This is a genomic window from Bacillus sp. (in: firmicutes) (assembly GCA_012842745.1).
Lineage (GTDB): Bacteria > Bacillota > Bacilli > Bacillales > Bacillaceae_J > Schinkia.
The window spans coordinates 1-57,671 of sequence record DUSF01000052.1 but is presented as its reverse complement, the minus strand read 5'-3'; the positions used below and the strand labels follow the sequence as shown (position 1 = coordinate 57,671).

The 57,671-nt window shown below is 35.3% G+C and carries 62 protein-coding genes and 1 pseudogene (1 of these 63 running past the window's edge); 50 read left to right on the top strand and 13 right to left on the bottom strand.

What is annotated here, in order from left to right:
• The 6 genes from bioA to GX497_14080 all read left to right on the top strand — a co-directional run.
• Positions 1-519, top strand: the end of a protein-coding gene (bioA, locus tag GX497_14105; GenBank protein HHY74328.1) for an adenosylmethionine--8-amino-7-oxononanoate transaminase. Its footprint begins 843 nt before the window's first position; 519 of the gene's 1,362 nt are visible here — the last part of the coding sequence; its start codon lies off the left edge, out of view; its stop codon occupies positions 517-519.
• A 174-nt stretch (positions 520-693) separates the two neighbouring features.
• Positions 694-2,295, top strand: coding sequence for a spore germination protein (locus GX497_14100; GenBank protein ID HHY74327.1), 1,602 nt, complete (start codon positions 694-696; stop codon positions 2,293-2,295).
• 15 nt (positions 2,296-2,310) lie between these two features.
• Positions 2,311-3,516, top strand: coding sequence for a Ger(x)C family spore germination protein (locus GX497_14095; protein HHY74326.1), 1,206 nt, complete (start codon positions 2,311-2,313; stop codon positions 3,514-3,516).
• 6 nt (positions 3,517-3,522) lie between these two features.
• The gene (locus GX497_14090) at positions 3,523-3,741 is read left to right on the top strand and encodes a hypothetical protein (protein HHY74325.1); all 219 of its coding nucleotides are present in this window, start codon (positions 3,523-3,525) and stop codon (positions 3,739-3,741) included.
• 66 nt (positions 3,742-3,807) lie between these two features.
• Positions 3,808-4,944 (top strand): endospore germination permease, encoded by a 1,137-nt coding sequence (locus GX497_14085; protein HHY74324.1) that lies wholly within the window; start codon positions 3,808-3,810, stop codon positions 4,942-4,944.
• 80 nt (positions 4,945-5,024) lie between these two features.
• Positions 5,025-5,435, top strand: coding sequence for a hypothetical protein (locus GX497_14080; protein HHY74323.1), 411 nt, complete (start codon positions 5,025-5,027; stop codon positions 5,433-5,435).
• Positions 5,436-5,531: 96 nt separating this feature from the next.
• On the opposite strand, the gene GX497_14075 is transcribed toward GX497_14080, so the two are convergent.
• Complete coding sequence (locus tag GX497_14075) at positions 5,532-5,681, bottom strand: hypothetical protein (protein ID HHY74322.1); 150 nt, start codon at positions 5,679-5,681, stop codon at positions 5,532-5,534.
• A 210-nt stretch (positions 5,682-5,891) separates the two neighbouring features.
• Between GX497_14075 and GX497_14070 the strand changes: the two genes are divergently transcribed.
• The 4 genes from GX497_14070 (at position 5,892) to GX497_14055 (ending at position 11,574) form a co-directional block, all read left to right on the top strand.
• Positions 5,892-6,146: a hypothetical protein gene (locus GX497_14070; GenBank protein ID HHY74321.1), complete on the top strand. Its 255-nt coding sequence runs from the start codon at positions 5,892-5,894 to the stop codon at positions 6,144-6,146.
• A 192-nt stretch (positions 6,147-6,338) separates the two neighbouring features.
• Positions 6,339-9,086 (top strand): response regulator, encoded by a 2,748-nt coding sequence (locus tag GX497_14065; GenBank protein HHY74320.1) that lies wholly within the window; start codon positions 6,339-6,341, stop codon positions 9,084-9,086.
• Positions 9,087-9,089: 3 nt separating this feature from the next.
• Positions 9,090-9,962, top strand: coding sequence for a protein-glutamate O-methyltransferase CheR (locus GX497_14060; protein HHY74319.1), 873 nt, complete (start codon positions 9,090-9,092; stop codon positions 9,960-9,962).
• 34 nt (positions 9,963-9,996) lie between these two features.
• On the top strand, positions 9,997-11,574 hold the full coding sequence (locus GX497_14055) for a response regulator (GenBank protein ID HHY74318.1): 1,578 nt from the start codon (positions 9,997-9,999) through the stop codon (positions 11,572-11,574).
• Between the two features lie 20 nt (positions 11,575-11,594).
• Here the strand turns inward: GX497_14055 and GX497_14050 are convergent, their stop codons facing one another.
• Entirely contained in the window at positions 11,595-11,945 is a 351-nt protein-coding gene (locus GX497_14050) for a hypothetical protein (GenBank protein HHY74317.1), read from the bottom strand.
• A gap of 25 nt (positions 11,946-11,970) precedes the next feature.
• Positions 11,971-13,113 (bottom strand): DUF2515 domain-containing protein, encoded by a 1,143-nt coding sequence (locus GX497_14045; protein HHY74316.1) that lies wholly within the window; start codon positions 13,111-13,113, stop codon positions 11,971-11,973.
• A gap of 82 nt (positions 13,114-13,195) precedes the next feature.
• Here GX497_14045 and GX497_14040 point away from each other — a divergent pair, with 82 nt between their 5' ends.
• The 4 genes and pseudogenes from GX497_14040 (at position 13,196) to GX497_14025 (ending at position 17,821) form a co-directional block, all read left to right on the top strand.
• Positions 13,196-15,100: a squalene--hopene cyclase gene (locus GX497_14040; protein HHY74315.1), complete on the top strand. Its 1,905-nt coding sequence runs from the start codon at positions 13,196-13,198 to the stop codon at positions 15,098-15,100.
• Between the two features lie 22 nt (positions 15,101-15,122).
• Entirely contained in the window at positions 15,123-16,364 is a 1,242-nt protein-coding gene (locus GX497_14035; GenBank protein HHY74314.1) for a translocation protein TolB, read from the top strand.
• Between the two features lie 527 nt (positions 16,365-16,891).
• Positions 16,892-17,341 carry a hypothetical protein gene (locus GX497_14030; GenBank protein ID HHY74313.1) on the top strand — a complete coding sequence of 150 codons (450 nt, stop codon included), beginning with the start codon at positions 16,892-16,894 and terminating at the stop codon, positions 17,339-17,341.
• 246 nt (positions 17,342-17,587) lie between these two features.
• Positions 17,588-17,821, top strand: a pseudogene (locus GX497_14025) (pentapeptide repeat-containing protein).
• 308 nt (positions 17,822-18,129) lie between these two features.
• On the opposite strand, the gene GX497_14020 reads toward GX497_14025, so the two are convergent.
• A complete protein-coding gene (locus GX497_14020; protein HHY74312.1) occupies positions 18,130-18,792 on the bottom strand; it encodes a DUF975 family protein in 663 nt (220 codons plus the stop codon).
• Positions 18,793-18,989: 197 nt separating this feature from the next.
• Here GX497_14020 and GX497_14015 point away from each other — a divergent pair, with 197 nt between their 5' ends.
• The 17 genes from GX497_14015 (at position 18,990) to GX497_13935 (ending at position 34,481) form a co-directional block, all read left to right on the top strand.
• On the top strand, positions 18,990-19,829 hold the full coding sequence (locus tag GX497_14015) for a copper amine oxidase N-terminal domain-containing protein (GenBank protein HHY74311.1): 840 nt from the start codon (positions 18,990-18,992) through the stop codon (positions 19,827-19,829).
• Between the two features lie 226 nt (positions 19,830-20,055).
• On the top strand, positions 20,056-20,799 hold the full coding sequence (locus GX497_14010) for an amidohydrolase family protein (protein ID HHY74310.1): 744 nt from the start codon (positions 20,056-20,058) through the stop codon (positions 20,797-20,799).
• 54 nt (positions 20,800-20,853) lie between these two features.
• On the top strand, positions 20,854-21,567 hold the full coding sequence (pxpB, locus tag GX497_14005; protein HHY74309.1) for a 5-oxoprolinase subunit PxpB: 714 nt from the start codon (positions 20,854-20,856) through the stop codon (positions 21,565-21,567).
• Positions 21,564-22,562 carry a biotin-dependent carboxyltransferase family protein gene (locus GX497_14000; GenBank protein ID HHY74308.1) on the top strand — a complete coding sequence of 333 codons (999 nt, stop codon included), beginning with the start codon at positions 21,564-21,566 and terminating at the stop codon, positions 22,560-22,562. Before pxpB ends, GX497_14000 begins: the two co-directional genes overlap by 4 nt.
• Positions 22,563-22,579: 17 nt before the next feature.
• Entirely contained in the window at positions 22,580-23,347 is a 768-nt protein-coding gene (locus tag GX497_13995; protein HHY74307.1) for a LamB/YcsF family protein, read from the top strand.
• A 181-nt stretch (positions 23,348-23,528) separates the two neighbouring features.
• The gene (gene htpG / locus GX497_13990) at positions 23,529-25,409 is read left to right on the top strand and encodes a molecular chaperone HtpG (GenBank protein HHY74306.1); all 1,881 of its coding nucleotides are present in this window, start codon (positions 23,529-23,531) and stop codon (positions 25,407-25,409) included.
• A gap of 173 nt (positions 25,410-25,582) precedes the next feature.
• Complete coding sequence (locus GX497_13985) at positions 25,583-25,996, top strand: PaaI family thioesterase (GenBank protein HHY74305.1); 414 nt, start codon at positions 25,583-25,585, stop codon at positions 25,994-25,996.
• Positions 25,997-26,148: 152 nt separating this feature from the next.
• A complete protein-coding gene (locus tag GX497_13980) occupies positions 26,149-27,381 on the top strand; it encodes a DUF438 domain-containing protein (protein ID HHY74304.1) in 1,233 nt (410 codons plus the stop codon).
• A gap of 152 nt (positions 27,382-27,533) precedes the next feature.
• Positions 27,534-27,770, top strand: coding sequence for a sulfurtransferase TusA family protein (locus tag GX497_13975; protein ID HHY74303.1), 237 nt, complete (start codon positions 27,534-27,536; stop codon positions 27,768-27,770).
• Positions 27,771-27,813: 43 nt separating this feature from the next.
• The gene (locus tag GX497_13970) at positions 27,814-28,953 is read left to right on the top strand and encodes an NAD(P)/FAD-dependent oxidoreductase (GenBank protein HHY74302.1); all 1,140 of its coding nucleotides are present in this window, start codon (positions 27,814-27,816) and stop codon (positions 28,951-28,953) included.
• 43 nt (positions 28,954-28,996) lie between these two features.
• Positions 28,997-29,587, top strand: coding sequence for a DUF1641 domain-containing protein (locus tag GX497_13965; protein ID HHY74301.1), 591 nt, complete (start codon positions 28,997-28,999; stop codon positions 29,585-29,587).
• 31 nt (positions 29,588-29,618) lie between these two features.
• Complete coding sequence (locus tag GX497_13960) at positions 29,619-30,404, top strand: sulfite exporter TauE/SafE family protein (GenBank protein ID HHY74300.1); 786 nt, start codon at positions 29,619-29,621, stop codon at positions 30,402-30,404.
• 30 nt (positions 30,405-30,434) lie between these two features.
• On the top strand, positions 30,435-31,004 hold the full coding sequence (locus GX497_13955) for a hypothetical protein (protein ID HHY74299.1): 570 nt from the start codon (positions 30,435-30,437) through the stop codon (positions 31,002-31,004).
• Positions 31,005-31,027: 23 nt separating this feature from the next.
• Positions 31,028-32,161: an MBL fold metallo-hydrolase gene (locus tag GX497_13950; protein ID HHY74298.1), complete on the top strand. Its 1,134-nt coding sequence runs from the start codon at positions 31,028-31,030 to the stop codon at positions 32,159-32,161.
• Between the two features lie 133 nt (positions 32,162-32,294).
• A complete protein-coding gene (locus GX497_13945) occupies positions 32,295-33,332 on the top strand; it encodes a PAS domain S-box protein (GenBank protein HHY74297.1) in 1,038 nt (345 codons plus the stop codon).
• Positions 33,325-33,978, top strand: a complete 654-nt coding sequence (locus GX497_13940) for a response regulator transcription factor (GenBank protein ID HHY74296.1) — start codon at positions 33,325-33,327, stop codon at positions 33,976-33,978. Before GX497_13945 ends, GX497_13940 begins: the two co-directional genes overlap by 8 nt.
• A 221-nt stretch (positions 33,979-34,199) precedes the next feature.
• Entirely contained in the window at positions 34,200-34,481 is a 282-nt protein-coding gene (locus GX497_13935; GenBank protein ID HHY74295.1) for a DUF1292 domain-containing protein, read from the top strand.
• Positions 34,482-34,537: 56 nt separating this feature from the next.
• Here GX497_13935 and GX497_13930 read toward each other — a convergent pair whose 3' ends face one another.
• From GX497_13930 to GX497_13915, 4 genes are all read right to left on the bottom strand, one after another.
• A complete protein-coding gene (locus GX497_13930; protein HHY74294.1) occupies positions 34,538-35,050 on the bottom strand; it encodes a DUF3231 family protein in 513 nt (170 codons plus the stop codon).
• Between the two features lie 87 nt (positions 35,051-35,137).
• Positions 35,138-35,296: a hypothetical protein gene (locus tag GX497_13925; GenBank protein HHY74293.1), complete on the bottom strand. Its 159-nt coding sequence runs from the start codon at positions 35,294-35,296 to the stop codon at positions 35,138-35,140.
• Between the two features lie 14 nt (positions 35,297-35,310).
• A complete protein-coding gene (locus GX497_13920) occupies positions 35,311-36,162 on the bottom strand; it encodes a tyrosine-type recombinase/integrase (GenBank protein HHY74292.1) in 852 nt (283 codons plus the stop codon).
• A gap of 19 nt (positions 36,163-36,181) precedes the next feature.
• Positions 36,182-36,925 carry a Fic family protein gene (locus GX497_13915; GenBank protein HHY74291.1) on the bottom strand — a complete coding sequence of 248 codons (744 nt, stop codon included), beginning with the start codon at positions 36,923-36,925 and terminating at the stop codon, positions 36,182-36,184.
• Positions 36,926-37,220: 295 nt separating this feature from the next.
• Between GX497_13915 and GX497_13910 the strand changes: the two genes are divergently transcribed.
• The gene (locus GX497_13910) at positions 37,221-37,424 is read left to right on the top strand and encodes a DUF2281 domain-containing protein (protein HHY74290.1); all 204 of its coding nucleotides are present in this window, start codon (positions 37,221-37,223) and stop codon (positions 37,422-37,424) included.
• A gap of 175 nt (positions 37,425-37,599) precedes the next feature.
• Here GX497_13910 and GX497_13905 read toward each other — a convergent pair whose 3' ends face one another.
• Positions 37,600-38,070, bottom strand: coding sequence for a low molecular weight phosphotyrosine protein phosphatase (locus GX497_13905; protein HHY74289.1), 471 nt, complete (start codon positions 38,068-38,070; stop codon positions 37,600-37,602).
• Positions 38,071-38,586: 516 nt separating this feature from the next.
• On the opposite strand from GX497_13905, the gene GX497_13900 reads away from it, so the two are divergent.
• Entirely contained in the window at positions 38,587-39,579 is a 993-nt protein-coding gene (locus GX497_13900) for an acryloyl-CoA reductase (GenBank protein ID HHY74288.1), read from the top strand.
• Between the two features lie 104 nt (positions 39,580-39,683).
• Here GX497_13900 and GX497_13895 read toward each other — a convergent pair whose 3' ends face one another.
• The 3 genes from GX497_13895 to GX497_13885 are packed head-to-tail and all read right to left on the bottom strand — an operon-like array spanning position 39,684 to position 43,442.
• Entirely contained in the window at positions 39,684-40,802 is a 1,119-nt protein-coding gene (locus tag GX497_13895; protein ID HHY74287.1) for a Ger(x)C family spore germination protein, read from the bottom strand.
• 41 nt (positions 40,803-40,843) lie between these two features.
• Positions 40,844-42,352 carry a spore germination protein gene (locus GX497_13890; protein HHY74286.1) on the bottom strand — a complete coding sequence of 503 codons (1,509 nt, stop codon included), beginning with the start codon at positions 42,350-42,352 and terminating at the stop codon, positions 40,844-40,846.
• A complete protein-coding gene (locus tag GX497_13885; GenBank protein HHY74285.1) occupies positions 42,342-43,442 on the bottom strand; it encodes an endospore germination permease in 1,101 nt (366 codons plus the stop codon). Before GX497_13885 ends, GX497_13890 begins: the two co-directional genes overlap by 11 nt.
• Positions 43,443-43,668: 226 nt before the next feature.
• Here GX497_13885 and GX497_13880 point away from each other — a divergent pair, with 226 nt between their 5' ends.
• The 8 genes from GX497_13880 (at position 43,669) to GX497_13845 (ending at position 49,235) form a co-directional block, all read left to right on the top strand.
• On the top strand, positions 43,669-44,412 hold the full coding sequence (locus tag GX497_13880) for a type II toxin-antitoxin system Phd/YefM family antitoxin (GenBank protein HHY74284.1): 744 nt from the start codon (positions 43,669-43,671) through the stop codon (positions 44,410-44,412).
• A 397-nt stretch (positions 44,413-44,809) separates the two neighbouring features.
• On the top strand, positions 44,810-44,977 hold the full coding sequence (locus tag GX497_13875) for a PspC domain-containing protein (GenBank protein HHY74283.1): 168 nt from the start codon (positions 44,810-44,812) through the stop codon (positions 44,975-44,977).
• Between the two features lie 67 nt (positions 44,978-45,044).
• On the top strand, positions 45,045-45,260 hold the full coding sequence (locus tag GX497_13870) for a hypothetical protein (protein HHY74282.1): 216 nt from the start codon (positions 45,045-45,047) through the stop codon (positions 45,258-45,260).
• Between the two features lie 279 nt (positions 45,261-45,539).
• Positions 45,540-46,007: a hypothetical protein gene (locus tag GX497_13865; protein HHY74281.1), complete on the top strand. Its 468-nt coding sequence runs from the start codon at positions 45,540-45,542 to the stop codon at positions 46,005-46,007.
• Positions 46,008-46,405: 398 nt separating this feature from the next.
• On the top strand, positions 46,406-46,951 hold the full coding sequence (gene lepB, locus GX497_13860) for a signal peptidase I (GenBank protein HHY74280.1): 546 nt from the start codon (positions 46,406-46,408) through the stop codon (positions 46,949-46,951).
• 136 nt (positions 46,952-47,087) lie between these two features.
• Positions 47,088-47,417 carry a hypothetical protein gene (locus GX497_13855; GenBank protein ID HHY74279.1) on the top strand — a complete coding sequence of 110 codons (330 nt, stop codon included), beginning with the start codon at positions 47,088-47,090 and terminating at the stop codon, positions 47,415-47,417.
• Between the two features lie 132 nt (positions 47,418-47,549).
• Positions 47,550-48,017 carry a hypothetical protein gene (locus GX497_13850; GenBank protein HHY74278.1) on the top strand — a complete coding sequence of 156 codons (468 nt, stop codon included), beginning with the start codon at positions 47,550-47,552 and terminating at the stop codon, positions 48,015-48,017.
• 291 nt (positions 48,018-48,308) lie between these two features.
• On the top strand, positions 48,309-49,235 hold the full coding sequence (locus GX497_13845; GenBank protein ID HHY74277.1) for a TIGR01777 family protein: 927 nt from the start codon (positions 48,309-48,311) through the stop codon (positions 49,233-49,235).
• A gap of 25 nt (positions 49,236-49,260) precedes the next feature.
• On the opposite strand, the gene GX497_13840 is transcribed toward GX497_13845, so the two are convergent.
• Positions 49,261-49,638 carry a hypothetical protein gene (locus GX497_13840; GenBank protein HHY74276.1) on the bottom strand — a complete coding sequence of 126 codons (378 nt, stop codon included), beginning with the start codon at positions 49,636-49,638 and terminating at the stop codon, positions 49,261-49,263.
• A 129-nt stretch (positions 49,639-49,767) separates the two neighbouring features.
• On the opposite strand from GX497_13840, the gene GX497_13835 reads away from it, so the two are divergent.
• The 9 genes from GX497_13835 to GX497_13795 all read left to right on the top strand — a co-directional run.
• Positions 49,768-50,718 (top strand): oxidoreductase, encoded by a 951-nt coding sequence (locus GX497_13835; protein HHY74275.1) that lies wholly within the window; start codon positions 49,768-49,770, stop codon positions 50,716-50,718.
• Complete coding sequence (locus tag GX497_13830; GenBank protein ID HHY74274.1) at positions 50,711-51,565, top strand: hypothetical protein; 855 nt, start codon at positions 50,711-50,713, stop codon at positions 51,563-51,565. Before GX497_13835 ends, GX497_13830 begins: the two co-directional genes overlap by 8 nt.
• A gap of 306 nt (positions 51,566-51,871) precedes the next feature.
• Positions 51,872-53,116: an aminopeptidase gene (locus GX497_13825; GenBank protein ID HHY74273.1), complete on the top strand. Its 1,245-nt coding sequence runs from the start codon at positions 51,872-51,874 to the stop codon at positions 53,114-53,116.
• A 179-nt stretch (positions 53,117-53,295) separates the two neighbouring features.
• The gene (locus tag GX497_13820) at positions 53,296-54,000 is read left to right on the top strand and encodes a class I SAM-dependent methyltransferase (protein HHY74272.1); all 705 of its coding nucleotides are present in this window, start codon (positions 53,296-53,298) and stop codon (positions 53,998-54,000) included.
• 69 nt (positions 54,001-54,069) lie between these two features.
• A complete protein-coding gene (locus tag GX497_13815; protein ID HHY74271.1) occupies positions 54,070-55,008 on the top strand; it encodes a DMT family transporter in 939 nt (312 codons plus the stop codon).
• A gap of 341 nt (positions 55,009-55,349) precedes the next feature.
• Positions 55,350-56,357 (top strand): hypothetical protein, encoded by a 1,008-nt coding sequence (locus GX497_13810; GenBank protein HHY74270.1) that lies wholly within the window; start codon positions 55,350-55,352, stop codon positions 56,355-56,357.
• A gap of 20 nt (positions 56,358-56,377) precedes the next feature.
• A complete protein-coding gene (locus GX497_13805; protein HHY74269.1) occupies positions 56,378-56,890 on the top strand; it encodes a GNAT family N-acetyltransferase in 513 nt (170 codons plus the stop codon).
• A gap of 166 nt (positions 56,891-57,056) precedes the next feature.
• Positions 57,057-57,476: an IS200/IS605 family transposase gene (tnpA, locus tag GX497_13800; protein HHY74268.1), complete on the top strand. Its 420-nt coding sequence runs from the start codon at positions 57,057-57,059 to the stop codon at positions 57,474-57,476.
• Positions 57,477-57,478: 2 nt separating this feature from the next.
• Positions 57,479-57,671, top strand: a 193-nt coding sequence (locus GX497_13795; GenBank protein ID HHY74267.1) for a transposase, incomplete at its 3' end; no start/stop codon positions are given.

Genomic DNA, 57,671 nt, shown 5'->3' with positions numbered 1-57,671 from the left:
GGAATTACAGCAGGGTATATGCCGATGTCCGTTGTCCTAACAACAAATGATGTCTACCAATGCTTTTATGGTGAGTACGAAGAGCAAAAAGCATTTTTGCATAGCCACACATACTCAGGGAATGCGATGGCCTGCGCGATTGCTGTGGAAAGCCTAAAAATATTTGAAGAAGACCACATTATAGAAAATAATAAGTGGAAAGGGGAACGAATCCGCACCCTAACACTTGAAAAGGCAAAATCCTCGAAATATGTAGGTGACGTAAGAAGTATCGGGATGATTACCGCGATTGAACTTGTAAAAAATAAACATACAAAAGAAAGTTTCCCTTCCGAAATGAGAGTTGGCTATGAAATATATAAAATTGCACTTTCAAAAGGGCTTCTCTTAAGACCGCTCGGAAATATTCTTTATTTCATTCCACCCTATGTCATTAATGCGGAAGAAATTAATTTTATGGTCGATACGTGCTTTGCAAGTATCGCAGAATATTTTGCACGAATAGGTTTAAACGGATAAAACAGGTAGCCACCATAAAAAAGCTGACAATTCCTTATTATTAAGGAATTGTCAGCTTTTTTTTATTTGGATGTAAGCGGAAAAGAAACATAAATCTTCAGCCTACTTTTACTTTCTTTACATAAAATGTGAAAAAATGCTAAGAATAAAACGTGAAATGGGGTGATGATTGTCATGGCGGGAAGTTTAATAAAACGAACTTTGAATAACATTTTCCGAAAAACAAAAAACAAAGTTGGAAGTTCCGCAAACTCTTCCAGCGAGGAAAACCAATTACTTACTTCATCACTACAAGATAATATTCAATATATTCAAAATATGGTTGGAAATAGCGCAGATATTGTAATCCGTAACATTAAAATTGGCCAGGAAAACAGAATCGATATTTGTATCATCTATACTGATAATTTAATTGATACATTATCCCTCCAACAATTAATCGATTCAATGCTTTATAAAGTAAAGCCAAATGATATCCAAGGCCAACACCAAAGTAAGAGTTCACTAGTTGATGCCTTAAAAGAAAAAGCAGTCACTGTTGGTGGAATTACTGACGTTACTGACTACAATACATTAATGACAAATGTTCTATCTGGTTATGCTGCCATATTGGTTGAAAATGAAGCACAGGCAATAACTGTTAGCATTCCGAGTTTTGAAAAGCGCAGCATTGAAGAGCCGCAATCTGCTACCTTAATTAAAGGCCCAAGAGATGGATTTACAGAAACTTTAGGAGTCAATACAGCTTTATTAAGAAGAAGAATTAAAAGCGCTAACCTTTGGTTGGAAGAGAAGGAAATTGGTAGAGTTTCAAAAACAAAAGTGATTGTGGCCTATATTAAAGGAATCGCCAATGAAGATGTTGTAAAAGAGGTTCATCAACGATTAGACCGTATTAACATTGATGCTATTTTAGAGAGTGGCTATATTGAAGAGCTTATTCAAGACGAAACCTTTACGCCCTTTCCAACTATTTTCAATACTGAACGTCCAGATGCAGTTGCTGGAAAACTGCTAGAAGGGCGGGTAGCGATACTTGTGGATGGGACGCCATTTGTAATGGTTGTCCCAAGTTTAGTTGTTGAGTTTTTCCAAGCAAGTGAAGATTATTATGTGCGTGCAGATATAGCGACATTACTGCGATTATTACGTTTTTTTTGCTTTTTCCTAGCATTAATTGCGCCTTCCCTTTATATTGCTGTTTTGACTTACCACCAGGAAATGCTTCCGGCTACTTTATTGATTGGCTTGGCGGCACAACGGGAAGGGGTACCTTTTCCGGCTTTCATGGAAGCATTGATGATGGAAATCGCCTTTGAAATATTGCGCGAAGCAGGCGTAAGGATGCCGCGGGCGGTAGGACAAGCGATGAGCATCGTTGGAGCATTAGTATTAGGGCAAGCTGCTGTACAAGCAGGACTTGTTTCAGCGGCAATGGTCATTGTCGTTTCTTTAACAGCGATTGCCAACTTTTGTTTTCCATCTATCAATTTAGCAACGACCGTTCGAATGTTGCGGTTTGGAATGATGTCACTTGCTGCTGCTTTTGGTTTAATCGGGATTATGTTTGGCCTTATTTTACTATGTATTCATCTAAGTACACTACGGTCTTTCGGCGTCCCTTATACGACCCCGGCAGCACCGTTTATTTTACAAGATCAGAAGGATGTATTTTTTCGCATCCCATGGTGGGGCATGTTTTCAAGGCCGCGTTTAATTAGTCAAACGAATATTATTAGAGAACAGAATAACCCAACACCTAAACCAGAAACTTGAAAAGAGTGAAATGTAATGAAAAAAGAACGAATGATGATGATAATGGTCTTTTTCCTGCTCTTTACTTTAACAGGTTGCTGGAGTAGGCATGAACTTTCCGATTTGGCCATTGCTGTAGCGCTAGGGATTGATAAAAATGAAAAGGAAGAATTTGTGGTTTCAGTGCAAATTGTAAATCCTGGAGAAACCGCTACTTCACAAACAGCAGGCGGCTACGATACACCGATTACAACTTATACGAGAAAAGGGGAAACATTATTTGAAGCGCTTCGAAAATTATCTACAGAGGTACCTAGATTACTGTATCTCTCACAACTACGGATCATTGTAATTGGTGAAGAGGTAGCGAAAGAGGGGATTTACGATGCTCTCGACTTTTTATCTAGATACCATGAACTACGAACGGATTTCTATATTATAGTGGCAAAAGAACGAACAGCCGAAGATACAATTAAAATTCTAACGGCTATTGAGAAAATTCCAGCCAATAAATTATTTTTCAGTCTTGAAAAATCTGCTGAAGTGTGGGCAGCCACTGAAAAGATAACACTAACGGAATTAATGGATGACATTATAAGTGAAGGGACTCAGCCCACTTTAACTGGCGTTACAATTAAAGGAGACCAAAAGGGTGGGAGCACAATAAAAAATTTGGAGTCTATTTCCCCACTTGCCACTTATAATTATCAAGGCATCGCTGCATTTCATAAAAATAAATTGGTTGGATGGCTAAACAAAGAGGAAAGCAAAGGCTTTAAATATATTAAAGATAATGTGAAAAGCACCGTTAATGTTATAAATATGAATGGTGGCAAAGTCGGCGTTGAATTAGTTCGCACTAAAACAGAGATTATTCCTCATATTAACAATGGTACCATTATGATTGAAGTAAAGGTAAGCGGGGAGGGCAATGTCGGAGATGTTAATACGAAACTAGATCTTATGGATTCAAGTGTAATCGGTGAAATTGAATCCAAAGTAAATAAAGATATAGAAAAGAAAATCATGGCTACCGTTGAAAGAGCGCAGAAAGATTTTCAAAGTGATATTTTGGGGTTTGGAGAACGGATCCACAAAACGAATCCGAAAGTATGGGAAAAAGTCAAAAAACAATGGATTGATATGTTCCCTACTATTCCTGTCAATGTTGACGTTCATATAAAAATCCGCCGTATCGGGACGATTACGAATCCATTTCATAATGATTTAAAAAAGGAGTAATCCTACATGTTCAAAAGTATTGGCGTTATCCTTGTTTATATAATCATTGCTTATTTTCAAATTCCACAGCTAAAAAAGGAAAAAATGATTCGGGAAATTTGGATTTTTTCAATAGTAATGTTATTTGTTACAGGTGTTACCGTTCTTAAACTGAATAACTTGCCGTTTCCGAGTCCCATCGATTTAATCACGGTAACCTTACAACCATTCCTAAAAGGAAACTAATTCTATATATCAATATAGGAAGTCCGATACTGGCAGCATGGCCTACATAAAAGGAGGAGGATTGATTTGTTAGAAAAAGGAAGGATTAGCCCTCTAGAGTTAAGCGTTTTAGTTATACTTTTTACAATTGGGACAACCATTCTAGCCACTCCATCTGTGATGACAGCTAAAGCTCATCAAGATGCATGGCTATCCTCCCTTATAAGTGTGATTTTATGTGGGCTTTTAGCTTTTTTTTATGTTATTTGTGGCAAAGCAATGAAAAGAGAGACATATACCCAATACCTAGAAAGAGTTTACGGAAAAATAATCGGAAAAATGCTTAGCTTCTCCTATGTTTATTTTGGCTTTATAGGTGCATGTAGCCTCCTTTATCAATTTAGTAACTTTGTCACTACTCATATGCTAGTTGATACCCCTTTAGAAGTACTCAATGTTATGCTTGCCTTACTCGTGATTTTAGTTGTGCGGGGAGGGCTTGAAGTATTGGCAAAAACAGGGGAGCTTCTGATTCCATGGTTTATGTTTATGTTCTTTGCTTTAGTTATTTTGTTAATTCCTCAAATCGAAATCGATAGATTAAGTCCTTTATATGTAGCGAGTTTTCGTGATCATATGTCGGCAATATTAAATTTTTTAGCATTTGCTGGTTTCCCTTTAGTAATATTTCTTATGTTTTATCCTGGCAACATCAATCGACCTGACAAAACGAAGTGGAATTTTATCATTGCTTCTTTATTTGGTTGTGTAGTAGCTGCGATTTTAGTCCTTTTGTGCATTTTAGTGCTAGGCGCACCAGCTACAACTCGGCAAATGTTTCCAGGCTACGTTCTTGCTAAAACGGTCAGTGTTTTTGATATTGTTGAAAGAATTGAAGCGGTTATGGCTAGTATGTGGGTTCTCTCAATCTTTTTTAAAACAGCCGTTTATTTCTACGGTTCTGTGATTGGATTAGCGGACATAGTAGCAGTTAAAGATTATCGTTTTCTTATATTGCCTTTTGGCCTCCTTACGATTGTTTTTTCAACTTTTATATATCCAAATGTTACCTATATGACTTATTGGGATAGCAAATATTGGGTCCCTTATTCAATGATTATGGGATTTTTCATACCACTATTAACTTTATGTATTGATAAAATAAAAAGCGGCTTTACTAGCAGTAAGCAAAGTAAAGGGAAGGGTGGACAAAAAAACTGTTAATGGAGTGAAAAAAGTCACAATTCTAAAATAGTAGCTATGTTATGGTATTATTGTAAAAAACTTCGAAAGGCGTGGGGAAAATGGGAGAATTGATTAATCTTTTAAATTCACTACTTGAAGCAGAGCGAGCAGGAGTGAAAACGATGGATTATTTATTAAAAAACTACAGTTCTGAACAATTAAAGGGTAAATTTAAGCATGTAATGGCTGACGAAGCATGGAGCTGCGCAGGGTTACATGAATCTATTGTTCGTGAAGGCGGTGTGCCAAGTAAAGCAACAGGTGACTTTACTGAAAAAGTGATGAGCAAGGAGACACTTGAGGAAAAATTAAACCTTTTAAATAAAGGTCAAGGTTGGGTAGCGCGAAAAATTGATGATGCATTGACTTACGATATTCACGAGGAAACACGTACTTTTTTAATTGAAATGAAAAATAAGCATCATGACAATATTTCTGATATGGAGAAGTATTTAGAAGAAAGTAAATAACAGCATGAAATACACACCAAGCCAAAATATGATATCCTTAAAAATGGGACCGTATTTTGGCTTGTTTTTATGAATGAAACGTTGCATTTGCCGGTGCTATCCTCCGACTTTTTGTGCAGAATCTAAAATATACTTGTCATCCCATTTACAACGCCATTTGTTTCTCCGTTCCATCCGATTTCCTTTATATAAGTGCTTGTACTTTTTCCAATGAATTTTCCACTCAGTTCGTCTAGTTGATCTCATCTTTACATCCCCTTTTTAAAATAAATTCATACTAATACTATTCTGGGGTTGTCTTGTCGATTCCTTTGACTAGTTTTGTCGCATCTGTAGAAGTTTTGCAAGTGGAATATATAGTTGTTTGTGAAAATAGGCGAAAATCCTAGAGCAAATAACCAATCATAAATTAAAACCCAACATATTGTAAATTAAAACGATAAGGAGTGATAGTAATTGTCTGAAAATAAAAGAAGGCAACATATTATTAATGCTGAACGTGTTATTATTAATGCCGATGAGGTTATTGTTATTGAAGGGAATGAAAAAAGGCGCCATAAAAGACATGATGGCGCTGCTGTAGCGGGTGCAGCAGGTGTAGCAGGAGCTGCCGGAGCTAGCGAGGCTCATGAGCAAATGGAACACCAGCATGAGGAAAATGTAGCGGAGACGGAGCAGCCACAAATGAGAAGACGTCACCCTTGGTGGTAAGAACTATAAAATTTATGTATAAAATGAAAAAGCTGAACAATAACCTTTATTGTTCGGTTTTTTCATTTTATTTTTAAAAATATTGAGGAAATTTGAACTATTTTAAATGAAATAACATAAAAAAAGTGGAATTCATTGGCAGAATGTAGTAGTATATTGCCTGAATAATTATAAAAATAGGATGATTTTTAAATGAATTTTAAAAGAAAGTTATATCTTGGTTTTGGTTCTGTCCTTGTGGTTATGATTATCATTGCTACTTATGGATTACAGATTATTCAAGAGCAAAAGCAAAATATGAAGTATATGGTCAATGTACATTATGAAAAAGTCCGCTTAGTAACTCTTTTCCAATTTGAAATTAATAATACAGCCCGGATGATTAGAGACGTTATTCTAAAAAAGGAAGAAGGATTTACAAAGGAAGAAGAGGAATTAATCAGCATTTCAAGAACAAAAACAGCGGATGCCCTTAAGTTACTGAAACAATTCGATGCGACTGAAAATGAAAAAACATTAATAACAAAACTAGATGTGTTAAATCAATCGTATGGACAGGGGCTTCAACAAATAAGTGAACTTTTGAAAAATGGGGAAAAAGGGGAAGCATCAAAGGTCTTAATTGAAGATTATCGTGATGTTCGGATTGGACTTGTATCATTGATGGCAGAGCTTACTTCTATTGAAGAAGAGGCTGTGAATGAAGCCGTAGAAAAGTCAAAAGGTTTGTATGATTCTACTTTTGTAAGCTTTGTTTTTCTTATTGTGATTAGCTTATTTATAGTCATTTTAATTACAGTAACGGTTGTAAGAAGTATTATTGGCCGGATTCATGATGTGAATAAAGTGATTTCCAGTGTAGCTGATTTGGAAACAAATACGCTTCCTCGAATTGAAAAAATTACGGATGATGAAATTGGTGAAATAGCCGTTGCTTATAATGGTATGGCTGATTCCCTTGAGAGCCATATGGAACATGAACATGATTTAAAGAAAGAAATGCAATTGGAAAATTGGGTTAAATCTAATTTTATTGATTTAACAACGATGTCGCAGGGGATTCAAAATGTTCAGGAGTTTGCCCGCCTTTTTATTACAAAAATAACACCGATTATTGGTGCGAGCGTTGGCACCTTTTATTTAAAAGATGAAAATGAGGAGATGTTTCATAAAATTGCAGCATATGCTGACTATGATGTTGATGAAACAAGTAAAGTTTTTCGCTTGGGAGAGGGTTTAATTGGTCAAGCGGCCCTTGAAAATAAAAATCTATTACTAGATACGTTACCAGAAGATTATATAAAAATTAAATCAGGTCTTGGTCAAAGTTCCCCGAGATACTTATATGTTCTACCTATTTCATATGAAAACAAGGTTATCGCTGTTTTTGAATTAGGCTCATTTACACCATTTGAAAACCATCATAAACGACTCATTGATTTTGTTATTAATACTGTTGGGGTTAGACTCCATGGTATTCTTGGTCATATGAAAATTGAAAAGCTTTTAATAGAGTCGCAAACATTGACGGAAGAATTACAAAGCCAATCAGAAGAACTACAACAACAACAAGAAGAATTACGAGTGGTTAATGAACAACTTGAGGAACAGTATAAAAATTCTGAGGAAAAGACAAAAGAGCTTGAACAAATTCAACTTGATTTAGAAGAAAAAAATCGTCATGTCGAATTAAGCTCAAAATATAAATCTCAGTTTCTCGCAAATATGTCTCATGAGCTACGTACACCACTCAATAGTATGTTAATTTTGTCACAATTACTTGGTGATAATAATGAAAACAACTTATCGGGAAAACAAGTTGAATATGCCCATACCATCCATTCGGCGGGTAAGGATTTATTAGATTTAATTAATGATATTCTTGATTTGTCAAAAATTGAATCTGGTAAAACGTCTGTTTTACCGGAGGAAATTTTATTTGCTGAAATTAAATATTTTGTTGAAAACCAATTTATGCCTTTAGCTAAACAAAAAAATCTTAATTTTGAGGTTATCATTGATGAGGATCTTCCCTATGTATTTATAACAGATAATCAAAGGTTAAAGCAAATTCTTAAAAATTTATTATCCAATGCCTTTAAATTCACACAAGAAGGAAAAGTAACAATTGAGTTTAAACTGTGCAAGCGGCAAAATCCTTTCATGAAGGAACATAAATCAATGGTGGCAATTTCTGTCGCCGACACAGGGATAGGGATAGCGGAGGATAAACAAAAAATTATTTTTGAAGCCTTTAGTCAAGCAGATGGAACAACGAGCAGACAGTTTGGTGGGACTGGTTTAGGACTTTCGATAAGCAAGGAATTAGCACAATTATTAGGTGGTTTTATCGAAGTCGAAAGCACTATTGGTAAAGGCAGTACCTTTACATTATATTTACCGGAGTATGAATTCCATCTAAATAATGAGCTAAGGAATAAAGAGGTTGCCGTGACAGAAATGGTGAAACCATTTTTGCTTGAAAAAAAGGCGGACGAAAACGTGATTACATTGACTGGAAATCAGCAATCAAAATCTCCTGAATTGAGAAATATAAAGGAATTGTTAGCTGGTAAGAAGGTTTTACTTGTTGATGATGATATGCGGAATATTTTTTCACTTACATCTGCTCTTGAATCCAATAAGATGGTTGTTGAATTTGCGGAAAATGGCAAGGAAGCGCTTGAAATTCTGCAACATCAGTCTGACATCGATCTTGTTCTTATGGATATTATGATGCCAGTCATGAACGGGTATGAGGCCATTAAAGCTATTCGTAAAATAGAAGGCTTTGAACACTTGCCAATTATTGCTCTTACAGCGAAAGCAATGAAACACGATCGGGAAAAATGTCTTGATGCTGGTGCCTCAGATTATATTAGCAAGCCAGTCCATATAGAACAATTGCTGTCCTTAATTCGTGTGTGGATATATCGATAGAGGGTGGTTAAAATTGAGGATCAACATTTAGAAGGCTTTGCTTCATACGAAGATGAAAATAATGAAGTAGAGAAAACGGAAATTATCTTACTGCTTGAAGGAATTTATCGTTATTATGGCTTTGATTTTAGAGATTATGCTTATGCTTCGATTAGGCGGAGAATTCTACATCGGATGGGTATTGAGAAGGTAACGACAGTATCGTCTCTACAAGAAAGAGTTTTGCGCGATCAACAGCTTTTAGGAAAGCTATTAAGTGATTTTTCTATCAATGTGACGGAAATGTTTAGAGATCCAACGTTCTTTAAATTTTTGCGGACGGAAATTTTGCCCGTTTTTAAAAACCAGTCGCTTATCCGAATCTGGCATGCCGGCTGTGCTTCAGGTGAGGAAGTATATTCAATGGCAATCCTGCTCCATGAAGCAGGATTATACGAGAAAGCGAAGATTTATGCTACAGATATGAATGAAAACATCCTAGAACAAGCCCAAAAAGGTCGATTTGCAATTAATCGGATGCAAGTGTATACGAGAAATTATCAGCAAGCTGGTGGAACGAAGGAATTTTCAGGGTATTACAATGCAAATAATGATATCGTTACTTTTCATCCATTTTTAAAAGAAAATATTATTTTTGCCCATCATAATTTAGCAACCGATCATTCTTTTAATGAATTTCATATCATTATTTGTAGAAATGTGTTAATTTATTTTAATCAAACTTTGCAAAATCGTGTTCAGAAATTGTTTTATGATAGCCTTGCTTTGGATGGATATCTTGCTTTAGGGAATAAAGAGGTCATAACCTATACAGACCTCTGGGATAAGTATGTGGAGGTCAATTCTGCTGAGAAAATTTATAAAAAAATCAAGTAATATATAGATTACTAGGTTAATAGGAGTTATTTTGATGGATAAACTAAGACAAATCAATATTTTATTAGTCGATGACCGCCCAGAAAATCTTTTAACGTTAAAGGCTGTATTAGCTGCCCCTTTTTACAATTTAATAAAAGCGGGTAGTGGGGAGGAAGCTTTAAAATATGTTTTAAAAGAAGATTTTGCAGTTATTTTACTAGATGTACAAATGCCGGGATTAAATGGATTTGAGACCGCTAAGCTCATTCACGAGCGCGAGAATTCAAGCCATATCCCGATAATTTTTATAACGGCGATTAGTCAAACGGTTGAGCATGTTAATCAAGGTTATGCAGCTGGGGCTGTTGATTATATTTTCAAACCGTTTAATCCAGATATTCTCAAAAGTAAAGTCGCTGCTTTTGTTAAACTTTATGAATATCAACAACAAATTAAAGAGCAAAAAAAGTTGTTGTCAAAACGTTCATTAGAGCTTGAAATTGCCAATGCAAAATTAGAAAAAATGGAAGAAAAGTTAGTAAAGCATAATCAAAATCTTGAAAAATTAGTTTATAAAAAAACAGAAGAATTATTGTTGGCAAATAAAAATCTTCGGAAATCACAGGAACGATTCCGAAAAATCTTTGCTTCAAGTCCCAGTTTAATTGCGATTCGCTCCGAAAAAGAAGGACGTTATATTGATGCAAATGAAAGTTGGTTGGATTATACAGGCTTTCTTTATGAGGAAATGATAGGGAAACAAATGGATTTACTACAGCTTTGTCCTGATGATCCTGACGCACCAAAAAATATCGATCTTGAAAACTCAATTCGGAATGAAAGAGTGCGTTATATTACGCGGAATGGGGATGAACGAATTGGGCTATTATCAACGGAAGCGGCTGAAATAGAAGGGGAACAATGTATTATAAGTGTCATTACAGATATAACCGAAAGAGAACAGCTAGAAAAAGAATTAACACGACTAGACCGCTTAAATTTAATTGGGGAAATGGCAGCTGGCATTGCTCATGAAGTAAGAAATCCAATGACAACGGTGAGCGGTTTTTTACAACTGGCCAAATCAAAGCAAGATATCCATCTTGAATATATAGATTTAATGCTAACAGAATTAAACCGTGCTAATGATATTATTAAAGAGTTTTTAACATTAGCGAAGAATAAAGCTACTGACCGTAAGCTCCAAAACTTAAATGAAATCATTAAAGCATTGTACCCATTAATTCAAGCAGAAGCCGTTTTGTCTAATAAAAGTGTTACACTGGATTTGAATAATTGCCAGTCTCTATATTTGGACGAGAAGGAAATTCGCCAATTGATTTTAAATATAGCCCTTAATGGACTTGAAGCAATGGCTCAAGGTGGAACGTTAACAATTAAAACATATTGTACAGACGAAGGCGTTATTCTTGAAATTGCAGACGAAGGCTGTGGTATTGACCGTGAAACTTTGGAAAAAATCGGCACGCCATTCTTCACCACGAAGGATACAGGTACAGGTTTAGGTTTAGCTGTATGTTATAGTGTTGCATCACGTCACCATGCTGATATTTGTATCAATACAAGTAAGGAAGGTACAACGTTTTCGGTACAATTTAATGTGAATTAAGGAAGCATGGGAACCTTCCTCTACTTCAACCAAGCATAAAACGAATAAATAATCGTTAGGAACATCATATAGCCAAAAAACGAATAATGATGTTCCCATGATTGGTGATGGACAAGTAACCCATTGGATTCAGCCCAGCTTTCGGCTACAGCTATAATAAGACTAAGTAAAATTATTAGGCCTGCTTTTTTCCAAGACTTCAACCTATTGCAGACGACAAGAAACACTGCTGCAAAAACAGGAAGAACTACTAATGTAAAGGCAATATGAATGGAAAAAATGGCAGGCAATGGCCTTATTGGAAATGAGTACAACCCTTTTCCAACAAAGAAAAGGTCCAGATATGTTCCTAAAAGTGATGCGAGTAGCATTGCTGAAATTAAATGACGAAGCTCTTTAGTCCAAGATGGAAATAGCCTTTTTTGTAATTGCGGCAAGTTCGAGTCTTTCGAGCGTTTTACAATATTCATGTTCAATCTCCCCATCTACTATCTCCTTTGTTTCGGTTAAATAATCGACGACATCCCAATTATGAAACCAGTCTCCAAGTTCAGCACTTTTATGATTTTGATTAGCCCATGCTATTTCAAGTTTTGGGCTATATATTTTTGGCGCGCCTTTCACAATCTTGCAATCTTTTAGTCTTGGTTTAAATGGGAGTCCTGGTACTCCTTCATCAACATCGTTAAATACATCGGGCCAATAATCTTTTCTTGACCCGGAATGGGGCGTTGTCTTAGCCCAATTTTCCACCATTTTTAATTGGTTTTTGTCATTAAATAAAATTGCATATAATCGTTTTCCTAATAAAATTCGTTCATGTAGGCTTTCAAAATGACGCAATGTTTGACCAATAAGTTTAATCTCTCCATCTTTTACAAATGGAAATAAGATGTGATTCATTGAAAGGAAATCTTGTAGTTTAAATTCAAGCGTATTGAATACCTCTTTTTTATAAATCTTATTATTGATCACTCTCTCTTCCAAATAACTTTGCTCATTAATAACGAGGGCGATTGCAAGTATATATGTTTCTTGTTGTTTCCAAAACTGATTCCAAACAATCTCCATAAAGGAAGACACATTGAAGTGTTCCAAGAGATAAAAAAGAGATTTCCCTTTGTTTAAACTTTCTTCATAAAGCAAAAATTGCGGGTAAGCATCTTGAAAAATAAGCCAATTACCTCGTTCTAAAAAAGTAAAAAAGGATATAGCCTCTTTTTTCATCAACAGTCTAGGAAGCATTCCGCCTTTTAAATCTGTCATATTCCAGCCGCCATTTCTTGAAACCATATGACCTAAAAAAGCCCAATGAATTTCAGGATGACGCAAATAAAAATCTAAATAAGCTTGCGTTCTTATTACGTTATTTATATTTAACATTTTAGTCTTCTCTTTAATTTGTTGAACAATAGCTTGTTCTTCAGGCAACAGTGGAGGATGAGGCTTTTGGCTTGTTTTCCTAGTTTTTTTCTTTAATTCTTTCTTTAAATTTGTTAGAGAATCAAAGATTGTTAAGTTTTTAATAAATTTCCACATTGTCAAGACTTCCCTCCTTACATGAATTCTCTCGTACTCAGGTGAATATGTATTTTGTTAGAATGAAAATTAATAAGGAGGAATGAGGAGCTTGAACGAACAAATTCAAATTGGTTTGAAAAAGCTTATTGAAAAAGTAAGACATGATCAATCCCTAGATGGATCATGGAATTATCCGTTTGAAATCGGAATAAGCACAGACTGTTATATGATCATTTTATTAAGGGTTCTTGAAATTGATGATGAAAATTTGATAAGAGGATTGACAGAGCGGATTTTAAGCAGGCAAGAGGAGAATGGAGCGTGGAAGCTTTTTTATGATGAGCCTGAAGGCAATGTAACTGCAACATTAGAAGCCTATTACGCTCTTCTGTTTTCCGGGTATTACAATAAATTGGACCAACGGTTGAGACTTGCTAGGCAATTTATCATTGCTAAAGGGGGAATAAAGAAATCACATATGTTCACGAAAGTGATGTTAGCGATTACTGGTTCTTACAAATGGCCGCTGTTTTTTCCGATGCCGATTGAAATGATTTTGCTCCCGCTTTCTTCCCCAATTAATTTTTACAGTTTTTCTGAGTTTGGTCGGGCGAATTTAGCGCCAATGATGATTCTTGCCGATAAAAAATTCAGTATAAAAACTGAAAAAACACCTGATATCACAGATTTATTAGTTCGGCATGATAGTGATGACAATGATGACGACCTATTTGAAGGGTATGATACTGAACAATGGCGTTCATTATCTTTCGTCATAAATCAAGGGCTTAAAAACCTAGTAGGCTTACCTAACGATATTCATCAACTGGCAATCGAGCAGACGAAACAATATATGCTTACTCGCATTGAACCTGACGGTACATTTTTCAATTATTTTAGTGCCACCTTCTTAATGACCTTCGCATTGTTATCACTAGGATATTCAAAATCTGACCCCATCATCATCAAGGCTGTAGAAGGTTTAAAGTCTATGAAATGCGAAATAAATGGGCAGCCTCATATGCAATATACGACTGCAAATGTATGGAACACCGCTTTACTAAGCTATGCCTTACAAGAAGCAGGTGTGTCACCGTCCGATGTGATAGTGGAAAAAGCAAACCATTATCTATTATGTCGACAGCATTACAAGTATGGCGATTGGATTGTCCACAATCCTTATGTCTTTCCAGGTGGCTGGGGCTTTGCCGACATGAATACGATTCATCCTGATGTTGACGATACAACCGCTTCATTAAGGGCGATTGCTAGGAGTGTGCATAGTGACTGGAACGTCCGGCAAGCATGGGAGCGCGGAATACTTTGGGTATTATCGATGCAAAATACAAATGGCGGCTGGCCGGCCTTTGAAAAAAATACGAATAGTAAGCTACTGCAATTTTTTCCGATTGAAAAAGGGAAATACCTTCTTGCCGACCCACCTGCCGCTGATTTAACTGGAAGAACATTGGAATTCCTCGGGTCATTCACAAATCTTTCTAAAAACCACCCATCCGTAAAAGCTGGGGTGGAGAGGCTATACAAAAGCCAGAAGAAAAATGGCTCTTGGTATGGGCGCTGGGGGATTTGCTATATTTATGGGACATGGGGAGCAATCACGGGCTTACGAGCAGTTGGAGTTTTGCCAAGTCAACCAGCTATCAAAAAAGCTGTCAACTGGTTAAAGGAAATTCAAAATAAAGATGGCGGCTGGGGTGAATCTTGCAAAAGTGACTCAGAGAATACGTATACTCCATTAGAAAGCAGCACATTGACACATACAGCATGGGCAGTTGATGCTTTAATTGCGGCAAATGACAGTGAGAAGCCGACAAAAGCCATTCATGACGGAATTAAATTTTTATTAAAAAATTTAGATAAAGAAGATTGGACAACAGCATATCCAAAAGGCCAAGGAATGGCAGACAATTTTTATATTCATTATCATAGCTACCGCTATATTTTCCCAATGTTAGCGTTGGCTCATTATCAGAAAAAATATTAGAAAAGGGGTTAAAAATACAAACATGAAAAGAATCATAATAATTATTGCTATTTGGATTTTAAGCATTCAACCTTTTTTATTTGTTTCGGCAGAATCTACTGAAGAATTGAAAGCAGCATTTCTAAAAAATAATGATCTTTGGATTAAAGTTGACAATAAGGAAATAAGAATTACAAATGGCGAATTTATAAGATTCCCCAAATGGTCTTTTGATGGTAATTGGATTGCCTATATTAGGGGAAGCAAAGCAGATGAAGGTCCATTATATCAAGGAGACCTTTGCTTATATCATTTAAAATCGCAAAGACATTTTAAAGTTTTTTCAAATGTTAATACGAATTTTCAGTGGTCACCTAATCAAAATAAGCTTGGTTTTCAGTCCGATCAAGCTTTAAAGCTTATAAATGTTAGTTCAATAAATAAGCCTCAACAGATAGCCTCTGGAATTATAAACTTTTCATGGTTACCTGATGGAATAGGCTTTTTAACATCTTCTAAAGCAGGTGAAGGTGTTTTTTCAGACATTTTATTAACTAAAATAGCACTTAACAATAATAATCAGTATCAGCCCGAGCATTTTTACACAATAAAAGTTGGAGAGAATGAATACTTTTATGGAACGAGCCAGTTTAAATGGTCGTTTGATCATAATTGGATTGCTTTTCAATTAATTCCGACAGCATCATTTTCTGCCGATAGCAATACAATTGCTGTTCTTTCTAGTGATGGGCGTCGTTTTCATAAAATTGATGAGATGTTAAGTTATGAAGAATGGTTTCAGTGGGCACCAAGTCATAATTTCCTAGCGTATATTGAAGGAAGCAACCGAGTTTCGACAATAAATAAGAAATTGAAAATCAAGAAAATGCCGGATAGTTCAGGGAATATTTACACACCAAAAGGATTTGTTGATAGGGATTTGACATGGGTCACTAATAATGAAATTCTCGTATCACGATCAGCTGAAAGCGACTTGGTAGATGTTTCCGAGAGGCCGTTGCCAAGCATCTACCATATTAATCTCGAAACTAAGGAGCAAAGTAAAATTACATCGCCATCTGCGGGTGAAGGAGATTTCCAGCCAATTAGTATTAATAATGGAAAAAGTCTAGTATGGATAAGAACGAATAGAGAACAAGCAAGTGTTTTGATTGCGGATTTGAATAATCTGAAACAAAAAAGTTGGATTGAGAAAATTGATGTAGGACCATGGTATTACGAATATTGGAATTGGGATGGGGTTTTCAGTTTATATCAATCTTAATGAGAAATAGAGTGTTTGAATAACAATTAAAAGAACGAACACAATCAAACGATATTATTTTTATCAAATATGTAGGATAAAGCCCAAAAACCGTTCGTAATATAGAATTATATAATTCAAAAATCAGTAACGAAATCGAGTGTTGGAGGTAGTTGTAGTAATTAAGTAAGCATTTACTTGGTATAGCGTAAGAAAATGCGGATTTACAACGTTAAGATTTTTCCCTTGATATAACCTGACGCTACTCGAAGATTAAATCAATATCCTAATGATAAATTATATAGCTTTGCTGATGTAACCGATGAAGATAAAAAGAATTTTGAAGAGTTGCGTAAAATACTCCGCGAAGCAGGTTTAGGGATAAATAGTACTGTAAGTAGAAATATGGATTACTTTATGAAACAGGTAGAAGAATTAGAAGAAAAAATCAATTCTCCATTAAACTACAGATAAAACACTTAGTGATTGTTAAAAGTATTCATAAATAGTAAAATAGTAATCATTTAGGATTTGAGGGAGTGGTAAATATGAGAAAGGTTTATTTAACAGCTATTTTTATTTTAAGCCTATCAATAATTTTAATAGGATGTAGCAAAGAAAAAGAGGATACAAAAGATAATTTTGGGTTTGAGAAGACCCAAAAAATCGAAATGTATTCAGTCGAAAATCCAGAATCGGCTTTAAGTATCATCGATAATAAAGACGATATAAATGACTTTGTTAATAGACTTAAGACTCACAAATGGAGTGTTGAGGATATTCCTTCTAATGCAACGGAAAGCAATTTTTATAAAATGTATCAACAAGATACTATCAAATTAGGTGAGAATAATATAAATGAAAAGGAACTCAAACAAATAGCTACAATCATTACTTATAAAGACAGTCCTTATATTAAATTTCAGACTAAGAACCTAGATTTTAGTTTTAAAGTTCCAAAAGATGTAACAGAATACCTTTCAGGTAATGAGAAATAATGATTTTTTCTTACTAAGGCTTAATTAGTTATTATTAATTCATTAAATAAGTATATAGTTTGTGAATATTTTCACTTAAATAAAACGGGTGCTATTAAGCAGAAATAGCTCTATTGATTATTTAGGTAAAGAGACAGGATTGTGGAAGAAGATGTGATTAAGTTGGACTGTTGGAAAACAATTAACTATTCGCTATTTAGTAAAGATTTGAATAAAATATAGGTAAATTATGGGAAGTGTTGACAAATGTTTAATGATTTAAAATCAGATTGTAAAAATTGCTTCGGATTATGTTGTGTAGCGTTACCTTATGGAAAATCAGCAGATTTTCCTTTTAACAAAGACAGTGGAAAACCTTGCCGAAATCTATGTTCAAATAACTTGTGTGCAATACACGACCAATTGAGGGAGAAAGGCTTTCGTGGTTGTGTTTCTTATGAGTGTTTCGGTGCCGGTCAGCATGTTTCACAGTCTATTTATATTGGAGATATTCATACTAAAATTCCAACTTATTTAGAGAAGCCAATCCATTGGGGAAACAAAAACATTTTTTAACTTATTCCACGAAAGGGGGTGCTTTACTCAACAACTGTGATCGTCAAAATGGCTTGAATTTGAAGCTTAGTTTGAATGGGTGTTTCTGTAATATTTTCATATAAAACGATATAAAAATAGGTCAACCAGAAATATTTTCTTATCTGGTTAACCTTATAATACGAAGATGACAGTCTAGTTGAACATTTAAAATAAAGATCTTTTATTTTTTTCTAATCGATGAGATAGAAACCTTAATTGTCGCCTTCTTTTGGGTCATTAGGAAGATAAATAAGTTCTTGATAAAATGCAGCACGGCTGTTCGTAATATAAGGAACAAGCCATAAAAATCCTATTCCAAGTGTAAGAATGCACAAAAATCCCCAGCCGATAAAACTTAAATATAAAAGGAATAGCTTCCACTTCAAGCCATTCATTCGCTTTCTACTTTCGGTTATTAATTCTAATGGACCATAATCAGGATTATCTTTCATTAAATAGAATGTTTGTGAATAGGCTAATACCTTAATGATACCGGGAATAATTAATAATAGACTCCATAAAGAAGTAAAAATCGAAATTAGAATTGAAAGACCAATCAGCCTCAATGAAAGTTCTCCTTTTGCATATACAGTAAATGTACGTCCAATACTGGGATTTTCATTACGATATAGTTCTAAATAAAACCAATAGATTGCAATACTAAAAGGAATAATTAAAAGAGACATAACTAAATTTACAAAATTCGCTATAGGTTCATCTTCTGCCCAAGTTTCAAATCCCACACTTAATAGAGTCACTACAATTGTTGGTAATATAGCGGTTACTATAAAAGTAATGAAAGTTAATAAAATGGCACTTCCCCAATTTCCCTTAAGGGATGATCGAGCAAGCTTCTTAATTTCAGATACACGCATGTGTTTCCCCCTTTTTTTCATGAATAATTCCATTATATATTAAAAAAACGGAAAATATGTAACAATTTGTTAAATTATAGTGAAAATAAAATTATCTTGATAAACACACTAAAGAAAAGGCATTTCCGATTGAGAAATTTGCTACAATAAAAGATATGATACTTTTTTAAAAAAGGAGTTGTAAAAAAACGGAAAAGATTTTCTTAGGAATTTTCCTTGTATTTTTTCTAATAAGTACTTCTTTACCTACTTATGCCGCAAATATTCAAATCAAGGTTGATGGTGTTGTTATTAGATCTGATGTAGACCCCGAAATCAGGAATAATCATACAATGGTGCCTTTGCGTGTTATCAGTGAAAATCTTGGAGCCAAAGTCAATTGGTCGGATTCCGAAATTACTCTCACTAAAAAAGATATGCAGATTATTTTAAAACTTAATAACAATAAAACAATGAAAAACGGTAAAACAGTGCTGATTGATGTAAAACCATATATCAAAAATAATCGCATATTCGTTCCACTTCGTTTTCTTGCAGAAACATTTGGCTGTGATGTAAATTACACAAATTCCACGGTAACTGTTGATACCGAGCCATTGGTCATAGATGGCGTAAAGGTAAAGGCTCTACAACAAGAATATCACATGACTATGGGTGGTGTAGTACAGCAAATTAAGGGGAATGCATATAACAAAGACATTTATAATATTTTCATAGAAAACAAAGGTAGCGAAGTAGAAGCCCCAGAAAATTATTCGTGGCAGTATACTATGGATACACTTGGATCTTATTATAAAGTTGGGCAATATGATTTTCTGGATTTTGAAGGGAATAGCATAAAACGCTTTGAAATTTATACTTTAAATAAAACTTTTCCGGAAGAACTCTTGAAAAGATACCCGGAGGTTTTACTTTATGACGCTACTGAAAACCAATGGTATTTATTTAGTGATACCGCAAGCCAATCTATTAATCAGATAGTCGATAGCGCCGATCAGAACGGTTTCCTAAAAATAATTAGTAATACCGTTGCATAGAGTAGTTTTTTTGAAGGTGATTAATTTGAAAAAATCTAAAATAGCCTTGGCCAATGAGGCGAATGGTTTTCAGAATATTCATTAGTGGTTCTAATTGAAGATAAAAAATATCGAGTTTGGACTAATGGGGATGGAGAAATAACAGATAAAATGCGGATAGAATAATTTAGTGTTAACGGGGACTTTAATGGCAATAGCAGTCCTATCATTAGAAAGGGGATGTAAAATGAGAATTTTTGATGCACATTTTCATATTATTGATTTTGATTTTCCGATTTTCGAAAACCAAGGTTATACACCACCGAGCTACGTTGTAACAGATTATCAAAATGAAACTGCTGATTTGAATGTAGAAGGTGGAGCGATTGTATCTGGGTCTTTTCAAGGATTTGACCAAGAATACTTATTGAAGGCACTTAAACAAATGGGTCCGGCATTTTGTGGCGTTACGCAATTGCCATTCACTGTGACGGATGATGAAATTGTAAGCTTACATAATAATGGGGTAAGGGCATTGCGATTTAATGTCAAACGAGGCGGTTCAGAAGATTTATCTAAGCTCGATTACTTTGCAAGAAGAGTTTATGATTTGGTTGGGTGGCATAGTGAACTTTATATTGATGCAAAAGAATTACCTGAAATTGCATCGACAATTGAAAAATTGCCTGCTATTTCAATTGACCATTTAGGTTTGTCAGAAGAAGGGTTACCACATTTGTTAAAATTAGTTGATAAAGGTATACATGTAAAAGCAACTGGTTTTGGGCGTGTGGAACTAAATGTTGAAAATGCTTTAAAATCCATATATGAAACAAACCCCGATGCACTTATGTTTGGTACAGATTTACCCTCAACAAGAGCGAAAAGACCGTTTGAATATGCAGACATTGAATTGATTCAGCGTTTATTTGATGAAAAAGCTACTGATAAAATCTTGTATGCAAATGCTTTAAAATGGTATTTCAAATGAGTCAGTTCCCATTGGATTTAGAATGTAAATACACTTAAACAAACTGGAGGGGATATGGTGGACTATCAATTACATCCGCTTGGAGACCGGGCAGTCATGATTGAATTGGGGTCAAGTATTTCGGCGGACATTTTACGAAAGCTGCAAGTTTTCACTACATATCTAGAAGAACATCCTCCAGAATGGTTGATTGAATATATTCCTGCTTTTACAACGTTAGCCATTTTTTATGAGCCTATGATAATTTCAAAGCAGTGTAACTTTTGCAGGCTCCCCTATGATGTTGTATGCGAATTTATAAAAGATATATTTTTAAAATTGGCAGTACATAATGTAGTTCATTCCCGAGTTATTGAAATCCCCGTTTGTTATGGTGGAGAATTGGGCCCGGATTTGGAAACGGTCGCTAACATAAATGGGCTTACTGTAGATGAGGTCATCCAAATTCACTCTACAGGGGATTATATCGTTTATATGATTGGCTTTGCCCCTGGTTTCCCTTATATTGGCGGCATGTCAGAAAAAATTGCGGCCCCTAGACTAGAAACGCCACGTCTTAAAATTCCAGAACGATCCGTTGGAATAGCAGGCATGCAAACAGGAATTTATCCAATCGCAACACCAGGCGGTTGGCAACTGATTGGGCGCACACCGCTTAGGCTATTTAATCCTGAAAATGAACAGCCAAGTCTTTTGCAGGCCGGTGATAAAATTCGCTTTAGGCCAATTAGCCGTGCAGAATATTTAGAATTGGAGCAAGAGGGATGATTACAATCAAAAAGGGCGGTCTTTTAACAACTGTTCAAGATTTAGGAAGGTATGGATATCAAAAATATGGAGTAGTTACAAGCGGCGCTATGGACCAACTTGCACACCGCATTGCTAATTTACTAGTTGGAAATGAAGAATATTTGCCAACTTTGGAAATCACATTGATTGGGCCAACGATTCTTTTTCATGAAGATACATTAATTGCAATTTGTGGTGCTAATCTTTCCCCAACCATCAATGACAAGGCGGTCCGACTATGGCGAACAGTTCTCATAAAAAAGGGCAGTGAATTGAAGTTTGTTAAGTGTAAGAAAGGATGCAGGGCGTATCTTGCCGTGGCAGGTGGATTTTCGATTCCTACGGTTTTGAAAAGTAAGTCAACGTATCTTCGAGCTGGGTTTGGGGGATTTAAAGGAAGTACATTAAATATGGGTGATCACTTATTTTTTGAGAAGCCTAGTAAGCTATCAACGGATATGATGGCCAAGTTACTCGAAAGAAATTCTAATGAATTTGTTGAAGAAAAATGGTCAGTTTCTTCTCAATTTATTTCGATTTATAATGAGTATATTCCAATACGTGTTATAAAAGGACGACAATATCATCTTTTCACAAAAGAGAGTCAACAGCAGTTTTTTAAGGAAAAGTTCGAAGTAACGCCTCAATCTGACCGAATGGGATATCGATTAAGGGGGCCATCTCTCACATTGAAAAACAGAGAGGAAATGATTTCTGAAGCAGTTGGCCTTGGAACAATTCAAGTTCCCGCTGATGGCAATCCGATTATCCTTTTAGCTGACCGACAAACGATCGGGGGCTATCCAAAGATTGCCGATGTAGTAACGGTTGACATTCCTTTATTGGCGCAAGCGAAGCCCAAGGATTTTATTCAATTTATAGAAATTTCACATGAAGAAGCCCAGTTGCTTTATATAGAAAGAGAACGACTACTTTTACAGATAAAACATGGGATTAAACACAAATATGAATAGGAATAAAGGGGATACATATGTATGCAATCGATTTAAATTGTGATATGGGAGAAAGCTTTGGCGCCTATAAGATGGGGAATGACGAAAAAATTTTAGATTTTATAACAAGCGCTAATATTGCTTGCGGATTTCATGCAGGCGACCCTTCGACAATGCGGAAAACGGTCCAAATGGCGTTAGAGAGAAACGTAGGAATTGGCGCGCACCCAGGTTTTCAAGATTTAGTTGGGTTTGGTAGAAGAGAAATGAAGATTTTACCAGGGGAAATCTATGACATCATTCTGTATCAGATTGGCGCATTATCGGCTTTTGTAAAAGCTGAAGGGGGAAGGATCCAACACGTTAAGCCACACGGTGCTCTTTATAATATGGCTGCAAAAAGTGCTGAACTGTCTGAGATGATTGCAGAGGCAATTTACAAGGTTGACCCAGAAATCATCCTATTTGGATTAGCAGGATCAGAGTTGGTAAAAGCTGGTCACAAAATCGGCCTCCGCACTGCAAGTGAAGTTTTTGCAGACCGTACATATCAAAAAGATGGTTCATTAACCTCAAGGCTGGAAGAAAATGCGCTTATTAAAGAACATGAAATCGCAGTACAACAAGTGATTCAGATGGTAAAAGAAGGGAAAGTTCGTTCTCTTCAAGGAGTCGATGTTCCTATTCGGGCTAATACGATTTGTATTCACGGTGATGGGGAACATGCGCTGAAATTTGCTAAATTTATTACAACAGCACTAACAGATGCTGGAATTACTGTTGCAAAAATTAGTAATAGTTATTAAAAATTTAGAGCAATTTCTAGTGTTTTATAATATTGAAATAGGTAACTTTATTGACAGAACTTCAATAATATGTTATTTAAAATATGAGTTAGCACTCTGATATATAGAGTGCTAAAAGTTTGTGTGTTCAAATCTAAGGTTTAGGAATTGTAGTTGTTTAGTAATGAAAGGAGAAGTTAAAATGACAAAAAAAGAGTTTAAAGCGGAATCTAAACGCCTGCTAGAAATGATGATTAATTCGATCTACACTCACCGTGAGGTATTTTTAAGAGAATTAATTTCAAATGCCAGTGATGCAATTGATAAAATCTACTATAAGGCGTTGACAGATGAAGAATTAACGTTTAACAAAGACGACTATTACATAAAAGTCATTCCAAATAAGGAAAACAGAACATTAACAATGATTGATACTGGCATTGGGATGACGAAAGAGGAACTTGAGAACAATCTTGGCACTATCGCCAAGAGCGGTTCTTTAGCTTTCAAAAATGAGAATGAAATAAAGGATGGCTTTGATATTATTGGTCAGTTTGGTGTCGGCTTTTATTCAGCCTTCATGGTAGCTGATGTCGTTACTGTCATTAGCAAAGCTTTAGACGGTGAAGAGGCCTATATGTGGAAATCTGAAGGTGCGGATGGCTATACGATTGAACAGGCTACTAAAGATTCTATTGGCACTGAGATTATTTTAAAAATAAAAGAAAATACAGAAGATGACAACTATGATGAGTTCTTAGAAGAATATCGATTAAGATCAATCATCAAAAAATATTCAGATTTTATCCGCTATCCAATCAAAATGGATAGTACGGGAAGCAGACCTAAAGAAGGTAGCGAAAATGAATTCGAGGACTATATTGAAGAACAAGTCATCAATAGCATGGTGCCGATTTGGAGAAAGAACAAAAATGAATTGAAGCCTGAAGATTACGAGAATTTTTATGCTGAAAAGCATTACGGGTTCGATAAGCCTATCAAACACATTCATATTAGCGTTGACGGTGCTGTTAGATATAATGCAATATTATTTATTCCGGAAAAAATTCCGTTTGACTATTATTCAAAGGAATTCGAAAAGGGACTTGAGTTATATTCAAATGGCGTCTTAATTATGGAAAAATGTGCGGATCTTTTACCTGACTATTTTAGCTTTGTCAAAGGGTTGGTAGACTCAGAAGATTTGTCGCTTAATATTTCAAGGGAAATGCTGCAGCATGACCGTCAATTAAAGCTGATTGCGAAAAATATTAATAACAAGATTAAGAGCGAACTTCAAAGCTTATTAAAGAAAGACAGAGAAAACTATGAAAAATTCTTTGAGTCTTTTGGCAGACAGTTAAAATATGGTGTTTATAGCGATTTCGGAGCAAATAAAGAGATATTGCAAGATTTACTGATGTTCTATTCATCTAAAGAGAAAAAGCTTGTCACATTAGATGAATATGTAACAAGAATGCCAGAGGATCAAAAATATATTTATTTTGCTTCTGGAGAATCAATTGATAGAGTAGACAAGCTACCGCAAACAGAACTAGTAGCCGATAAAGGTTATGAAATTTTATATTTCACCGATGAAATCGATGAATTTGCGATTAAAATGCTCATGACATATAAAGAAAAAGAATTTAAATCTGTTTCAAGCGGGGATTTAGGTATTGAGCCAGAAGATAACAAAGAGGATGCAACCTCAGAAGCAACTGAAAACAAAGAGCTGTTTGACTATATGAAGGGAATATTAGCTGGCAAGGTGAAGGATGTCCGCATCTCTAAGCGTTTAAAATCTCATCCAGTTTGCTTATCAACCGATGGAGAAGTTACGATTGAAATGGAAAAAATCTTAAGCATGATGCCTGACAATCAAAATGTGAAGGCAGACAAAGTGTTGGAAATTAATGTTCACCACGATGTTTTCACAGCATTAAAGGATGCATTTGCAAATGATAAAGACAAGGTAAGCTTATATACAAATCTATTGTATAATCAAGCCCTTCTTATTGAAGGTTTGCCAATCAATGACCCGGTCGATTTTACAAATGATATTTGTAAAATTATGGTTTAGGCTTTTGTTTTTATCGTATTAAGATATAAGGCTAGGTCCTACTAAGGGCCTGGCTTTTTTAATGTCTAAAATATGTAGGCTGTAAAAAAAGGAAATAAGTGCTTCATAACAAAATATATATATAAACTATAATCTATTAAAAGTAAACAAAGGGGGATTTTTCCATGACAAAAATATTTCAACCACAGGATTTAGTGGAGGTGGTCACAAAAGGCAATGTGCCACCTAATTGCGATGTCACGTTACAATTGCAGCCAACTTTTGCAGAAGACGGTGTCGCTCGTGGCGTTTGGCAAGTAGATGAAAAATTTATTAATGGCAACGGGGTGGTAATGGGTGGGTATCTTTCTGCTGCCGCTGATACAATGATGGCTTATGCAATTGCCTCAAAATTAAGCAATAATCAAACGTTCTCATCCATTGACCTACATACAACTTTTCATAGACCAGCCATGATTGGCGAAATCAAAGTCGAAGCAAGAGTAGAAAGATTGGGGAGAAAGGTTGCTTATGTTGTCGCAGATATTATTCAAAATGAAAAGAAAGTAGTAAGTGCTGTATCATCAATCATGATTATGGAAAAATAGACGTAGTTTGATATTGAAATTCTTTATTTACTCTAACTTGAAATATATAGTGATTTCAATCACAAACAGATACTTTTATAAATGTTACATTACTATTATGAGAAATGTTCTCACTGTAAAAATAGGCGAAACTATAAAGGAGAGACATCTGCATGAGTGAAATCATCAATAACCGTGAGCAGCAAACAACTGACCATAATAGTGAACGTTTAGAAAAATTAAAGCAAATATTTAAAGATCTTCAAAGTGGTAAAAATATTGATGAAGTAAAAGCATATTTTGATAAAGAAATCAGCAAGGTTTCCATTGATGAAATGTCAAAACTGCAACATGATTTTAATGAAAACGGAGAAATGACATTAGATGAAGTGAAGCGCACTTACTCCTTGCACACCGAAATTTTAAAAGGGGCTGTTGAAGAAATCGAACTTCCACAAAACCCTGAAGATGAGCCAGGACATCCTGTTCATACTTTTAAATTAGAAAACAGAGAGATTGCGAAGCTATTAGAAACGAAGCTGCAAATCCATCTTGTCGAATTTGCTAAAGAGGATTCATCTGAAAATGTCTATAGGCTCCTGGAAGATTGCAACCTATTACTTGATATTGATAAGCATTATAGCCGCAAAGAAAATCTTATTTTCCCATATTTAGAGAGGTACGGAATTTATGGTCCTAGCACAAATATGTGGAGAATTGATGACTTTATTCGTGATGCCATTAAAGATGCAAGACAAAAATTAATGAACTACAATGGCGACAAACAGGCTGTCATTGACGTTGTAAATTATTGTATAAAAGAAGTTAGCGATATGATTTACAGGGAAGAAAATATTCTGTTCCCAATGGCATTGATGAATTTTACAGAAGATGAATGGGTAAAAATCGCTCATGAAAGCGATGAAGTCGGATTTTGCTTAACAGAGCCTGCTGCTGAATGGAAGCCGGAAAGAAAAGGAATTGGCGAAAAAGCAATCTCCGAAGGATTTATTAAAATGGAAACAGGAATGTTGTCATTAAAACAGTTGGAGCTACTTTTAAACCACTTGCCTGTTGACATTACGTTCATTGACCAGGATGATGTTGTTCGCTACTTCTCTCAAGGGAAAGAAAGAATTTTTGTCCGCACAAAAGCGGTTATTGGCCGTACCGTTCAAAACTGCCATCCACCAAGAAGTATGCATGTTGTTGAAGAACTCTTAGCAGATTTTAAATCAGGCAAAAAAGATTCTGAAGATTTCTGGATTAAGTTCCGTGATAAATATGTGTATATTCGTTACTTCGCTGTTCGTGATGAAAACGGGGACTATGTTGGTACACTTGAATTCACACAAAATATTGATCCAATTCAAGCAATTGAAGGGGAAAAACGGATTCTACTTTAAGAAAACATGAATATAGCAGAAATTACAATGTGAAGCTGACTCTGGGGTCAGCTCTTTTTTATATTAGGGGGAAACCCCTATATTTATTGGAAGCGCTCCCATTTACAATTTAAGTAGCAAGTTCACAAATTTGTAACAAAGGGAGAGATCATATGTCTACAGGGAAAAAAGTATTAGTGGATGCAAGAGGTGCCTTTTGTCCGGGACCATTATTGGAGTTAATGAAGGCAGCAAAAGCAGCGGAAAGCGGAACAGTATTAGAATTATTAACAAATGAACAAGGCTCTCGCAAAGATGTTCCAGCATGGGCACAAAAAATGGGGCACGACTTTTTGGGCGAAGCACCTGGTGAAGGGAATGCCTACAAATTAATCATTAAATTAAAGTAAGCGCCTTCTAAACACAATAAAAACCGTAAATGGAGGGATTGTAGTGAAAAAGTTTTTGATTATCGGCGGCGGTACAGCTGGCACAATGCTTGGAAATAAGCTGGCTAAAGGGCTCGCAAATGAAATTGCCGAAAATGAAGTTAGCGTCACAATGATTAGCGAAAAAGATTACCACGTCTATCAACCTGGCTACTTATATATTCCTTTTCACCTCAAACAACCAGAAGATTTAATTCGTCCAATTGAGCAGGTTCTCGATTCAAAAATTGAATTAATCATCGACAAAGCGATTGAAATCAATACAGAAGCGAAATCGGTAACGTTAAAAAAAGGGGCAACGATAAGCTACGATTATTTAATTATTGCAACTGGCTCCCATCCACAAAGTGTTGAAGTCCCTGGCTTGGATGAAGCAGGGCATATCTTCTATGAAATGGACAGAGCTTTAAAGCTCCGGGAGGCGATGGATTGTTTTGAAGGTGGGAAAGTTGTCGTTGCTGTTGGTTTGCCACATAAATGTCCAGTTGCTCCGCTTGAGTTTACGATGATGTTTGAGGATTGGGCACGGCAAAAAGGAATTCGTGAGAAAACGGAGATTACGTATGCCTATCCTTTAGCAGGTCCCTATGGAACAGCCTCTGTTGCCGAGCTTGCTGTGAAGGAGTTTGGTGAGCGTGATATTGCAATTGAAACATTTTTTATGATTGACCATGTCAATCCAAAAACGAAGGAAATTGTCGGCATGGATGGCGCACGTTTGCCTTTTGACTTATTAGTTGTTATTCCACCGCACAAAGGAGCAGAGGTTGTTCAGGAAGCGGGGTTAGGTGATAGCGGCGGCTGGCTTCCAGTCGATCGCCATAAATTAAATCTTGAAAACAATGAAAATATATTTGTTGTTGGCGATGCTACCAATCTTCCAATTAGTAAAGCAGGATCTACGGCACACTTTGAATCTGAAGTACTAGCAGAAAATTTAATAGAAAAAGTAAAAGGTTTGCCTGGAAATCGCCGCTACAACGGTAAAGTATTCTGCTTTATTGAAACGGGCTTAAACAAGGCAACGTATATTACGTTTGATTATGACAACCCACCAAAGCCGGTTACGCCGTCCAAAATGGTGCATTATGCTAAAGCAGCTTACAATAGTGGGCATTGGGTCAATTTGAAAGGTATTATGTAAAAAAGTGAGGTGAGAAAGAATGGTGGAGGGAACAAAAACATACATGACCGAACGCATATCAGAAGATGTTCAAGATGAACTAATTGAAATGCTACCTGTTTTTTTAAGAACGATGAACCTTCTGAAAATGGTCGGCGATACAATGACAGAAGAATCAATTGTCGCTTTAACAGAAAAGGCGGAAAAATCCGCGGATTTATTAAACTTTCTTGGTGATGAGCGACTAACGACGGTGCTGGCAGCATTGATAGACAAATCTGACCAACTTGTTGAACTATTAAATGTCCTTGACCGAATCGTTGTCTTACAAAAAAATGGTGCACTTGATCGTCTGTTTGAACTTGCCGAAGTAGTTGGCGTATTTACCGATGCATTAACAGAGCCGACGATCCAACATATTGTCGATAGGTCTGTTCCATTACTTGAATTAGGAGAAAGAATCGCCTCATCTCCAATTATAAAAAACACGCCTGCAATTCTAGATGCAGTTGAAAAAACAACCGAAGAAATGAAAACAGCTAGTCCACCAACCCTTTCCGTCATGGGATTACTTAAAATAATGAAACAAAAAGAAATACAACATGCGGCGCATTTTGGAGTCGCATTCCTTAAAAACTTGGGTGCTGCCAAATAAGCTTTCTTGAAATGAAGGTGGATTGATAAATGTGGAATTTGAACTCGGTTTAATTGTTGTCCTCTTTTTAATTGGTTTTTTGGGCTCCGTTATTTCTGGAATGGTTGGAATTGGTGGCTCTATTATTAAATACCCGATGCTCCTTTACTTGCCGCCGCTTTTTGGATTCACAGCCTTTACAGCGCAAGAAGTATCAGCGATTAGCGCTGTACAAGTATTTTTTGCGACATTAGCCGCCATGTTCGTCTTTAAAAAAGGCGGCTACATCCATAAACAATTAGTGATTTATATGGGCGGGGCAATCATTATTGGCAGTTTTATCGGCGCCTACGGCTCCAAATTTATGGCGAATAACGCAATCAATCTTGTTTATGCCATCCTTGCCCTAACGGCTGCCATTATGATGCTTTTTCCGAAAAAAGGGGACGAAAGAGGAGAAACAGAAGAAGTTACCTTTAACAAAGCACTTGCTATTATATCATCTAGTGTCATCGGAATTGTTGCTGGAATCGTTGGTGCAGCAGGTGCCTTTATTACAGTTCCTGTCATGCTTGTGCTCTTAAAAATTCCAACGAGAGTTGCCATCGGTTCTTCTCTAGCGATTACGTTTTTTTCATCAATCGGATCGACCGTTGGCAAGCTCCTTGGGGGGCATATGCTTCTTATGCCTTCCGTTGTGATGGTCGTTGCCAGTCTAATAGCTGCTCCACTAGGGGCAACCTTTAGTAAAAAAATGAATACAAAAGCACTTCAAAGTATTTTACTAGTTTTAATCATCGGTACAGTTGTAAAAATTTGGACAGAAATACTTTTTTAAATAGTTGCATTTTAGGGTGGTGTTACGATATTGAATATGGTTCAACCGGTGAAAACGTTAAATTGTATAGATTATAAATGTCCACTGCCACAGGTTCAAGCGAAAGAGGCACTAGGGCAAATCGAAGATATGGAAATTATTGAAATTTTGACAACTGATGTGGATGCAGAGAAAGAATTAAAAAAGTGGACGAAGCAAACAGGTGATTTTTACCTATCCACAGAAAAAAAAGGCGATCATGTTGCCCATTTTATCCAAAAAGCACCGAGTCATCGAAGAAATGAAGAGAAAGGTTTTCCAAAAGTAATTTCAAATGATGAACTGGCACAACAGCTTTTACATGGGGAATCTTTCGTCCTTCTAGATGTAAGGGAGGAAATTGAATTTATAATTGGTCATATTTCTAGTGCTGTCAATATTCCACTCGGTGATGTCAAAGATCAAATTGACAATCTTGATAAAGAGCAAACGTACTATATGATTTGTCGCACAGGCAATCGCAGTGATTTTGCTTGTCAAATGTTAGCTGAAAAAGGATTTTCAAATGTTTATAATGTCCTGCCAGGAATGTCAGAGTGGGATGGAGAAATCGTAGATTAATTAAAAGAAAGGATGAAACGATGATGTCAGTTATGCCAATAACCGCAAAAGAAATTAATGATTATATTATGGAAAAGAAAGCTTTATTTATTCTTGATGTACGGAATGAGGACGATTTTCATGATTGGAAAATAGAAGGAAGCTCAATTACCCATTTGAATGTTCCTTATTATTTATTAATTGATGATGTCAGCAAGTATATACATGAGTTGCCAAAAGACGAAAAAGTTGCTGTTGTCTGTGCCCAGGAAGGTTCTGCAAAATATGTGGCGGAATTATTAGCTGAGAATGGTTTCAATGTCGCTTTTCTTGAAGGCGGGATGAAATCGTGGAGTGAATATATTTACCAAACTTCCGTATACGAAGATGAAAAGATGAGGATTTATCAATTCGTCCGCGTTGGAAAAGGCTGCTTGTCCTATATGGTTATTTCTGGCGAACAAGCAATTGTCATTGAGCCGCTTCGTTTTATTCAGATGTACATTGATTTAGCAGAAAAAGAAGCGGTTAAGATTACCCATATTTTTGATTCTCACCTTCATGCCGACCATATTTCTGGTGGACAAGAGCTTGCTGAAAAATGTAAGGCGAAATTTTATTTAATGAAGAGTGAGGGCGCCGTCTTTAATTTTGAACATCTAGAAAATTACGAAAAAATTGATGTGGAAAATGTAAGGATTGAAGTTTTAGCTGTAAAAACACCTGGTCATACGCCGGGAAGTGTTTCTTTCTTAGTAAATGATGCAATTTTATTCTCTGGTGACACCATTTTTGTAAATGGCCTAGGGCGGCCAGATCTCGGTGGGAAAGTAAGAGAATGGGCAAAGGATCTTTATAATACTGTTTACGAGAAGGTATCACAAATTGCTGATAACGTCATCGTATTACCGGCCCATTATGCTGACTTTTCTAGTGAAGTTAACGAGAAGGGCTATATTGGTAGCACACTTGGTAATATTCGTAAACAAAATGAAATTATGCAGGGCCAAACAGAGGAAACGTTTGTTGAACAAGTTGCAAAATCAGCAGCAACAACGACCCCACCTAATTTTGAAAATATTTTGGCGGTAAATAAAGGGATTAAAAAGGCAAGCGATGATGAGATGTCTGAGTTTGAAATCGGCCCTAATCGCTGTGCTGTTCACCATACTAGTTAATAGGCTTATTTAGTGGGATTGAATAGTCCCACTATTTTTTTGTGAAATAGTTGTTGGAAAATTCTAAATATACTGTAATTTTACATAGATTTAAACTATAATGGTAATAACTTGTATTCATAGGGTGGGGCGTATGTTGTTAGAACAAAAACCAGAAGAAATTTATTTTAAAAGGTTTTTTAATCATCTACAGGATGGCATTATTGTCATGAACAAAGAGCGAAAAATTCTTCAGATGAACCCTTCAGCAAGATCGCTAACTGGTTGGAAGGTTGGTGATTATGTTCCCTATTGTACGTATTGCCAGTCACGGCAGATAAAGAAGCACGAAGAACGATGCCTATTAATTGCAAAACAGGAAGTTCCATACTTTCTGTCTAACATGCCAACTTATCATGGAAGTGAAATTGAAGTTGAAATGAGCACAGCTCTTATTTTTGATGATAGTAAAACTGAAAACCAGGAAATTCTGCTTGTCTTACGTGACCAAGAGTCAAAGCGAAAAGAAGAAGAGGCACGTCTTTCCAAACTGATGATTAAAAAACTAATTGAAGCTAAAGAAAAGGAGCATCAACGACTAGCGCAAGAGCTTCATGACGGTGTTGGGCAATCTCTATTCTCCATTTCACTAGCATTAGAAACAATTGAAGGTCATTTAGGCGATCAAAAATATGTAGACTATTTTCATGAAGTTAAGCAGGAATTAGAACGAGTCACAGCTGATGTCAAACAGTACTCTCAGCAACTACGGCCTCAAAGCCTTGATCAATTGGGGTTAGTGCCAGCCCTTGGGGGATTGCTTAAGTCATGGGAGCGATCCGTTCCAACTATCTTATTTAAATTAAAAACGAATATCGGGTTTCGCTTACCAGCACAAGTTGAAATCAATGTTTATCGTGTTATTCAAGAGGCACTCCATAATATTGTCAAATATGCGAAAGCTTCCCATGTTGAAATCAACCTCTATTCTAAGGATGGAAAAATAAATTTATCGATTCAAGATAATGGGGTTGGCTTTAATGTGAAAGATGCTAGTGATGGTTTAGGTTTGAAGCATATGGAGGAGCGCATTCACCAATTACATGGTTTTTTAACGGTGTCTTCAACACTAGGAGAGGGTACAACTATCAACGCCTTATTTCCAATTGAAAAGGATGGGTTATATGATTAAAGTGATGTTAGTTGACGACCATGCATTGATTCGGAAAGGCATACGTTTATTGCTTGAAACTTTCCCCCAAACTGAATTTCTAGGGGAAGCCGATGATGGGGAGGGGGCGGTTGTCCTTGCTCAGCGTTTGCAGCCAGATGTCATTTTAATGGATTTATCAATGCCAAACGGCTTGGACGGTTTTTCAGCAACAAAGGAAATTCGTGAGCGATTGCCATCAACAAAAATTATTTTTTTAACGATGTATGATGAAGAAGCTTATGTCAAAAAAGCAATTGAAGTCCATGCCAACGGCTATATATTGAAGAAAAGTCAAGGGGGAGATTTAGCCGAAGCAATTATTTCTGTATATAATGGAAAGTATTTTTATAAAACCTCAATCCCTGATCTACAAATTAGAAAATGGCTTGCAGATAAAAATAAAAACAATAAGGTTTTAACATCCATTTTAACTGACCGTGAAAAAGAAATCGTTCGCCTAACAATGCTAGGCTTTTCAAATAAGGAAATCAGCTTGAAATTACATATTAGCCCAAAAACAGTAGAAAATCATAAAACAAGAATTATGCAAAAACTAAACTTAACGAATAAACATGAGTTGATTAAATACGGGATTAATAATAAGTATTTGGAATTGACGATCTAACCATTGCTTACTTATGTTGTGTAATAATAGCAGTGATATATCACTATGATAGTAATGAGATAGCGGTATGATATCAAATAGATAGCATTAAGCAACCTAAATGAATGATAGCTTTTCGATAATATGTATGGTACGATTTGCATGATACAATGACTAATTCCGTGAAAGTTGGAAATACCTATTAAATAGTGTCGATAATAAATGAGTGAGGAGAATGAATAATGGAAAAAATCGAAGTAGGCGAAATATTTACAATTAGCGATGAAAATGATCAAGAAGATGAAGTTGAGGTACTAGCTGCTGTAGAAATTGATGGTGTTGAATACATTGCCGTGTGCTTTGTTGATGATGTCGATGATGACAATGAAGACGACATCGATGTTTTCTTTTTAAAAGTCGATGATGACGGTGACCTGTCAGCTTTAGAAAGTGACGAAGAATTTGACAAAGTTTCGGCAGCGTTTGAAGAGATTTTCGAAGAGGAAGAAGAAATAGAGGATTAAAAAATAAGAAAAACTAACTAAACAACCCCTTGCCGCTAGCAAGGGGTTTAATCTGCTTAACACTTTTCAGCCTTGCTATAGTGTAAAGGCGGAGGAATGATCCAGCCTTTTTCCTTATTTAAGCGCAAAGCTTTTGCAGCAATTGTAGCTTTTTGCGTATGGAATTGGCCGAACATCATCGCAATATCTTCGCGGATACATTGGGCCATCACACCACTACAGGCTACTAAGCCAGCACCTAAACCTACGGATAAATGTGCTGCTATTTCAGGGTCCTGGAATCTTGCACCTGCTGGAATATCTTCAAGACATGCTTTAGGTCGTTCAGGAGGAGTTGGTGGAAGTGCTACACCGTTTTCTTTTAATAAAGCTTCAACTTGTTTTTCCTCTTGTTGGCATTGCCCGATGCATTCTTCCATTAATCTTCGTAAATCCTCGTCACCCGTATGGTTTATTTTTGTTTGATAACCAGCAATAGCTTGCTTTGTTGCTAATAAAAATGACCAAATTGAAAATACTTCCCCATAGTGCATTGGCTCATCTTTTGGATTCCCACTTAAAATTCCCATAAAGACACTCCTTACTTTATTTGCGAAATTCATTATGTTCTCCTTGAGTTTTATCTAAACTGGAGAAAACAAATGTACACACGTAAATTATTTGTTATGTGGTGAAATTTTATACAAGTAATTATTATTTCTATTTTGTGCTGGCGCATATAAATATAATAATCGCTCCGTATCGTTCCATGGAAAAACTATTTGAGTAAATTCTAATCTTTGCTCTTCCGTTAATAAAATTTCAGGTGCAGCCATTGATATCACTACCTTTACAATAGATTCGCCTTTCGTTTTATCTCACTCCTGGATGGATGAGTGTAGAGCATGGTCGTGTGAATATTTGAATGTCCAACTTGTGCAGCTACTTCGTGAGTAGACCAACCATTTTCCAGAGCATAAGAACAAAAAAAATGTCTTAGTGTATGAGGAGTAATTTTGTCACTGAATTCATTACAAATACGATTAATTACCGATCGATCCACTTTATAAGATTCACGACTAATGAATAAATAGTCGCTCTCTTTATTTTTCTGTTGTTCTCGTTCCTTTAAGTATTCTTTAATGGCATTAGCAATCTTATCGTTGATAATTACTAATCTTTGTCTTTGTCTTTTTCTTTTTCCATATCTCACCAGTATTTCTCTTGCAGTTAAATTTAAATCGTCAACTTTAATATTCAAGGCTTCAGATATACGCATTCCTGAATAGGCAAGTAAAGTAACGATGGCATAATCCCGTTTATCTCTATTTTCCAATATTTTTTGTCGAAAGGTTTCAACATCAGTCTTTATAATAGTAGCAGGGCTAATATATTCCTTTTGAATTCTAATGTAATCTTTTTTTGATACAACAATATCAGTTTGAGTACTTTGATCTATTAAATATTCGTTCAATTTAATTAAAGCTGCCAAGTGTGCATTAATACTTTGTGCTTTAAGTTTTTTTATATTACTCATATAACTTATATACTCTAGTATGTTTTCACGGTATAGGTGATTGAAAGGCGAATTATAGCTTTCTTGGAACCACTTTAAATAGCGTTTTATTTGTCCTGAGTAGGACTGTATAGTGTTTTTACTTAATTGCTGGTTGTCTAGCCAATTTTTAAAGGATTCTAGCATCTTGATTACCTCTCTTTGTTTACCCTATATACTTTAAGTACTTCTCTATCGTTGTTTCTGCGCAATCAGCAATAAACCGCACAAATGGTTTCGTTTCTCCTGTTGTACTAGCAATCTCTAGCGTATTGTAGTATTTTGCTCTTGCTTCATGTTCAGCCTTGACTATTGCTGGTGGAAAACCATATTGCATTAGAATAAAGTTCATTAAAAGTCTTGCGGTCCTTCCATTTCCATCAATAAAAGGATGAATATAAACAAATTTAAAATGAAACAATGAAGCCAATTCTACGGGATGAAGGATATCTTTATTCTCGTTATACCAATAAAATAGCTTTTCCATTTCTGGTTGTATCATGTAAGGTTGAGTAGGTTCATGCTGACTACCAGAAATCATAACAGGGACACTTCTATAAACTCCTGCATAATTGTTTTCTTTAACAATCCCTTTTAATACCAAGTAGTGAATTTTTTTTAGGTTTGTCTCGTTAAGTTCTTCTTGCTCATTTACAAGTTCCTCGACAAATTCAACGGCTTCTGCAAGGTTTACAGCTTCTAAATAATCCTTTAAGGGCTTACCACCAACTGTTAATCCTTGCTCTAAAACCATTTTTGTTTCATGAAGTGTCAACGTATTACCTTCAATCGCATTTGAATTGTAGACCATCTCTATGTTAAAAGCATTTTTTAATTTATCTACAACAATTTTTGATAAGGGTATACTTTTATCAAGTTTTTCTTTGAGTGAGTCAATCTTTTCGAACATTTATATCCCTCCTGTAAATTATGTTGCATTCATTAATGATATAATATTATTCTTAACCATAGAGTGCAACATAATTAATATTATAATGCACTCAAAATCAACAAAAAACAGGAAGCTATGTAAAGTAACTTCCTGACCTTAACGTGGGATTTGTCGGAAATGTTGGCGGTACCCCATTATATGAATAAACTATAGCCTGTTTCTCACATTTGCATTAGTTTTCACCATTTTTTAATAATTTTTGGGGACTTAAAATGGTATAATAAGCATATAAATAGAAATAATTAAATGAACGATGGAAGTGGGTGAGGACATGATTACCTCAAAGGAAAAATTGTTAAAATTGATTAACGAATTTCCAGAAAGTGAGTTGAATCGGGTTTTGGAATTTGTTGAAAATCTAAATAACAGATCATATGATCAATTGGCAAAACCGTACGAAAGCAGTTTGGACTTTTGGGATGAAGCGATTGATAATGAGATATGGAATAATATCTAGCATCGCATAATAATTGGAAACATCATGAACTCTCCGATTCCTATTTCATACATCAACCGCCCCATCAAAAACTCGATATTTCATTATTCTAAAATAAGAAAAACTTCATACAAATTAAGCAGCATGCAAAGATGGCATGCTGCTATTTTATGAGAATATGGGCTTAACCATTAAGCTAAATCTGCTCCTGCTTTCGAATAAAAGTAAGCAATTGCTCACAGCCCTTTTTTACAAGCTCGTAAGTAACGTCAAAGTTTCCTGTAAAATAAGGGTCAGGAACATCTAAAAAGGTTGAATCCTCAACAAGATCCATTAATCGAGCAATATAAGCAGTTGATTTTTCCTCGGCGATTGCCTTGATGTCTGCTAAATTTTTTTCGTCCATTGCTATTACATAGTTAAAGTTCATAAGATCTTGTCGATTTAGTTGACGTGCCCGAATAGAGCCATGGTCAATGCGATATTCATCCAGTTTTTTTCGAGTACCTTTATGCGGCGGTTGTCCAACATGCCAATCGCCAGTACCTGCTGAGTCAACCTCGATTTTCCCATTCAAGCCTTCTTTTATTACTAAATGCCGAAAGACTGCCTCCGCCATAGGAGACCGGCATATATTACCAAGACAAACAAATAACACGCGAACCAATGCAAAACATCCTTTCCAGTTTTATCAAATAATCTTTGCTAATTTTGCCCTTTATTGTATAGAAATAGCCTAATATGAAGTCCACTTCATTTTACACAAAAAAAATAACGAAATAAACCTATAACCTGTATTTATTTGAACAAAGTGCATAAAGCGTTTTTTGTGAGGAAACAATCTTAGAGAGTCTATTCATATGAAAGGAGCGATATGATGAGTGATAGTCTAAATTTCCTTGCAGCTAATTTGAATGAAAATCAGCTGCAAAAGGTTAAGATGCTTGAACAGGAATTAAGCAAGGAAACAAACGAGAATATCGTGGTAATTGCATATGATAAAAAAGATTGAATAAACATTTCCTTTGAAGACAGCCTTCGTAAGCTATGTTTGGCTGTCTATTTAAATGTTTAAACAAAGAATAAAAAGGTAATATACTTTTAAATACATATTATGTTACAATATTAATATTGAATAGTTAGAATATTCAAATTACATAATCTGTAAAAGGTGGTTATTTAGTTGGAGCAAAAATTCCGGGCATTTGTTGTAAATAAAGAAGGAGAAGCGTTCAGTGCTGGAGTTAAGGAAGTAGGAATGGGTGAACTTCCTGATTGCGATGTAGCGGTACGGGTTGCTTATTCAAGTGTTAACTATAAAGATGGATTAGCAAGTATACCAAACGGTAAAATTGTGAATTCCTATCCGTTTATCCCTGGAATTGATTTAGCAGGCACAGTGGTTGAATCAAAAGATTCACGTTTTTGTGAAGGGGATGAAGTCATTGTAACGAGCTACGAGTTAGGAGTTTCTCACTTTGGAGGTTTTAGTGAATTTGCTAGGGTTCCAGCTGATTGGATTGTTAAACTGCCTGCTGGGCTTTCTTTAAGAGAAGCGATGATTTATGGAACGGCCGGCTTTACAGCAGCATTATCCGTTTATCGCTTAGAAAAAAATGGACTTCATCCCGATTTAGGTGATGTTCTAGTTACAGGAGCAACCGGAGGGGTTGGCAGTATGGCAGTTGCGATGTTAGCCAAAAAAGGTTATAACGTAATCGCAAGCACCGGAAAAGTTTCAGAATATGGCTTCTTGCGGGAGCTAGGTGCTAAAGAGATTATTTCACGCCAAGAAGTATTAGGGGAGAAAATTCCGGTACTTGGAAAACAGAGATGGGCTGCTGCCGTCGACCCAGTAGGAGGGAAAACATTAGCCGCTATTGTGTCGCAATTAAAATATCAAGGTGCCGTTGCTGTAAGTGGTCTAACTGGAGGCAGTGAAGTTCCAACAACTGTATTTCCGTATATTCTTCGCGGCGTTAGCATTCTTGGCATCGATTCCGTCTATTGTCCAATGGATGTGCGGAAAGAAATTTGGAGACAAATGGCAGATGATTTAAAGCCTAGTAACCTATTAAATTCAATCGGACATGAAATTAATTTAGAAGAATTGCTTCATGCATTGGCAGCTATTTTGGACGGGAAATCAAAAGGTAGAGTCGTTGTGAAGTTATAATTATTACCTAAATTATTTGAAAGTAAAATTAAAAGAAGAGGTTGAATTCAGCCTCTTCTTAGACGACTATGGTAAAAAACTCTAAAGTTGAATTTAATCTAGAGTTATTCAAGGGTTGGCATTTTTCGTTGCTTTTCCCCATTGATAAGCTTTACATTGATAGATAGTTGTAAACTATCCTTTGTTAAAGGGATTTTCCCATTTTGTTCTACAGCTTTCCAAGCATTAACATCTTGGCGGTAGAGAACCTCAGATAAGCGAAAAACATCCAACTCATGTTCTAATCCTTTTCGAAAAGTTTCTTGTATTTGCGATTTTAATAATTTTTCCGTTTCTTTTTCTATTTTATTTAAATTTTCTCTCTTAACAATTTCCCTTAATTTAGCGAGGACTTTAATAGAAATTTGAAAGTGAATCTTATTATTCTTAATGATTGGTTTTTTTTCTATTTTTATATTGTCAATTAATAAGCTAACATGAGATAACTCATTTTTAAGTTTTAATTCTTCACGTGTTAAGTCCTCGTTCATCCACTTTATTCCTTCTATTTCTTCAATTAAAAAAGATTTTTTAAAAGTATCTTCTGAAATGAAAGTGGCTCCAATCAATTCAATTGTTTTGATTGATTTTTTATCTGTCTCCCACGTATGTTTTTTAGTTAGTCCAACATAGGGGATTGTTGCTATATGGGGTGGTTCATTTAATAAAATTAATAATTCCCTTAAACTTACTGGACGAATAATGGAGTTTTGCCGATATTTTGGGTATGGGTCACTAAGCTGCGAAAGTGCAGTTGACATTTCCAATGGTGGCAATACTGTTAAAAGTGGAAATAAAGGCTCTTTTGTTGTATAGACCCATGTGTTGTAGCGGGTCTCCCGATATCTATCAAATAAATCAATGGCTGCTTTTAAACCCTCTTTTTTTAATACATTTTCCGTAAAAACAAAGTATGATAAATGCCCCCAAAAGATACGACGCTGTGAAGATTTGTAGACATCAAAAATCGCTTCATTAATGGTTTCTCCGGTACCATGACCAACGATAACCTTTGTATCGGTTTGTCCTCCCGTGGATTCAGACTTTGCCAGTAAGGTAGGATTTACAATTTGCAGATAGAGATTGTATTTACCATCTTCGTAGTCAATACCCAATCCATGGACATAAATCATCCTTTCCGGTTCATTTGTATCCCAGCAACCAGCAAGGAGGAGAACGAACATTAGAAAAACAGTGAAAAAAGAAATTCTATTTTTTATGTTACTCATCGTGAACCTCCCTGCCTTGTTTCATCATTAGGTTTGACAGAGCTAGGACGCTTCGTATCCATTTTTGATGGTACTTTAAGTAAAGTTTTTATGATATTTACTAAGCTTAAGTTAGTTGCCATTTGTAAATACGGAACACCGAATGAACGAACTCTCACAATAAAAATAATGAAGAAGAAAATAGAGACAAATAATCCAAAAAAACCAAATAAGGATGAAACAATAAGAATAAGAAAGCGCATTAATGAAACAACACCTATAAGTGTCTGATTGACAAGCGTAAAGGTTGCGATAGTAGACCCAGCAATAATAACGAGCATAGCAGGACTCGTTAATCCCGCTCTTATTGCCGCATCTCCAATAATCAACCCACCAATAACACTAAAGGTTTGACCTATTGATAAAGGTAGTCGCATACCAGCTTCTCTAAAAACCTCAAACAATAATAACATTAATAACGCTTCGAGCGCTGTTGGTAGAGGAACACCTTTTCTCGCTTCAATTATAGTCGCCAACAGCGTAAATGGAATTTGGTTTTGATGAAATGAAGTCAATGCTACCCAAAAACCTGGCAGGAGAACTGATACAAAAATTGAAACCGTTCTTAATGTTCTTTCAAAAGCATTATAGAAAAAATGTGTTTCGCTATCTTCTGCCGTTTTTAATAAAAAGAATAACGTAACTGGAGTTAACAACGCATAAGGAATGCCGTCAATTAAAATGACAAATCGACCACTTAGTAATGATTCAACTGCAAAATCTGGACGTCCAGTATAAGAATAACGTGGGAAAATAGAATAGGGATTATCATGTATTAATTCGCCTAATTGAGTTCCACTGTATAGTCCATCTATATTGATTGCATTTATTTTATCCCGGATTTGTGGAAGAATGCTTTGATTCGCAACATCCTTCATATACAGAAGAGAAACTTTTGTTTTTGTCCGCCTTCCAATTTCAAATTTCTCACTTACAAAAGACGCTGTCGGTAATCTTTTTCTAATTAAAGCATGATTTACTATAATATCTTCAATAAAATTATCACGCGGTCCTTTAAAGCTTATCTCCAATGAAGTTTCTTCTGGTTTCCGCTGAGGCTTATTTGAAATATTTACAGAATAAATCACGTTAATCGATTTAAAATATAGTAACAATTTACCAGAAAAAATTTCATTTTCCACCTGTTCTAAGTTCTCAATCAGGCGCAATGAAGGAAGTTGTAGTTTTTCAATCGCATGATTTGTTAGTTCATCTGTTGATTGGAAATATTCTTCAAGACGTAAAGGAATCGTTTTATAAAACATCTCATGATCGATAAGTCCTGAACAATAAATAAAGGTGACGTCATGTTGATGAAACTGCAAAGTTGAAAAGATAACATCAGAACATTGTTCAAATGTTTCTTTTAACCTTTGTTCATTCATAATAGGATTTTCCGTTGTATTTTTCTCCTTGGTAAAGTCAATTTTGTTCGTTTTTCTTCTAGAAAACTTATTAAACCCCATTGGATTTCCCCCCTTTCTGCCTTGAATAGATAATGGCAACAATCGTAAATAGTATTGAAAAACAAAAGAGAAACCAAAATGAAACTGGTAAAATGTAAGCTTTTAATATATAAGTGAACTGAAAATCAGTAATTGGCACCATTATGATTCCCCCTATTACAATGGATAGAAAAAATAAAATGATGTTTTTTATTCGATTGTTTTTTATTTGTAATGACTCTTTTATAATGAATAGCAATAAAGAAATGCGAATGAAAATACCAGATAACCACTGGTAAATTGATAAAAAATCAACATGTTCAATAAATCTTCCTATAGACACGAGCCCCCACTGCTCATAAGGTGGAAATCTTTGTTTTGTGGCCTCAATTGGCCCGAATTCAATAATCGACCCTACCAGTGGTCCAAAGGTTAATGCTCCCAAGATAATAAGGGTGATAAAAAAGTGACGAAAGCGAAGTCGATTATGAACTTTGTGTTGCAATAATAAAAAGAAGAAAAGCTCTGTGTATCCTGCAGCTGGATAAATAATTCCTTCAAAAACAGACCCGTACCCATGCTCTAAAACAGGGAAAAGTAAGGAAAAGTTTTTGTATTGTATATTGGCAATGCTGACAAAAAAGCCAAATATAACGATGAAAAATAAGAGAAAGACATTGATTGTATTGATTGTTCCAAAGTTTGAACTAGCTAGGAACCAACATAAAATAATTAAAATTAGACTCACCAATATTTGTGGTGTTTCAGGTAAATAAGCAATCGTTGTCCACGTAATCGTTTCTCGTAATGAAACAGCAATTTCCAAAGCAATGAAAATAATAATAATAAAGTTGATGAAATAAGTGATTTTCATACCAAGGATTTCTGATAACAAACTATATAAGGAACGATTATTAGTTTTTTTATGAATATAAATTAAAAATGGTAACCAAAAAAGAAAAAGTCCGATTGTTATAAGCACGGTTATCCATGCATCTCTTCCAGAAGTGGTGAGTAAGGGAGAAATACAAAACACATGTGTTTTTATACCAGAAGCTGTTACTAAAAGTAAAATAATATGTAAAGGGGAAACTTTATCGGATTTTAGCATCAAAAACACCTTTTGAAATTATATTTATAAGGTTATTTTTCGCAATAAAGGAGGAATTATACATTAGGGAAAATGAAGGGTTAATCATTATTAGAATACAAATTCTAAGCTGAGAGTCTAAATCTGATGGGGACAGGGACCATGTCCCGATTTATTGCAATTACTCCGTGGTATGTTACAATTAGCTAAAATAGCTATTTTAGCTAACAGGGAAGGTGTTTATAAAGTGATTATTACTTCCACTGAATTGCAAAATAATTTTGGCAAATATTTGATACTTGCTACAAAGGAAGATATTTTTATTTCACGGAATGGTACAGTTGTTGCCAAGCTTTCACCCTTGCCAGAATTCGAAGGTCAGATGGGGAAAATAGCTGCGGTTATATCCGAAGGAGCAGAAGATTACAGCTACATCGGTTTTGGTCAAAAAGCAACCTTTGAGGAGTTTCTGGAACTGCGCAACAATTCTGATGAAAGAGTTGAATATATTGATGGGCAAATTTATTTTCTTGCTTCTCCGAAAGTAATACACCAACGTATTTTAGGCAGGCTATTTGGAACTTTTCACAATACTTTTAAAGGGAAAAAATGTGAACCATTTATGGCACCTTTCGATATTGAATTGAAGCGAACGCCAGAAAAAATAAACATGGTGCAACCAGATTTAATGATTATTTGTGACCTGGAAGAAAAACTGGGTGAGGATGATTATTACAAAGGTGTCCCTGATTTAATCGTGGAAATTTTATCAAAAAGCACGCAATCAAAAGATATGGTTAAAAAACTCGAACTTTATTTAGCGTGTGGGGTTAAAGAATATTGGATTGTTAATCCTTGGAATCAGGAAGTCACCGTCTATCAATACGAAAATGCTACTATCGAAAAAAGCAAGACCTTTAAGACAAATGAAATGATTCAATCGTTCATCTTTGAAGAGTTAGCGGTGGAACTGAATGATATTTTTGAATAGCGTAGACCAAGTCATGTCGATTTGGTCATTTTTTAATGACAGTTATATTCTTAAAGTCAATAATGGGTTATGGGCAATTTTTTTGAAACTTTTTTGAAATTAGCAGTGTCATTAGGATTAAATACATAAAACAATTTCATCAAATCTAACTCGTAAAAAAAGAAAGGAAAGGTTCAAATGAAAAACCCGTAGTAATTAGCGTTTTGGTTAAGGAGGAAAACGAAATGGAGCTGATTGTATCACTTGGCATTATCGCAATCGTAATTACTGGCCTTTCTATTGAGGTGAAAGTAAGAAAATTAGGAGAACAGAACAAAGAAATCATTGAATTATTAAAGCAGATAAAGGAGAAGTAAACGGGTGTCTTAGCATAGGAGGTATCAAATTGAAAAAATTAATGAAATCATCCACAAATAAAGTGTTATTCGGAGTTTGCGCAGGAATTGCCGAGTTTTTTGAAATTGATCCGTTAATCGTAAGGCTAATATTTATTTTCATTCCAGCTTCAATACCTGTTTATTTGATACCGGCCTATTTTTTACAGAAAAATCCTTCGCTTTATTAATAATGGAAAGTATGTAGATTATCAGTATCAATAAGCTTAAATGAAAGGAATTTATGGGGTGATTTAATTGCAAACTGATAAAGAAACTCCTGAACAAAAACGAGAGCGGTTAAGACAAGAAGAATTGAAAAGAAGTACAACTGGGAATTTGAATGATGGTTTTAATAGAGCAAACAATGGAAATCTAGCTGATTTAATAGGTAGCTTTGGGTGGAAAGGTGCAGGAATTCTTATTCTAGTAATCATAATTGGATTTATTGTATTGTCGTTTTTCCTAAATTAGGATGTAATTGTTCAACCAAAGGGATTCCCTTTATTAGGTTAAACAGAGGTAAGGAAGTGGGACTTTAGTTAAAAGTAACCATATTTGCACTGAATTTTTTTATTAGTTTATTCATAGCTGTTATTGCGGGCAGCTTTCTATATTGGCTATCATTAACTCCGTCTGTTTCACCAGATGACGTAGACCTGTCTGGCTATTTGAACAAAGCTAATGGGATTGATTATCCAAAAAAGGAGTAGTTACTAAATATGAAATATTCAGAATGGGCTGGTGCTATACGTGAAAAAAGCAGTTAGACTCGAAGGTATTATCGAAGGAATGGAGATGCACTTCGATGAAGCAAATACTTTTTTGAATGTAAAGGAAGGAGTAGTGGTTCAAGTCGATGATAATGACTTCAGAATAGCGGAGGAGGACGAGCCGTTCAACCATCTTCCAGATTGGCAACAAGAAAATATTAAAATTGCCATTGATATTATGGAAAATTTCGAGGATTACATAAAACTCCCAACAAAGTTTGACATCCATGAATACGAAATGATGGAAGACTTTTGTTATAGTCTTTCAAGTGACAGAAATAAAGATCGTTTGCTTAATACAATTAGCGGAAGAGGGGGATTTCGTAGATTTAAAGATGAAATAATTCGTCTCGGCATCCAGGATGATTGGTATGAGTTTCGGGATGAATGCTACAAACAGATCGTAATCAAATGGTGCAATGATTATGGAATCAAATATATAATTTAGGTTTATTAGGGAAAGTGGACTAGTGAAGATAAGGAGCAACTATCTCAAACAGAGTGGAACGATTCATTATCTTTTCCTTACAGGATAAAATCGATGGTGCTTCTACTGAATCGTATAGTGCAATTATGTACAAGATATTTGAGGTGTCGCCATTCCTCTATGTTCAAAAATTAAGTGAACGAAACATGAAGGAAATTATCAGAAAAAGAAAAAAGTACGGTTGAAGAAATCGTAAATACATTAAATAGAAGGTTAAAAGGGGAATATTAAAAACTAAATAATACAATTTTGTTAATAAATTGTAATCATAATGTTACTAATAAGTGGTAAGATGAACGTAAATAAATTTTAGTTTCACAAATGGATATTTTTATAAAAAATGATGGGGGGAACAAAGAATGAAGGTAAGTACAAAAAAGGAATTTATATCGTGGCTTCAATCAATCTTATATGCATTTATAATTGTTTTTGTTGCTCAACAATTTTTCATCTCACCGATTACTGTGAAAGGTGAATCAATGGTACCCACTTTTCAAGATAAAGATAAATTATTGATAAGCAAAATTTCTGAAATCGAACGATTTGATATTATTGTTTTTGATGCTCCAGATGCTGATAGAAAATATATTAAAAGGGTTATTGGTCTTCCAGGAGATCGAATTGAAGTAAAGGATGACGTATTATATATAAATGGTGAAGCTATTGAAGAACAATATATAATGGAAAACCGAGAGGAGCTTTCATTTGGCAAGTTAATGCGTGATTTTACACTAGAAGATCTTACTGGGGAGGCAACGGTTCCTGACAACTCGTTGTTTGTAATGGGTGATAACCGGAGAATTAGTAAAGATAGCAGAATTTTTGGATTTATTTCTTATGACTCAGTAAGGGGAAAAGTGAAATTTCAAATTTATCCATTCCAAGAAATAGGAATGCCACGATAAATGACGATTAATAATAAAGGATGTTCAAGATTTTCTATCTAGTAAATTTATCGGTGAAGAAGCGGTGGAAAACTTATTTGAAAGCACGAAGAAAAAAATTAATGATGAATTTTTTCCCGATAGAGGATTTGGCAAAATGAGACTAAGCGAGGCTAGAAACGCAATTGCTAATTTCAAGAAAATTACAGGTGATCAATTAAGAACACTTGATTTAATGCTATTTTATGTTGAGGTTGGAACGGAATTTACGAATACATACGGTGACATTGACGGGAAATTTTATGACAGTATGGTATCAATGTACAACAAAGTTATTATCGAATGTGACAAAGATGAAAATCTATTTAAGATTTTTCGCGATCGTCTGTATGCGGTGGTTGAGGAGTCGGATGGAATCGGTTGGGGGTATCATGATGACTTATGTGAACTGTATTATTCGTTAGAATGGCTGGAAGATGAGGAATAGGAGAAATCGTATAGCTAAAAGTAAAAGAAGGATGAAAAAGCAGAAGCAATCTTTCGAAAAAAAATTTGGGTATATAGCCTTTTTTTGTAATTATTACAAAATTTGAAATTCTAAGAATAGGTTGGTGCTGTCGTGAAAAAAGCAGTTAAACTCGAAGATATTATCGAAGGAATGGAGATGCAATTCGATGAAGCAAATACTTTTTTGAATGTAAAGGAAGGGGTAGTGGTTCAGGTCTATGATAAAGACTTTAGAATAGCAGATGAGGATGAGCCATTCAACCATCTTCCTGATTGGCAACAGGAAAATATTAAAATTGCCATTGATATTATGGAAAATTTCGAGGATTACATAAAACTCCCAACAAAGTTTGACATCAATGAATACGAAATGATGGAAGACTTTTGTTATAGTCTTTCAAGTGACAGAAATAAAGATCGTTTGCTTAATACAATTAGCGGAAGAGGGGCATTTCGTAGATTTAAAGATGAAATAATCCGTCTTGGCATCCAGGATGATTGGTATGATTTTCGGGATGAATGCTACAAAAAGATTGCAATCGAATGGTGCAATGATCACGGGATTGAATATATCATTTAGATACTATTTAAAAATAGAAGAATGCTGGTTAGTTAGTAGCCTTCCGTGTAGCAATTGCTACACCAAATAAATGAAAAAATATGCATTTTCATGGTAGTATATCAGAAATATGGTTAGGGTAAATGGCAGAGAACAAAGCAATACCAAAAATCGTAAAAAAAATTATGATGATTTTATTCAGTTGGTCGCAAACGAAGTAGAGGATTCATTAGATTTATATTTAAGCTCTTTAAAATAACGTATTGAATATAGGTTTAATTCACCTTTCAAAAAAAGGGGGAAACGTCATCTATGAAGATTGTCGTTTTTGGTGGCAGTGGTTTTATTGGCAAACAATTAACCTCATATTTTATAAAAAAGGGGAGTGAAGTCGTCCTCGTTTCTCGTTTTGAGCGTGAGGCACACAGCGATAAGGGGAAGCAACAGCAAGAAAATTCACAAGTTCGCCATATAACATGGCATGAGCTCCAAAAGAATGTTGCCCTGCTCGAACAAGCAGATGCTTTTGTTAATCTTGCTGGAGAAACGATTAATCAACGTTGGACGGATAAAGTAAAGAAAAAAATCATTACATCAAGAGTCAGTACTACGGAAAAAGAAGCAGAAATTGTACAACGACTTTCATACAAACCTAAAGTTGTCATTAACGGATCGGCTGTAGGCATTTACGGTATGTCAGAAACGGGGACATTCGATGAAACAAGTTCAAAAATTGGCGATGATTTCTTAGCAGAGGTTGTGAAGAGGTGGGAGAAAGCTGCAGAATTAATGGAACCATATACGCGTGTTATTAAGTTGAGACTTGGTGTTGTGCTAGGGAGGAATGGCGGCGCACTTCCGAAAATGTTGCTTCCTTATAAGCTTTTTGTAGGTGGAAAAGTGGGGACTGGCAAGCAATGGCTGTCCTGGATTCATATTGAGGACCTCATCCAACTCATCGCTTTTTGTATTACCAACGAAGCCATTCAAGGCCCGATTAACGCAACCGCACCCCATCCAGTGACAAACGATGAATTCGGACGTGCCCTTTCTAAAGAACTAAATCGTCCACATTTTTTCCCGGTTCCTGCATTTCTATTAAAACTAATGTTTGGCGAAATGTCGCAAATGTTGCTAAGCGGGCAAAAAGTAATTCCCAAAAGGATCTTAGATGCTGGCTTTCAATTTGCTTATCCAACAGTTGAAAAAGCAGTTGAAAACTTTAAGAAAAAGTTATAAAATCCCACCCTTTCGGGCGGGATTTTTAGGAGAGACTTGTTTTTCCTTCATACCGGTGGGAATGGGGAACATGACCGTCAACCGTCGTCATCCCACTAAATTCGTGAATATGTCCTCCGTTCGGAAGAGATATAGCTGGTCCAGTAACCCCTTTTATTACATGTTTATGACCATCATTAAAAGCTGTATACGTAAAGTAGCGATGCGTATGCTGTACACCACTAGGTGCAGGCTCTGTCTTTCCAACATATTTATGGTTATGACCAACATCAAATGAAGTTACCCCGGAAAAGTGATGAATGTGAACAGGCCTACCATCCCATGATGTTATATACAAATTATGAGAATGTTCAGGATCTAATCCATCTGATTCATACATGTAACCAGAAACGGGTATATCCATTTATTTGCCCCCCTTCAATAACAGTTTTCTGTATATCGTATGAAAGAAAAGAAGGGGTTGTATGGGTAATTGAATATGACAAAATAAAATAATTTTGTGAATGAAATGTACAATAAAGGAGCAGTTTTAGTGAAAATTCTAATCATTGGTATAGCTTGTATAATGATTGTTGGCGTATTCGTTGGTACATTCTTTTTCGAAAAGCACTCAGGAGTAATTACAGTAGTTCCAAATCAGGCAATTGAAATACATGATTCAAAAAAATCAGAACCAATACAATCGGACCCGCTACAGCCAATCTATGAAGATTATGAAGATGATTCAATTGGATACTCGCTACAAAATAATCAATTACAGATTACCTTCAATAGAGGAAATGAATGGATTGTAGTCCCCGTTGAAAAAGAAAAATTATTTGAAGGGGAGTATTCTGGAAATAAGAAAGAACTTATTGAAAATAGTTATATTCTTACACAAAAACGTGCTTCTTTCCTATATTCGGATGGAACCAGTCCAAATGGAAAAAGTATTAAATTAATATATTCTCAAGATCAAGGAAAGACATGGGAAGATACAATTGTTACGGAGAACTATCCGCCCATCCGTTTCCGAAAAGTTGAATTTTTAAATGAGTCCTTTGGCTACGTCATCATTTCAGGTGATCGAACAATGTCACAAGAATGGACAACTGTTTACATAACAAAGGATGGCGGGAATCAATGGAAAGAAACGACTCATTCGAATGTCACCAGATTAATTGCTGATGGTGGGTTTGTTGATGAAAGTACAGGCTTCTTATCATTCGGAATCTTGAATCCTGAAGAACCTAGCCTTTATGCCACACAAGACGGAGGGGATTCCTGGAGTGAAGCCGATATTTATATTCCAGAGAAGTATCATAAAATCTTTGTGATTGCTGAAGTCCCTTTTAAAGAAGAGGATTACTTGGCGGTTTATATCAATCAAGGTCCTAACGGAGACTATCAAGGTGGGAAAGTAAAGGGAAAATTCATTTCAAACGATAACGGCAACACATGGAAGTTTTCTATGGAGGTAATACCAAATGAAACCGATATATAAACATCGCAAGAAAATAGGAGGCTGGTTATTTTTCCTTATTGCCATTGGGCTGTTTGCTGTACAAATGGGATATTTCTTTTTACAATCGAGATATTTTATGGAGTACGTAGACAACCGAATTTTTTATGTGATAAACATATTGATTGTAATTTGCATGGTTTTCTCCATTTTTCTGCTGCTTAGTGTAACTAAAAACTGGAAAGTGATAACAACGAGCATCACTATGGTTCTTATTCTTCTTCATGTGGGCTTATTTATAAATCAAAGCTATAAAACAAAACATATTGTAAGCATCTCACCAGACCTAAAAAATGTGTTAGTCATAAAAGAAAATAGAGAATCCGGTCAGGCAAGATATTATAGAACCTATTTTGGGATATTAGCTCGACCAAAGGAAAGCTTGCCGTATAAGACCAAAGACGAGTTTAAAGTAAAATGGGTAGAGAAAGACATTGCAGCCGTTACATATAAAGCTGCCGATAATTCTATACACCAATACATTGGTACGTATGGGGACCGTAATGGGGGTTACTCTTATTCGTATGTTGGTCCATCAATCCATGGACAATGGAAAGGGGAAAATGCCAGGGTTATCAGTGCTCCTAAAGGAATTACCATTGATTATAATGGAAAAACGGAAAAATATAGCTGGGACAGTATTGTTCAATTTGGAACATTAGCTGTTGTTTTGGTAAAAAATAACGAAGCAACTTGGACGATAGCATTAAATGAAAATTTTAAAAGTAACGCAAATGAACCTATACCTCCCTCTGGTGAAATAACCTTATATAAAGCAACTATGGATAATAACGAGCCAATAACGATGAAGTATGTTTCTGCTGACTAGTTGACATAATTTTAAACCTCCAATTATCATTCAATGCCTTTAGGTGTTATAAATTATTATAACACCCAAAGGTGTTGCGTTAAATGTGTTATCTTATATAGTTATTCCATTAAGTTCTATTCGTAATTCTGATAATATAGGCATTTTTTTAACGGACTTGAATAAGTCGGATTGCCGTCTATAGACTGTTTACCTAAAACGCAAAAATTTCACGGATGGATTTGCCACGCGGAATGATTTATCATAAATAAACTAGGTGCAAATATGCCAAGGTGCATTTAGTAATAAATTTACAGGAGGTAAAATATGACCCTTCCCAATTTTAAAGAAAATTTACAGAAATACGCAAAACTGTTAGTTTCGAAAGGAATTAATGTTACACCTGGTGATTGGGTGAAATTGACGATTACCGTTGACCAAGCCCCTTTAGCTCGTTTAATTACAAAAGAATCTTATGCGTTAGGGGCTGAAAAAGTAATTGTAAAATGGTCAGATGATGAAATAAGCAAAATGCATTATACTCATCAATCTCAAGAAGTACTGACCGACATTCCCAAATACGAAATCGAGGAATCTGAAGACCATGTATTGAACCATCGTGTCTGCCGTCTTACAATTGTATCGAGTGATCCAGGCTTACTAAATGAAGTAGATCCAGCCAAAATTGCAGCCTATCAAAATGTTGCTGGAAAGGCATTCAAGGTGCAGCGAATGGTAACCCAAAATGATGATTTGAAATGGACCGTTGCCGCTGCTGCTGGAGAGGGTTGGGCTGCGAAAGTATTCCCTAATCTCGCGACTTCTGAAGAACAAGTCGATGCCTTATGGGATCAAATTTTTAAAACGTGTCGTATCTATACAGATGATCCGATTGCTGCCTGGGATGAACATAAAAAAACATTGAATGAAAAAGCAGCGAAATTAAATGAAATTCAGTTCGATGCGTTGCATTATACTGCACCTGGAACAGATTTAACCTTAGGATTGCCAAAGAATCATATTTGGGCATGTGCGGGAAGTGTTAATCCAAAAGAAGAAGAGTTCATTGCCAACATGCCAACTGAGGAAGTATTTACCGCACCTGATACACGCCGGATGGATGGTGTTGTACGCAGTACGAAGCCGTTAAGCTATGCTGGGACATTAATTGAAGGTATTGAAGTGCACTTTAAAGATGGGAAAATTGTTGATATTTCTGCAGAAAAAGGGGATGAAACGATTAAAAAGTTAGTTTTTGACAACGAGGGTGGAACCGGTTTAGGTGAAGTAGCTCTCGTACCAGATCCATCACCAATTTCTCAATCTGGAATTACCTTCTTTAATACTCTATTTGATGAAAATGCTTCTAATCACCTTGCCATTGGTTCAGCGTACCCGACGACAATTCAGGGCGGGACGAAAATGAGCGAGGAAGAATTACAACAACATGGTTTAAATACTTCCACTGTTCACGTTGATTTCATGATTGGTTCCAATAATATGAACATTGATGGCATTAAACAGGATGGTACGATTGTACCGATTTTCCGCAATGGGGATTGGGCAATATAATTTTGGAAAATCAAAAAGGAGCCGCGTGCTCCTATTTTTTTTAAAACAAAGCGGGTTTATCGTTTTTTGAAAACAATGGGGCTAATCAGCGGGAATGAACTTGAGTAATATACAATTTTTTACTATAATAACATATGTTAGCCGAGATTAGTTGAGTTGAGAAAAGGGGAGAAGAAGAAATGCCTAAAACTGAGTTGTATGCTCAAACGGGAGTTGCGATGACATGTCGCTCTTACCAAGAGTATATGGAAATGTTTATGTTGGAAGAAAAATTGTTTAGTAAAGGGAAAATTCTTGATATTGCATCAGGTGCTTCCTCATTTACTGCTGAATTAAACAAAAAGGGGTATGACGCTATAGCAGCTGATCCTTTGTACAATCTTACAAGCGAAGAAATTTATGAGCTTGGACAAAAGGAAATCAAAATAGCTTCTCAAAAGTTATCCCAAAACGAAAATCTTTTTATATGGAACGACTACAAAAGCCTAAACCATCATGATGAAATTAGAAATCGTTCTTTAAATCAATTTATTGATAGTTACAGTAAAGACAAACATAAAGAAAAATATATCCCGGCAACATTGCCTTTCTTACCTTTTGAAAATGACACATTTTCATTAGTTTTTTGTAATCATTTTTTATTTTTATACCAAGAACAATTTGATTTTAAATTTCATTTAGATGCAATTAATGAAATGGTGAGGATAACAAAAAAAGGTGGCTTACTATTAATATACCCTTTAGTTGGTTTTAAAGATGAAATTTATCCGCACTTAGGCAAATTAATTGATGAATTAACTAAAAGTGACGTTAGTGCTAAAATTAATGAAACCAAATTCCGATTTCTTCCATCAGCAACTAACTTCTTATGTATTGAAAAATAATGCCCATTTAATGTACGATTATTTTATTTGTTTTCATCTGTATTCGTTATAAGCAAGGAGAATTTGAAAATGAATTCATTAACACTGGCATACACCAAGATAGCCTTAGCAATGGCAATTGTGGGTAGCTCTGTAGTATTTGGAAAACTTATCATTTCAAGTTTTCCTATTTTTTTAGCCTCAGAATTACGATTTATAGTTGCATCAATCATTCTAGTTTTATTTTTAGTCGGAAAGGAAAGACAATTTCCATCTATAAAATTTAAGGACCTATTAGTTCTTTTTATCCAAGCATTGACAGGAGTTTTCTTGTTTAATGTTTTTATGCTTTATGGCTTGAAATATACGACTGCAATTGAAGCTGGAATCATTATGAGCATTCTTCCCGCGGTTATTGCTTTGGTTTCTTTATTACTTTTAAAAGAAAGGCTCACAAAAAGAAAAGGTTTTGGGATTTTGTTTGCAGTCTTAGGTGTATTATTGATTAATCTTTTAGGTGGTAAAATAGGTGACATTCACTCTTTATTAGGAAATCTTTTAATATTTGGCGCAGTATTGGGCGAAACGCTATTTATTACATTAGGAAAATTAATATCTAATAAATTAACACCCCTCACAATATCAACGATGATGAGCATTTTTGGCTTAATCATGTTTTTGCCATTTTCAATAAAAGAAGCTAAAAGTTTTGACTTTTCAAGTGTAGGATTAGGGGATTGGCTAAACATTTTATATTTTGGAATTGTTGTAACGGTACTTGCTTTTCTTTTAATGTATCAAGGATTATCAATAGTTTCAGCAAGTTCAGCAGGAGTTTTTACAAGTATACTTCCATTAAGTTCAGTAATCCTTTCATTTCTAATTCTAAAGGAAGAGCTTTTATTTCCGCATTTGTTAGGCATTTTATTTGTTGTAATTGCAATTTTTTTAATTTCAAGGGATTCAGAAGGTGAAGAATTCGTATCACCGAATAGTGAGGTTGCGGTGGATAACGAGAACCCAAACTAAAAGAAAAAAGGCGTTGTTAATAATGAACTTTAAAATAAGAAGTGCTGCTTTTAATGATTGTGAAGTTATTAACCAAATACAAGCTATAAGTTGGAGGTCAGCGGATAAAGGTATCATTCCACAGCGGTATTAGGATGAACCGAAAAATGATTTTTGGGTAATTGCGTTTCAAAAAAAGTATATGCCAATGGATAAGTATTTCGAAAGCCTACATGTATTTGAAAAATTTAAAAAATCGGGCGTCTCTAACTAAGTTAGGGGCGCTCTCTTATTTTGGAAAATAAGCCTATATTTTTAAAAAATATTGCCGATATTACTAAAAAATAGGAAGGGGCTTGTACATGAAAATTGCAGATTTTAAAATAAATATGAATAGTGAACGGATTTTTAACGAGTCAAAAATTTCCAAAACAACGATGAAGAAGGTGTTAGTGAAGCCTAATCAAAAACAACTCTTGCAACCTGTTCAAAATCACGCTAGCCAATTAAAGCAAGTAGCTGAAAAAATGGTTAACAAACATAAAGAAATGACGACAGAATATCGCTCGGAGTATTTGCACTTGAGTAAAAAAGATCAGCTGCGGTTGCAGTTAATTGATATACTATTCCCTAAATTATTTAAAGGGAAAAAGTTGAATTTACAAGTACCTGAACAAATTTTGATTTCGAATGCCATTCAGATGCCGCCAACGCAAACAGTAATTGAAAATTATGAAAGAACTTATCGCTATGAAGAGGTTTCTTTTTCAGCAGAGGGAAAAATTTTAACAGAGGACGGTAAAGAAATTAATTTTACAGTAGACATAAATATGAGTAGGGAGTTGTACCAAGAATCGTATTCTGAGGTAACAATTGGATCATTTGTTGACCCACTTATTATTAATTTTAATGGAACGGCAGCTGAATTATCAGATAGGACGTTCAAGTTTGACTTAACAAGTAATGGGACAATGGTGGATATTCCATATTTGTATCCTGGAAGTGGATTTCTAGCCCTTGATAAAAATGGAGATAACATCATTAATAATGGCCTGGAGTTATTTGGAACGCAAAGTGGGAATGGCTTTAAAGACCTTGCTGCATACGATGATGATCATAATGGCTGGATTGACGAAAATGATGCTATCTTTCATCATCTGCGAATTTGGACAAAAGATGAGAATGGAAATGACCAATTATTTGCAATTGCTGAAAAAGGCATCGGAGCCATATTTCTTGGTCACATGCCAACTCAGTTTTCATTATTTTCTTCAGATCAACAAGAACAAGCCCAAATAAGAAGCACTGGAATCTTTCTTTTTGAGGATGGCCGCACAGGGAGCATTCAGCATTTGGATTTTAAAATATAAGGAAAAACGCGGTGTTAATAATGAACGGTAAAATAAGAAAGGCTACCTTTAATGATTGTGAAGTTATTAGCCAAATACATGCTATAAGTTGGAAATCAGCGTATAAAGGAATCATTCCACAGCGGTATTTGGATGAACTGAAAAATGATTTTTGGGTAGGTGCGTTTCAAAACTGGATAGGTAATAACATTTTAACTGTACAACTTCTATATGAAAATGAAACACTAGTGGGTTGTATTGCTTATGGAAAAGCAAGAGACGAAGAGTTTCTAGACTGGGGAGAAATTGTATCCATTTATGTAATCCCCGATTATTGTAAAAAAGGTTATGGGCAAAAATTATTAGAAACAGCATTAATTGATATGAAGAATAAGGGATATCACAATTGTTATTTATGGGTCTTAAAAGAAAACTTTAATGCAAAAAGATTTTATGAAAATAATGGTTTTTGTTGGAATAGTGATGTATTTAACTTTGAAATTAATAACCAACCGTTAACAGATGAACGGTATATTCTTGCATTGAAAAACTAACACGATGAAATGAATATAAAATTTTTAGGATAAAGCGGTCAGAATCCTCCGCATTTCAATGGGGAGAGGAATGACCGCTTTCTTTGTATAATCTAAATAACTACCTGTATTAAATGGAAATATTGGTATTATTGATTGTCTACTAATAATACTATATACTATATGTATGAAAAATAAATCGAATCTTAAACACGCCAGAACTTGTGTATATAACGTTAACTATCACATTGTATGGACAGTGAAATATCGAAGAAAAGTTTTAACAAATCAAATTGAAAGTTATCTAAAAGACCTTTTTCAAGAAATTGCAAAGGAAAAAGAATTTGAAGTTGTGATGATGGAGGTGGTTGACCAAGATCATATTCATGTTTTTGCATCTGCCCATCCAAAGATCGCACCTTCTTACATCGTAAAAATGTTAAAAGGTATATCGGGAAGGAAACTCTTTTTGCAATTCCCTGAAATCAAACAAAAATTATGGAAAGGACATTTATGGAATAGTAGCTTTTATCTCGAAACCGTTGGTTCCATTAGTGAGGATGGAATCAAAAAATATATTGAGAATCAATCGAAAGGTGGTGAATAAGGTTGCTTCGTGCTTCTTATTTTGTATATAAACCAAATAATGAAACCAACATTATTTTATCGCAGTTAGGATATGCAGCAAGAAAGTTGTGGAATGTAGGCAACTACGAAAAAAGAAACTGGACAAAAGATAGTGACAAGCCGTTTCCAAATTGGTACGAACAGAAAAAGAGGTTAAAAGACCATTTTTGGTATA

Excerpts from the sequence above, each read along its gene's own strand:
- GX497_13810 (HHY74270.1), top strand. The coding sequence starts at position 55,350 with ATGAAAATTGCAGATTTTAAAATAAATATGAATAGTGAACGGATTTTT.
- GX497_14050 (HHY74317.1), bottom strand. The coding sequence starts at position 11,945 with ATGCTACTCGCATCACTTTTAGGAACATATCTGGACCTTTTCTTTGTT.
- GX497_14065 (HHY74320.1), top strand. The coding sequence starts at position 6,339 with ATGAATTTTAAAAGAAAGTTATATCTTGGTTTTGGTTCTGTCCTTGTG.
- GX497_13945 (HHY74297.1), top strand. The coding sequence starts at position 32,295 with ATGTTGTTAGAACAAAAACCAGAAGAAATTTATTTTAAAAGGTTTTTT.
- lepB (HHY74280.1), top strand. The coding sequence starts at position 46,406 with ATGAAGGTAAGTACAAAAAAGGAATTTATATCGTGGCTTCAATCAATC.
- GX497_14040 (HHY74315.1), top strand. The coding sequence starts at position 13,196 with ATGAGGAGCTTGAACGAACAAATTCAAATTGGTTTGAAAAAGCTTATT.
- GX497_13895 (HHY74287.1), bottom strand. The coding sequence starts at position 40,802 with ATGTTCGTTCTCCTCCTTGCTGGTTGCTGGGATACAAATGAACCGGAA.
- GX497_14080 (HHY74323.1), top strand. The coding sequence starts at position 5,025 with ATGGGAGAATTGATTAATCTTTTAAATTCACTACTTGAAGCAGAGCGA.
- GX497_13995 (HHY74307.1), top strand. The coding sequence starts at position 22,580 with ATGTATGCAATCGATTTAAATTGTGATATGGGAGAAAGCTTTGGCGCC.
- htpG (HHY74306.1), top strand. The coding sequence starts at position 23,529 with ATGACAAAAAAAGAGTTTAAAGCGGAATCTAAACGCCTGCTAGAAATG.
- GX497_13930 (HHY74294.1), bottom strand. The coding sequence starts at position 35,050 with ATGGGAATTTTAAGTGGGAATCCAAAAGATGAGCCAATGCACTATGGG.
- GX497_14020 (HHY74312.1), bottom strand. The coding sequence starts at position 18,792 with ATGCGTGTATCTGAAATTAAGAAGCTTGCTCGATCATCCCTTAAGGGA.
- GX497_14010 (HHY74310.1), top strand. The coding sequence starts at position 20,056 with ATGAGAATTTTTGATGCACATTTTCATATTATTGATTTTGATTTTCCG.
- tnpA (HHY74268.1), top strand. The coding sequence starts at position 57,057 with ATGAAAAATAAATCGAATCTTAAACACGCCAGAACTTGTGTATATAAC.
- GX497_13920 (HHY74292.1), bottom strand. The coding sequence starts at position 36,162 with ATGCTAGAATCCTTTAAAAATTGGCTAGACAACCAGCAATTAAGTAAA.
- GX497_14090 (HHY74325.1), top strand. The coding sequence starts at position 3,523 with ATGTTCAAAAGTATTGGCGTTATCCTTGTTTATATAATCATTGCTTAT.
- GX497_13910 (HHY74290.1), top strand. The coding sequence starts at position 37,221 with ATGGAAGTGGGTGAGGACATGATTACCTCAAAGGAAAAATTGTTAAAA.
- GX497_14100 (HHY74327.1), top strand. The coding sequence starts at position 694 with ATGGCGGGAAGTTTAATAAAACGAACTTTGAATAACATTTTCCGAAAA.
- GX497_13980 (HHY74304.1), top strand. The coding sequence starts at position 26,149 with ATGAGTGAAATCATCAATAACCGTGAGCAGCAAACAACTGACCATAAT.
- GX497_14030 (HHY74313.1), top strand. The coding sequence starts at position 16,892 with ATGAGAAAGGTTTATTTAACAGCTATTTTTATTTTAAGCCTATCAATA.
- GX497_13940 (HHY74296.1), top strand. The coding sequence starts at position 33,325 with ATGATTAAAGTGATGTTAGTTGACGACCATGCATTGATTCGGAAAGGC.
- GX497_14035 (HHY74314.1), top strand. The coding sequence starts at position 15,123 with ATGAAAAGAATCATAATAATTATTGCTATTTGGATTTTAAGCATTCAA.
- GX497_13965 (HHY74301.1), top strand. The coding sequence starts at position 28,997 with ATGACCGAACGCATATCAGAAGATGTTCAAGATGAACTAATTGAAATG.
- GX497_13840 (HHY74276.1), bottom strand. The coding sequence starts at position 49,638 with ATGGATATACCCGTTTCTGGTTACATGTATGAATCAGATGGATTAGAT.
- GX497_13845 (HHY74277.1), top strand. The coding sequence starts at position 48,309 with ATGAAGATTGTCGTTTTTGGTGGCAGTGGTTTTATTGGCAAACAATTA.
- GX497_13915 (HHY74291.1), bottom strand. The coding sequence starts at position 36,925 with ATGTTCGAAAAGATTGACTCACTCAAAGAAAAACTTGATAAAAGTATA.
- GX497_13825 (HHY74273.1), top strand. The coding sequence starts at position 51,872 with ATGACCCTTCCCAATTTTAAAGAAAATTTACAGAAATACGCAAAACTG.
- GX497_13820 (HHY74272.1), top strand. The coding sequence starts at position 53,296 with ATGCCTAAAACTGAGTTGTATGCTCAAACGGGAGTTGCGATGACATGT.
- GX497_14045 (HHY74316.1), bottom strand. The coding sequence starts at position 13,113 with ATGTGGAAATTTATTAAAAACTTAACAATCTTTGATTCTCTAACAAAT.
- GX497_13875 (HHY74283.1), top strand. The coding sequence starts at position 44,810 with ATGAAATCATCCACAAATAAAGTGTTATTCGGAGTTTGCGCAGGAATT.
- GX497_13935 (HHY74295.1), top strand. The coding sequence starts at position 34,200 with ATGGAAAAAATCGAAGTAGGCGAAATATTTACAATTAGCGATGAAAAT.
- pxpB (HHY74309.1), top strand. The coding sequence starts at position 20,854 with ATGGTGGACTATCAATTACATCCGCTTGGAGACCGGGCAGTCATGATT.
- GX497_14000 (HHY74308.1), top strand. The coding sequence starts at position 21,564 with ATGATTACAATCAAAAAGGGCGGTCTTTTAACAACTGTTCAAGATTTA.
- GX497_13805 (HHY74269.1), top strand. The coding sequence starts at position 56,378 with ATGAACGGTAAAATAAGAAAGGCTACCTTTAATGATTGTGAAGTTATT.
- GX497_13885 (HHY74285.1), bottom strand. The coding sequence starts at position 43,442 with ATGCTAAAATCCGATAAAGTTTCCCCTTTACATATTATTTTACTTTTA.
- GX497_13950 (HHY74298.1), top strand. The coding sequence starts at position 31,028 with ATGTCAGTTATGCCAATAACCGCAAAAGAAATTAATGATTATATTATG.
- GX497_13855 (HHY74279.1), top strand. The coding sequence starts at position 47,088 with ATGAGACTAAGCGAGGCTAGAAACGCAATTGCTAATTTCAAGAAAATT.
- GX497_14095 (HHY74326.1), top strand. The coding sequence starts at position 2,311 with ATGAAAAAAGAACGAATGATGATGATAATGGTCTTTTTCCTGCTCTTT.
- GX497_13975 (HHY74303.1), top strand. The coding sequence starts at position 27,534 with ATGTCTACAGGGAAAAAAGTATTAGTGGATGCAAGAGGTGCCTTTTGT.
- GX497_13815 (HHY74271.1), top strand. The coding sequence starts at position 54,070 with ATGAATTCATTAACACTGGCATACACCAAGATAGCCTTAGCAATGGCA.
- GX497_14075 (HHY74322.1), bottom strand. The coding sequence starts at position 5,681 with ATGAGATCAACTAGACGAACTGAGTGGAAAATTCATTGGAAAAAGTAC.
- GX497_13890 (HHY74286.1), bottom strand. The coding sequence starts at position 42,352 with ATGGGGTTTAATAAGTTTTCTAGAAGAAAAACGAACAAAATTGACTTT.
- GX497_14055 (HHY74318.1), top strand. The coding sequence starts at position 9,997 with ATGGATAAACTAAGACAAATCAATATTTTATTAGTCGATGACCGCCCA.
- GX497_13925 (HHY74293.1), bottom strand. The coding sequence starts at position 35,296 with ATGGCTGCACCTGAAATTTTATTAACGGAAGAGCAAAGATTAGAATTT.